This window comes from Streptomyces sp. 891-h, assembly GCF_022760275.1.
Taxonomy (GTDB): Bacteria; Actinomycetota; Actinomycetes; order Streptomycetales; family Streptomycetaceae; genus Streptomyces; species Streptomyces spirodelae.
The window spans coordinates 2,464,384-2,522,054 of sequence record NZ_CP050693.1 but is presented as its reverse complement, the minus strand read 5'-3'; the positions used below and the strand labels follow the sequence as shown (position 1 = coordinate 2,522,054).

46 protein-coding genes, 2 tRNA genes and 1 pseudogene (2 of these 49 only partly in view) are annotated in these 57,671 nt (G+C 72.4%); 34 read left to right on the top strand and 15 right to left on the bottom strand.

Features of this window, described 5'->3' with window-relative positions; all coding sequences use genetic code 11:
* From HC362_RS10680 to moeZ, 6 genes are all read left to right on the top strand, one after another.
* Nucleotides 1-1,285, top strand: the 3' portion of a protein-coding gene (locus HC362_RS10680; RefSeq protein WP_243083728.1) for a DUF3152 domain-containing protein. It extends 194 nt beyond the left edge of the window; only the last 1,285 of its 1,479 coding nucleotides appear in the window; its start codon lies off the left edge, out of view; it ends in the stop codon at nt 1,283-1,285.
* A 221-nt stretch (nt 1,286-1,506) separates the two neighbouring features.
* Nucleotides 1,507-3,621 carry a DUF3492 domain-containing protein gene (locus tag HC362_RS10675; RefSeq protein WP_243083727.1) on the top strand — a complete coding sequence of 705 codons (2,115 nt, stop codon included), beginning with the start codon at nt 1,507-1,509 and terminating at the stop codon, nt 3,619-3,621.
* On the top strand, nt 3,618-4,946 hold the full coding sequence (locus HC362_RS10670; RefSeq protein ID WP_243083726.1) for a hypothetical protein: 1,329 nt from the start codon (nt 3,618-3,620) through the stop codon (nt 4,944-4,946). Before HC362_RS10675 ends, HC362_RS10670 begins: the two co-directional genes overlap by 4 nt.
* A 181-nt stretch (nt 4,947-5,127) precedes the next feature.
* Nucleotides 5,128-6,246: an NAD-dependent epimerase/dehydratase family protein gene (locus tag HC362_RS10665; protein WP_243083725.1), complete on the top strand. Its 1,119-nt coding sequence runs from the start codon at nt 5,128-5,130 to the stop codon at nt 6,244-6,246.
* Nucleotides 6,234-7,070, top strand: a complete 837-nt coding sequence (locus HC362_RS10660; RefSeq protein ID WP_243083724.1) for a spherulation-specific family 4 protein — start codon at nt 6,234-6,236, stop codon at nt 7,068-7,070. Before HC362_RS10665 ends, HC362_RS10660 begins: the two co-directional genes overlap by 13 nt.
* Before the next feature lie 85 nt (nt 7,071-7,155).
* On the top strand, nt 7,156-8,334 hold the full coding sequence (moeZ, locus tag HC362_RS10655; RefSeq protein ID WP_243083723.1) for an adenylyltransferase/sulfurtransferase MoeZ: 1,179 nt from the start codon (nt 7,156-7,158) through the stop codon (nt 8,332-8,334).
* A gap of 55 nt (nt 8,335-8,389) precedes the next feature.
* On the opposite strand, the gene HC362_RS10650 is transcribed toward moeZ, so the two are convergent.
* Together HC362_RS10650 and HC362_RS10645 are read right to left on the bottom strand one after the other, a co-directional pair.
* A complete protein-coding gene (locus tag HC362_RS10650) occupies nt 8,390-10,081 on the bottom strand; it encodes an alpha/beta hydrolase (RefSeq protein ID WP_243083721.1) in 1,692 nt (563 codons plus the stop codon).
* A 114-nt stretch (nt 10,082-10,195) separates the two neighbouring features.
* Nucleotides 10,196-13,057 (bottom strand): lysylphosphatidylglycerol synthase transmembrane domain-containing protein, encoded by a 2,862-nt coding sequence (locus HC362_RS10645; RefSeq protein WP_243083719.1) that lies wholly within the window; start codon nt 13,055-13,057, stop codon nt 10,196-10,198.
* 167 nt (nt 13,058-13,224) lie between these two features.
* Here HC362_RS10645 and HC362_RS10640 point away from each other — a divergent pair, with 167 nt between their 5' ends.
* The 5 genes from HC362_RS10640 (at nt 13,225) to nudC (ending at nt 23,341) form a co-directional block, all read left to right on the top strand.
* A complete protein-coding gene (locus HC362_RS10640) occupies nt 13,225-13,581 on the top strand; it encodes an MGMT family protein (protein WP_243088482.1) in 357 nt (118 codons plus the stop codon).
* A 179-nt stretch (nt 13,582-13,760) separates the two neighbouring features.
* Nucleotides 13,761-17,222, top strand: a complete 3,462-nt coding sequence (locus HC362_RS10635) for an ATP-dependent DNA helicase (RefSeq protein ID WP_243083718.1) — start codon at nt 13,761-13,763, stop codon at nt 17,220-17,222.
* Between the two features lie 105 nt (nt 17,223-17,327).
* Nucleotides 17,328-20,777, top strand: a complete 3,450-nt coding sequence (locus HC362_RS10630) for an ATP-dependent DNA helicase (protein WP_243083716.1) — start codon at nt 17,328-17,330, stop codon at nt 20,775-20,777.
* Nucleotides 20,778-20,805: 28 nt separating this feature from the next.
* On the top strand, nt 20,806-22,212 hold the full coding sequence (locus tag HC362_RS10625) for a dipeptidase (protein WP_243083714.1): 1,407 nt from the start codon (nt 20,806-20,808) through the stop codon (nt 22,210-22,212).
* Between the two features lie 241 nt (nt 22,213-22,453).
* Nucleotides 22,454-23,341, top strand: coding sequence for an NAD(+) diphosphatase (nudC, locus tag HC362_RS10620; protein WP_243088481.1), 888 nt, complete (start codon nt 22,454-22,456; stop codon nt 23,339-23,341).
* A gap of 44 nt (nt 23,342-23,385) precedes the next feature.
* Here the strand turns inward: nudC and HC362_RS10615 are convergent, their stop codons facing one another.
* Nucleotides 23,386-23,628 carry a mycoredoxin gene (locus tag HC362_RS10615; RefSeq protein ID WP_208681087.1) on the bottom strand — a complete coding sequence of 81 codons (243 nt, stop codon included), beginning with the start codon at nt 23,626-23,628 and terminating at the stop codon, nt 23,386-23,388.
* Nucleotides 23,629-23,736: 108 nt separating this feature from the next.
* Here HC362_RS10615 and HC362_RS10610 point away from each other — a divergent pair, with 108 nt between their 5' ends.
* From HC362_RS10610 to HC362_RS10595, 4 genes are all read left to right on the top strand, one after another.
* Entirely contained in the window at nt 23,737-26,025 is a 2,289-nt protein-coding gene (locus tag HC362_RS10610; RefSeq protein WP_243083713.1) for an ATP-dependent DNA helicase UvrD2, read from the top strand.
* A gap of 239 nt (nt 26,026-26,264) precedes the next feature.
* Complete coding sequence (locus HC362_RS10605) at nt 26,265-26,537, top strand: hypothetical protein (RefSeq protein ID WP_243083711.1); 273 nt, start codon at nt 26,265-26,267, stop codon at nt 26,535-26,537.
* A 95-nt stretch (nt 26,538-26,632) separates the two neighbouring features.
* Nucleotides 26,633-27,037 carry a WhiB family transcriptional regulator gene (locus HC362_RS10600; RefSeq protein WP_209265756.1) on the top strand — a complete coding sequence of 135 codons (405 nt, stop codon included), beginning with the start codon at nt 26,633-26,635 and terminating at the stop codon, nt 27,035-27,037.
* Nucleotides 27,034-27,393 carry a hypothetical protein gene (locus HC362_RS10595; protein ID WP_243083709.1) on the top strand — a complete coding sequence of 120 codons (360 nt, stop codon included), beginning with the start codon at nt 27,034-27,036 and terminating at the stop codon, nt 27,391-27,393. The genes HC362_RS10600 and HC362_RS10595 overlap by 4 nt, the downstream gene beginning before the upstream one ends.
* 165 nt (nt 27,394-27,558) lie before the next feature.
* Here HC362_RS10595 and HC362_RS10590 read toward each other — a convergent pair whose 3' ends face one another.
* Nucleotides 27,559-28,941 carry an AarF/ABC1/UbiB kinase family protein gene (locus tag HC362_RS10590; protein ID WP_243083708.1) on the bottom strand — a complete coding sequence of 461 codons (1,383 nt, stop codon included), beginning with the start codon at nt 28,939-28,941 and terminating at the stop codon, nt 27,559-27,561.
* A gap of 60 nt (nt 28,942-29,001) precedes the next feature.
* On the bottom strand, nt 29,002-30,093 hold the full coding sequence (locus HC362_RS10585; RefSeq protein ID WP_347568432.1) for a ThiF family adenylyltransferase: 1,092 nt from the start codon (nt 30,091-30,093) through the stop codon (nt 29,002-29,004).
* Nucleotides 30,094-30,322: 229 nt separating this feature from the next.
* Between HC362_RS10585 and HC362_RS10580 the strand changes: the two genes are divergently transcribed.
* Entirely contained in the window at nt 30,323-30,886 is a 564-nt protein-coding gene (locus HC362_RS10580) for a M48 family metallopeptidase (RefSeq protein WP_243083706.1), read from the top strand.
* On the opposite strand, the gene HC362_RS10575 is transcribed toward HC362_RS10580, so the two are convergent.
* Together HC362_RS10575 and HC362_RS10570 are read right to left on the bottom strand one after the other, a co-directional pair.
* Nucleotides 30,858-31,436 (bottom strand): NUDIX hydrolase, encoded by a 579-nt coding sequence (locus tag HC362_RS10575; protein ID WP_243083705.1) that lies wholly within the window; start codon nt 31,434-31,436, stop codon nt 30,858-30,860. The genes HC362_RS10580 and HC362_RS10575 overlap by 29 nt on opposite strands.
* Entirely contained in the window at nt 31,433-32,965 is a 1,533-nt protein-coding gene (locus tag HC362_RS10570; protein WP_243083703.1) for a zinc-dependent metalloprotease, read from the bottom strand. The genes HC362_RS10575 and HC362_RS10570 overlap by 4 nt, the downstream gene beginning before the upstream one ends.
* A 189-nt stretch (nt 32,966-33,154) precedes the next feature.
* On the opposite strand from HC362_RS10570, the gene HC362_RS10565 reads away from it, so the two are divergent.
* The 4 genes from HC362_RS10565 to HC362_RS10550 all read left to right on the top strand — a co-directional run bounded on the left by HC362_RS10565 (nt 33,155) and on the right by HC362_RS10550 (nt 36,524).
* On the top strand, nt 33,155-34,255 hold the full coding sequence (locus HC362_RS10565) for an SDR family oxidoreductase (protein ID WP_243083701.1): 1,101 nt from the start codon (nt 33,155-33,157) through the stop codon (nt 34,253-34,255).
* Between the two features lie 121 nt (nt 34,256-34,376).
* Nucleotides 34,377-34,874 (top strand): molybdenum cofactor biosynthesis protein MoaE, encoded by a 498-nt coding sequence (locus HC362_RS10560; RefSeq protein ID WP_243083699.1) that lies wholly within the window; start codon nt 34,377-34,379, stop codon nt 34,872-34,874.
* Between the two features lie 215 nt (nt 34,875-35,089).
* Nucleotides 35,090-35,383, top strand: a complete 294-nt coding sequence (locus tag HC362_RS10555) for a hypothetical protein (protein WP_243083698.1) — start codon at nt 35,090-35,092, stop codon at nt 35,381-35,383.
* Between the two features lie 25 nt (nt 35,384-35,408).
* The gene (locus HC362_RS10550) at nt 35,409-36,524 is read left to right on the top strand and encodes a PDZ domain-containing protein (protein WP_243083696.1); all 1,116 of its coding nucleotides are present in this window, start codon (nt 35,409-35,411) and stop codon (nt 36,522-36,524) included.
* A 55-nt stretch (nt 36,525-36,579) separates the two neighbouring features.
* Here HC362_RS10550 and HC362_RS10545 read toward each other — a convergent pair whose 3' ends face one another.
* On the bottom strand, nt 36,580-37,146 hold the full coding sequence (locus HC362_RS10545) for a PPA1309 family protein (RefSeq protein WP_243083695.1): 567 nt from the start codon (nt 37,144-37,146) through the stop codon (nt 36,580-36,582).
* 162 nt (nt 37,147-37,308) lie between these two features.
* Between HC362_RS10545 and HC362_RS10540 the strand changes: the two genes are divergently transcribed.
* The 4 genes from HC362_RS10540 (at nt 37,309) to HC362_RS10525 (ending at nt 42,577) form a co-directional block, all read left to right on the top strand.
* Complete coding sequence (locus HC362_RS10540) at nt 37,309-40,233, top strand: UPF0182 family protein (protein ID WP_243088479.1); 2,925 nt, start codon at nt 37,309-37,311, stop codon at nt 40,231-40,233.
* 47 nt (nt 40,234-40,280) lie between these two features.
* A tRNA-Met gene (locus HC362_RS10535) sits at nt 40,281-40,354 on the top strand.
* Between the two features lie 169 nt (nt 40,355-40,523).
* Nucleotides 40,524-42,422, top strand: a complete 1,899-nt coding sequence (locus HC362_RS10530; RefSeq protein WP_243083693.1) for a tetratricopeptide repeat protein — start codon at nt 40,524-40,526, stop codon at nt 42,420-42,422.
* A gap of 81 nt (nt 42,423-42,503) precedes the next feature.
* Nucleotides 42,504-42,577, top strand: a tRNA-Met gene (locus HC362_RS10525).
* A 141-nt stretch (nt 42,578-42,718) separates the two neighbouring features.
* Here HC362_RS10525 and HC362_RS10520 read toward each other — a convergent pair.
* Complete coding sequence (locus tag HC362_RS10520) at nt 42,719-43,135, bottom strand: Fur family transcriptional regulator (protein ID WP_209265743.1); 417 nt, start codon at nt 43,133-43,135, stop codon at nt 42,719-42,721.
* 181 nt (nt 43,136-43,316) lie between these two features.
* Here HC362_RS10520 and HC362_RS10515 point away from each other — a divergent pair, with 181 nt between their 5' ends.
* On the top strand, nt 43,317-44,753 hold the full coding sequence (locus tag HC362_RS10515; protein WP_243088477.1) for a catalase: 1,437 nt from the start codon (nt 43,317-43,319) through the stop codon (nt 44,751-44,753).
* 219 nt (nt 44,754-44,972) lie between these two features.
* On the opposite strand, the gene HC362_RS10510 is transcribed toward HC362_RS10515, so the two are convergent.
* Nucleotides 44,973-45,389, bottom strand: a complete 417-nt coding sequence (locus HC362_RS10510) for a CBS domain-containing protein (RefSeq protein ID WP_243083691.1) — start codon at nt 45,387-45,389, stop codon at nt 44,973-44,975.
* Nucleotides 45,390-45,553: 164 nt separating this feature from the next.
* Nucleotides 45,554-46,348, bottom strand: a complete 795-nt coding sequence (hisN, locus tag HC362_RS10505) for a histidinol-phosphatase (RefSeq protein ID WP_243083690.1) — start codon at nt 46,346-46,348, stop codon at nt 45,554-45,556.
* Nucleotides 46,349-46,474: 126 nt separating this feature from the next.
* Here hisN and HC362_RS10500 point away from each other — a divergent pair, with 126 nt between their 5' ends.
* A complete protein-coding gene (locus HC362_RS10500) occupies nt 46,475-47,062 on the top strand; it encodes a TetR/AcrR family transcriptional regulator (RefSeq protein WP_243083688.1) in 588 nt (195 codons plus the stop codon).
* 21 nt (nt 47,063-47,083) lie between these two features.
* Here HC362_RS10500 and HC362_RS10495 read toward each other — a convergent pair whose 3' ends face one another.
* The 4 genes from HC362_RS10495 to HC362_RS10480 form a co-directional block, all read right to left on the bottom strand.
* Nucleotides 47,084-47,407, bottom strand: a complete 324-nt coding sequence (locus HC362_RS10495; RefSeq protein WP_209265739.1) for a multidrug efflux SMR transporter — start codon at nt 47,405-47,407, stop codon at nt 47,084-47,086.
* Nucleotides 47,408-47,498: 91 nt separating this feature from the next.
* On the bottom strand, nt 47,499-48,518 hold the full coding sequence (rsgA, locus tag HC362_RS10490) for a ribosome small subunit-dependent GTPase A (RefSeq protein WP_243083687.1): 1,020 nt from the start codon (nt 48,516-48,518) through the stop codon (nt 47,499-47,501).
* A 13-nt stretch (nt 48,519-48,531) separates the two neighbouring features.
* The gene (gene aroA, locus HC362_RS10485) at nt 48,532-49,956 is read right to left on the bottom strand and encodes a 3-phosphoshikimate 1-carboxyvinyltransferase (protein WP_243083685.1); all 1,425 of its coding nucleotides are present in this window, start codon (nt 49,954-49,956) and stop codon (nt 48,532-48,534) included.
* A gap of 74 nt (nt 49,957-50,030) precedes the next feature.
* On the bottom strand, nt 50,031-50,789 hold the full coding sequence (locus tag HC362_RS10480; protein ID WP_243083684.1) for a M50 family metallopeptidase: 759 nt from the start codon (nt 50,787-50,789) through the stop codon (nt 50,031-50,033).
* A 98-nt stretch (nt 50,790-50,887) separates the two neighbouring features.
* On the opposite strand from HC362_RS10480, the gene HC362_RS10475 reads away from it, so the two are divergent.
* From HC362_RS10475 to def, 8 genes and pseudogenes are all read left to right on the top strand, one after another.
* Nucleotides 50,888-51,733, top strand: a complete 846-nt coding sequence (locus HC362_RS10475; protein WP_243083682.1) for an SOS response-associated peptidase — start codon at nt 50,888-50,890, stop codon at nt 51,731-51,733.
* A gap of 206 nt (nt 51,734-51,939) precedes the next feature.
* Nucleotides 51,940-52,599 (top strand): alpha/beta family hydrolase, encoded by a 660-nt coding sequence (locus HC362_RS10470; protein WP_243083681.1) that lies wholly within the window; start codon nt 51,940-51,942, stop codon nt 52,597-52,599.
* Nucleotides 52,600-52,796: 197 nt separating this feature from the next.
* Nucleotides 52,797-53,633 carry a sigma-70 family RNA polymerase sigma factor gene (locus tag HC362_RS10465; RefSeq protein WP_243083679.1) on the top strand — a complete coding sequence of 279 codons (837 nt, stop codon included), beginning with the start codon at nt 52,797-52,799 and terminating at the stop codon, nt 53,631-53,633.
* Nucleotides 53,630-54,016: a mycothiol system anti-sigma-R factor gene (gene rsrA / locus HC362_RS10460; RefSeq protein ID WP_243083677.1), complete on the top strand. Its 387-nt coding sequence runs from the start codon at nt 53,630-53,632 to the stop codon at nt 54,014-54,016. Before HC362_RS10465 ends, rsrA begins: the two co-directional genes overlap by 4 nt.
* Before the next feature lie 307 nt (nt 54,017-54,323).
* Nucleotides 54,324-55,106: pseudogene (locus HC362_RS10455) on the top strand (HD-GYP domain-containing protein); the annotation flags it as partial.
* Entirely contained in the window at nt 55,103-56,347 is a 1,245-nt protein-coding gene (locus HC362_RS10450; RefSeq protein WP_243083676.1) for a hypothetical protein, read from the top strand. The pseudogene HC362_RS10455 and the gene HC362_RS10450, both read left to right, overlap by 4 nt.
* 173 nt (nt 56,348-56,520) lie before the next feature.
* Nucleotides 56,521-57,522, top strand: a complete 1,002-nt coding sequence (locus HC362_RS10445) for a hypothetical protein (protein WP_209265730.1) — start codon at nt 56,521-56,523, stop codon at nt 57,520-57,522.
* Between the two features lie 128 nt (nt 57,523-57,650).
* Nucleotides 57,651-57,671 carry the beginning of a peptide deformylase gene (gene def, locus HC362_RS10440; RefSeq protein ID WP_243083674.1) on the top strand. It continues 624 nt past the right edge of the window, so only the first 21 of its 645 coding nucleotides appear in the window; the start codon lies at nt 57,651-57,653; the stop codon falls past the right edge of the window.

Below are 57,671 nucleotides of genomic sequence, written 5' to 3'. Positions count from 1 at the left end.
GCCCGCCGCGCCCCCCGGGTACGGCCGCCGTCCGGTGGGCCCCGGGCCCCAGGCCACCCCGGCCCACGGCGTTCCCGCGTTCACCGGCGAGCAGCCGGCGCGCGGTGGCCACCCCCAGCAGCCGGATGCCGTCCCCCGTCCCCGCCAGGCCGGACTCCGCGGCCCCGCGGCAGGGCCCGCGGGCGGTTCCGCGGCCGGACCTGTCGTCGGCCGGCAGCGCCCCGGTGGTCCGCGCCAGGAGTATCTGGACGCCTTCGAGGACGACGTCTTCGCCGCGGGTGCCCCCGGCGCCGTACCGCCCGGCGGCGCCCCCGCCGGCGCCGTGCAAGCGGCCGGCACCCAGCCCGTCGCCGGTGCCCGGCAGGAGCCCGCAGAGGCCCGGGACGGCGGCGCCGTCGGCGATCCCCCGGACAGTGCGGCGCCGGCCTCCGAGCACCCTGACCCGGACTCACCCGGGAAGCAGGGCGGCCGGGCCCGCACCGCCACCGGGATCGTCGCCGCCGCCATCACGACCGTGCTGGCGATCGTCGCCGCCGCGCAGGTCGCCGGCGGCGAGCACGGCGCCAAGGACGCGGACCGGGGGCTGAAGACCGGGGAGCGGACACCGGGTGACTCGGACGCCGCCGCCTCCGGCCCCGAGCGGGCCGACCGCGGCAGCCGCCCCGCCCCCGGCGGTGAACACGCGTCGTACGAGACGAAGATGGCCCGCCAGTACCCGCTGGCCGACGACCTGAAGGGCTCGGGCAAGTTCACCCCCGTGCCGGGCCACGAGAAGGGCCCCGGCAAGGGCGAGGTGGTGCGCTACCGGGTGGACATCGAGAACGGGCTGCCGCTGGACGGCGAACTGTTCGCGCAGGCGGTGCACAAGACGCTCAACGACGAGCGCAGTTGGGCGCACGGCGGCAAGCGCAGCTTCGAGCGCGTCTCCTCCGGCAAGGTCAAGTTCGTCATCACCCTGGCCACCCCCGGCACCACCGATGTGTGGTGCGCCAAGTCCGGCCTGGACACCAGCGAGCAGAAGGTGTCCTGCGACTCGGCAGCGACCGAGCGGGTCATGATCAACGCCTGGCGGTGGGCGCGCGGCGCCTCGACCTACGGGCCGGACGAGATGCTCGCCTACCGGCAGATGCTCGTCAACCACGAGGTCGGTCACCGGCTCGGGCACGGGCATGTGGGCTGCCCGGCCGACGGCAAGCCGGCGCCGGTGATGATGCAGCAGACCAAGTACCTGACCACGAACGGCAAGACCTGCCGTATCAACCCCTGGGCGTACCCGCGCGACTAGGGCACGTGTCCCCGGCCGCCGCCCGGCCGGAGGGCCCCAACGCGCGACTCGCGCGAAAGTCACGGGTGTTCACCCCTTCCGGTGGCGTGACGGACAACCGTCCAGCACGCGGTGGGGGCGCACGCATAGCGTCTGGTGCGTCTTCAACGTTCCGCCGCTGCGCCACGCGATGAGCCGCGTCAGGCGCCCGGCACGCCACGAGAGTGATCGGGGGTGCGCACGTGCGCATCGCACTGCTTACGGAGGGTGGTTACCCCTATGTGAGGGGTGAGTCCGCGCTGTGGTGCGACCGTCTGCTGCGCGGCCTGGACGGCCACGAGTTCGCGGTGTTCGCCCTCAGCCGCAGCGCGCGCCAGGAGGAGACCGGCTGGTGCGAACTGCCCCCCAACGTGGCTCTGGTTCGCACCGCGCCGCTGTGGGGGCCCGGGCCCGGAACGCAGGGCGCGCGCGGCCTCGCGGGCGGCGTCTACGGACGACGCGAGAAGCGGCGCTTCCGCGAGCACTTCGCGGCGCTCGCCGAAGCCGTCTGCGCCAACCACGCCGACCCCGACCCCCGCACGGGCGCCCTGGAGCGGGCAGGCAGCCAGGGAACTTCCGGCCCTGACGGCGGCGACCGGAACGGCAGGTCCGACCGGTCCGGCCGCCCCGACCGGCCCGCCGGTGGCCTCTCGGCACCGGCGGCGGGCGGAGCCCACGGGGCGCACGGCGAGGGTCGCGCGCCCGCCGACGGGCAGGCGGACCGTTTCGCCGCGGGCCTGTACGGGCTCGCCGAACTGGCTGCCGAGCGCGGCGGACTGGCCACCGCGCTGCGCTCCGAGAGCGCCGTACGCATCCTGGAGTCCGCCTGCCGTGCGCCGGGCGCACTCCCCGCGGCGCACGCCGCGCAGGTACCCGATCTGCTCGCCGTCACCGAGCGCCTGGAGCGCGCGCTGCGCCCCCTCTCGCTGGACTGGTACGGGCAGCGCGGCGAGGAGCCGGGGCTGTCGGCCGCCGACCTGTGTCACGCCGTCGGTGCCGGTCCCGCCGCGCTGCCCGGGCTGCTGGCCAAGCGGGCCTTCGGGGTGCCGCTGCTGATCACCGAGTACGGCGTACGGCTGCGGGAGCACTACCTGACCAGCGCCGCCGGCGCCGTCGCGCGCGGCGTCGCGGGCGCCCCCGTACGCGCGCTGCTCGCCTCCTTCCAGCGGCGGCTCGCCCGCGAGGCTTACGAACAGGCTGAGCTGATCACCCCGGGGAACTCCCACGCGCGGCGCTGGCAGGTCAGGTGCGGTGCGGACAGCGCACGGCTGCGCACCGTCTACCCGGGTATGGACGCGGCCCCCTTCGACGCCGTGGGCGAGCAGGTCACCGACCTGCCGTCGGCCGACGGGGCACGGCCTGCCGGAGCACCCACGCTGGTATGGGTGGGCACCAGCAGCCCGGCCAAGGATCTGGGCACACTGCTGCACGCGTTCGCCCGGGTGCGCGAGGCGGTGCCCACCGCGCGGCTGCGGATCGTCGAGACAGCGGGCCCCGGCGGCCCGGACGGTACCTACCTGGCGCACTGCCGGGCACTGGCCGAGCGGCTCTTCCCGCCGGGTGCCCAGGGGGCGGAGCGCCCCGTCACCTTCGAGGAGGCCGGCACCCCCGCCGTGCCCACGCCGGCCGACGCCTACGCGCTGGGCGGGGTCGTGGTGCTCTCCAGCGTGGTCGAGGGGTTCCCGGTGTCGCTGGTGGAAGCGATGTTCTGCGGCCGGGCCACGGTCTCCACCGACGTCGGTGCCGCACTCGAAGTCGTCGGCGGCACCGGCCTCCTCGTCCCGCCGCGCGACCCCCGTGCGCTGGCGGAAGCCTGTACGGACCTGCTGCGTGACCCGGCGCGCGCGGCACGTCTGGGCGCCGCCGCGCGGGCGCGTGCGCTGGAGCTGTTCACGGTGCGGCAGAACGTCGAGGCCTTCCGCGGCATCTACCTGGAACTGATGTCCCGCCACCCGGTCGGCCGGGAGGAGACCGTGTGCCAGGACTCGGCGGGAGAGGACGTGGGGCGCCCTTTCGCCCGCCCCGCTGAGGCTCATCTGCCGGGCCGCTGGGCGAGCGGCACGGGGAACGGCACGACGGACAGTACGACGAGCGGCACGGCGAGCAGCGCGGCGACCAGTGTGGTGAGCGGCGTGGGGGCCGACGCGGTGAGCGGAGCGGAGGGCCTTCGTCCCGGCAGCCGTTCTGGTCGCCGACCAGGCGGGACGCGGGTGGCGGGGGGCAGCCTGGCGCACGTCCCGAGCTGGGCCACGGATGAGCGGCCGGTCGCGGAGTGGGCCGCCGTGGGGGCCGAGCCCGGGGAGGCGACGGCGCCGTGACGACACGTCCCGCACCCGGCGATCCGGTACGCGTACTGCTGCGCAGCCACCGCGCGCTGTGCGAGCGCGCCGTCGACCCGCTGGAGATCGCCGCAGGACTGGAGGCCAGCGGAGTCACCGACCGGACCGCCGCCCGGTGCCGTCACCGGGATGTCTTCTCCCTGGCCGAAGAGATGTACGCGCGCGCCCCCCACCCGGAGGCGCATGCCGGACTGTTCACGGAGGCGCACGCCGGGCCGGTCCCGCAAGCGCCCGCCGGATCGCCCGCCGGGCCGAGCGCCGGATCGCAGGCCGGGTCGCCCGCCGGAGCGCCCGCCGGTTCGTGCGCCCCAGGGGACGCCCGCCGGCCGACGGGTGCCGCGGGGGCGGAACGGTCGACCTCCTGGGTCGCGCCGCTCGTCCTCCCGCTGATGCCCGCCCTCTTGTGCGCAGGAACGCTTGCCTGGCTCGTCCTGTTCGGCGGCGGCCACGCGGCGGTACGGGTCGCCCTGTGCGCGGTGGGTGCGGCGGTCGTGCTGGGCAGTGTCGTTCCGGCCGTCCGGCTCGTACCTCGCATTCCACCCGCTGTCGGCCCCACCGGGTTTCCCGCGGGGCCCTTCCTGTGCGCCTGCTGGCTGACCGGATACGCCATGTACGGGGACCGGCTGCTGGAACGGCAACTGGGCGGCGGACCCGAGTCCCTCGGCGGCCCCGGTTTTCCGTCGTCCGGTATCCCCTCGCCCGGTGTCGCTTTCGGGCTCTCGCTCGCTGTCGCGCCTGCCGTCTGGTGCGCGCGCGGGTTCGCCCTGGCGGCGCGGCGCAGGCTGGTGGGCAGCCGGAGCCTGGAGGAGTTCGCCTCCGGAGTGCGGCCGCTGCTGGCGCTCGCCGTGTGCGCCGTCGCGGTGAGTCTTCCGGCGCTCCAGTGGGCCGCCCACGCCGTCGTCGACGGCCCGCTCGGCCTGTCCGGCGCTGCAGTTGCTCCCGGTGCTCCCGGGGACGGGCCGGACCTGCTGGCCGGCTGGCAGTCCGCCGCCGCGGGTGCCGGCGCCTGCGGCATGCTGCTGTTCACCGCGCTTCTGCTGACCGCGCACGGCTTCCGGCACGCCGCGTTCGCCGGGCTCGCCTCCGCCTGTGCGCTGGAGGCCCTGGCGCTGCTCTCCGTACCGGCCGCCCGCCTGCCCGGACTCGCGGTGCTGGGCCGCCCCGTCGAGCTCCTGGTCGCACACCACGGAGCCACGGCCGTGCCCGTCGCCGCCTGTGGCTGCGCGGCGCTCGTTCTGCTGGCGTACGCGGCCGCTGTGCTGGCCGGCGCCTCGGCACACCACCGGGAGGCGGTGCCCGCATGAGCGCAGCACCGCTCCCGACCCCACGTTCCGGCACGGGCTTACGTACCCGCCCGTGCGACACCGACAAGGAGCAAGCCCTCATGATCCACGCGCTGTTGGCACACCGTGGCACCACCGTGCGACGACCGCACGCCGGCGTGCGAGACCGCCGTACCCCCCTCTCCTGCGGGGAGGTCGCTCGATGAGAGTGCTGCTGCTGGGTGCCAGCGGATACCTGGGCCGTTTTGTCGCCGACCGGCTGCTGGCCGACCCCGCCGTACAGCTCACCGCGCTCGGCAGGAGCGACGAGGCGGACGTCCGTTTCGACCTGTCGACCGGGAGCCCGGGCGCCCTGACCCGCTTTCTGGACGCGGTGCACCCCGGTGTGGTCGTCAACTGCGCCGGGACCACCCGGGGCAACGGGCGCGAGCTGATCCGGCACAACGTGGTCGCCACCGCGGCCGTCTGCGAGTCGCTGCGCCGCAGCGGCTGCGGTGCCCGACTGGTGCACGTGGGGTGCGCCGCCGAGTACGGCCCTTCCCAGGTCGGCTCCTCCACCGGCGAGGACGCTATTCCGCGCCCCGGAGGGCCGTACGGCGTGAGCAAGCTGGCGGGCACCGAGCTCGTACTCGCCTCCGGGCTGGACGCCGTCGTGCTGCGGGTGTTCTCGCCCATCGGCCCCGGTACCCCTGCGGGCACCCCGCTGGGGCGGGTCGCGGAGGCGATGCGGCGCGCGATGCAGCAGGGCGACAGCGAGCTGAAGCTGGGCGGACTGGGCGTGCAGCGCGACTTCGTGGACGTCCGTGACGTCGCGCGGGCCGTGCACGCCGCCTCGCTGTCGGCGGCGCAGGGAATCGTCAACATCGGCACCGGGAGGGCGGTACGGCTGCGCGACGCCGCCTCGCTGCTGGCCCGCGTCGCCGGGTACGCGGGGGCGGTCCACGAGCAGGGCGGCGGTCCCGGCGGGCAGGGGGCGGCGGACAGCCACCCGGTCGGTCTCATGGGCGGCCCGGGCGGTCCGTCCGGGCCGGGAGGACATGCCGCTTCCGGTGGTCACGGCGGTCACGGCGGACCGGCGGGTGGGCTGGGGAGTCATGGCCCCGTGATCCCCGCGCAGTCGCACGGCTCGCAGCACGTCGCGGCCCACCACGCCCACCCCCCGCAGCCGCAGCAGCCTGCCTCGTATCCGTATCCCGACGGCTGCGGTGCCTGGCAGCAGGCGGACGTCCGCACGGCACGCGACCGGCTCGGCTGGCGCCCCAGGATCGGCCTGGAGGAGTCGCTGGCCGACATCTGGATGGAGGCGGCATGCCGTATCTGACGACACCTCCGGGTCGCGCCCGTCCGGCCGGCGACAGCAGCGGGACGGTCAGGCAGCGGCTGGGGATCGGTGTGCCGGGCTGTGCCCACCCGATACTGGCCCCCCTGGAGTGGGCGGAGCTCTCCCGCCCCGGCCTCGGTGCCCGTCCCGGAATCGACGGCCGTCCCGGGGCGGTTCCCGACGCCGGTCCGCTGCACTGGGCCGTACTGGACATCGCCGACGGACCGGGCGCGCGGCCCGACCCGTTCTGCGCCCCCGCGGCGGCCGCGCTGCGGGCCGGAGGCGTTGCGGTACTCGGCCGTCTCGACATGCAAGACGGCGTGCGGACATTCGGGGAGCTGGTCTCCGAGGCACACCGGTTCCTGGACTGGTACCGGGTGGACGGCTTCTATCTGGCGCACTGCCCCGGCGACCCCTCCCGGCTGCGGCACACCCAACGCCTCACCGCGACCCTGCGCGCCCTGTGCGGCGGCGCCGACGGCGGGACGGGCGGCCATCTGGTGCTGGCGCACGGCTGCCACCCGCACCCCGACTACGTGCTGTGCGCCGACCAGCTCGTCACCTATGCCGGGAGCTGGGCGGATTACCGCTGGTCACAGGCCGAGGAGTGGACCGCGGCACATCCGGCCGAGCGCTTCTGCCACCTGGTGCACTCGCTGCCCCGTACGCATCTGGAGGAGGCGCTGCGCATCGCCCGCTGGCAGGGCGCGGGCACCGTCTGCTTCACCGACCGCACGCGGGAGAGGGGGCAGGATCCGTGGGCGGCGCTGCCCGGCTACTGGGACGAGATCGTCTCGTGCCTTGGACCAGGTGTCTCGGAATGAGATAGCGCGTGGCAGTGTTACGAGAGGAACAGCCCGCCCCCGGGCGGGTGACTTCCCGCACGTCCCACCGACCATCGGAGTCTCCGTGTCACTGCCACCCCTGGTCGAGCCAGCCGACGAGCTCACCGTCGACGAGGTCCGCAGGTACTCACGTCACCTGATCATCCCGGATGTCGGGATGGAAGGTCAGAAGCGGCTCAAGAACGCGAAGGTCCTCTGTGTGGGTGCGGGCGGCCTCGGTTCGCCCGCCCTGATGTATCTCGCGGCCGCCGGTGTCGGGACGCTCGGCATCATCGAGTTCGACGAGGTCGACGAGTCCAACCTGCAGCGGCAGATCATCCACAGCCAGGCGGACATCGGCAGGTCGAAGGCCGAGTCGGCCAAGGACACGGTGCTGGGGATCAACCCCTACACCCAGGTCAACCTGCACCAGGAGCGGCTCGACTCGTCCAATGTGATGGAGCTGTTCGCGCAGTACGACCTGATCGTGGACGGTACGGACAACTTCGCCACCCGCTACCTGGTCAACGACGCCTGCGTGCTGCTGAACAAGCCGTACGTATGGGGCTCCATCTACCGCTTCGACGGCCAGGCCAGCGTCTTCTGGAGCGAGCACGGTCCCTGCTACCGCTGCCTGTACCCGGAGCCCCCGCCGCCCGGCATGGTGCCGAGCTGCGCCGAGGGCGGTGTGCTGGGCGTGCTGTGCGCCTCCGTCGGCTCGATCCAGGTCAACGAGGCGATCAAGCTGCTGGCGGGCATCGGTGACCCGCTGGTCGGCCGTCTGATGATCTACGACGCGCTGGAGATGAGCTACCGCCAGGTCAAGGTCCGCAAGGACCCCGACTGCGCGGTCTGCGGCCCGAACGCCACCGTCACCGAGCTCATCGACTACGAGGCGTTCTGCGGCGTCGTCTCCGACGAGGCGCAGGCGGCGGCCGCCGACTCCACCATCACTCCCAAGCAGCTCAAGGAGTGGCTGGACGACGGCGAGAGCGTCGACATCATCGACGTGCGGGAGCCCAACGAGTACGAGATCGTCTCGATCCCCGGCGCCCGGCTGATCCCCAAGAACGAGTTCCTGATGGGCAACGCCCTCCAGGACCTGCCGCAGGACAAGAAGATCGTCTTGCACTGCAAGACGGGTGTCCGCTCCGCGGAAGTTCTGGCCGTGCTGAAGAACGCCGGCTTCTCCGACGCCGTGCACGTCGGCGGCGGCGTCATCGGCTGGGTCAACCAGATCGAGCCGGACAAGCCGGTCTACTGACCGGGGCACCGTAGGTGGCACGGCCGACGTCGGGGCCGTGCCACCCCCTGCCCGGTCAGCGGCAGCTCTTCCCGTCGCGCGGCACCAGGCCGCGCAGCAGATAGCCGTCGACCACCTTGCGGACGCAGGCGTTGCTGCTGTCGTAGGCGCCGTGCCCTTCGCCCCGGTAGGTCACCTCCACGCCGACGCCCTTGCCCAGCTCCTCCTTCATCGCCCGGGTCCCGCCGTACGGGGTGGCCGGGTCCCCGGTGGTGCCGACCAGCAGGATCGGCTCCGATCCTGTGGCGCGTACCGGGGGCGAGGTCCACCGGCCTTTGGCAGGCCAGTCGTGGCACGACGTCAGCCCCCAGGCGGACGTCGGCCCGAAGACCGGGGAGGCCTCGGTGAAGTCGGGCAGCTTGTTCTTGACCTCGCGGGCGCTGTAGCGCTCCTTGTTGTCGGCACAGCTGATGGCCGCCAGGGACGACTGGAGCGTGCTGTAGGTGCCGTCCTGGCTGCGGCCGTTGAGCACGTCGGCGAGCAGCAGCAGCGTCGAGCCGTCGCTGTCCACCAGCGCCTCCTCGAGCCCCTGGGTGAGCAGGTCCCAGGTCTCCTTCGAGTACAGCGCCTGGGCGATGCCTCCCTCGGCCAGTGCCTCGGTCAGTTTGCGCCCGCTGTCGGTCGGCATCGGCTCGGCGTCCAGATCGGCCAGCAGACCGGTGATGCGCTCCTTGCCCTCCTTGGGGTCCTCGCCCAGCGGGCACTGCTCACCGCTTTCTGCGCAGTGCTCCAGGTAGTTGTCGAGGGCGAGCTGGAAGCCGCGGGCCTGGCTGAGCGAGCCGCGGGCCGGTGTCGAACCGGGGTCGACCACCGCGTCGAAGACGGCACGGCCCACGTGCCGCGGGTACAGATGCGCGTAGACGCCGCCCAGTTCGGTGCCGTAGGAGATGCCGAAGTAGTGCAGTTTCCGGTCGCCGAGCACCTGCCGCATCAGATCCAGGTCGCGCGCAGTGTTCTCCGTCGTCAGATGCGGCAGCAGCTTCCCGGCGCGTTTCTGGCAGCCCTTGGCGAAGGATGCCTGGCGGCGGAAGAGGCGGCGCTCCTCCGCGTCGGTGTCCGGCGTCCAGTCCGCGGCGAAGTAGGCGTCCAGCCGCTTGTCGCTCAGACATTTCACCCCCTCGCTGCGGCCCACCCCGCGCGGGTCGAAGCTGACCAGGTCGTAGCGCCCGCGCAGCTTCTCGTACTCCCGGGCGAAGGAGGGGAGGGTGGCCACTCCGGAGCCGCCCGGGCCGCCGAAGTTGAACACCAGGGAGCCGATGCGCTTGCCGCCGCCCTTGCGCTCGGCCGCCCGGATCATCTCGATGCCGATGGTGCGGCCGTCGGGCTTGCTGTAGTCCAGCGGCACCTTCAGCTTCGCGCACTCCCAGCGCGCCCCTCGGGGCAGCGGGCCGGGGGAGCCCGCGTCGGTGCCCTGCGCCGCGTTGGGCGCCGGGCAGCGCGACCAGTGCGGCTTCTGACGGGTGAGGGCGTCCGGGAGAGCGGGGGAGCCGTCCTGGGACGCGCTGCCGGACGAGGAACTGGTGGACGGTGACGAGCGGGCGTGGGAGCCGCTGTCCGAGGCGGACGGACTGGTCTCGCTCCTCGGCCGCGTCTCACCCTTTCCGGTGCTGTCCGAGTCGCCGCTGCCGCAACCGCTCGTCACGGCAGCGGTCGCTATCAGCACAGCGGCGAAGGCGGCGCCCGGCCGCGGGGAGCGGGAACGGCGCATGGGACGTCCTCCCGACAGACGGTGGGACGTTCATCGTGCGGACGCCGAGCGCCCGGGGGCGCGCTGTGTGGTGCGTACGGGTGGTTTCCGGCGGCCCGGCCCCGTGGGGCTCCCCTACAGCGCGCCCTTGCGGGTCAGGTGGGTGAACGACAGCCAGCCGGGGAGCACCGGCATCCACAGCGTCAGCAGCCGGAAGAGCAGTACCGCCGGGGTCGCCACCTCCTTCGGCACCCCGAAGGCGATCAGCGCGGCGATCAGCGCCGCCTCGACGGCGCCCAGCCCGCCCGGGGTCGGCGCGGCGGAGCCGAGCGCGTTCGCCGTCAGGAAGACCACGGCGAGGTTCGCGTAGCTCGTCTCATGGCCGAAGGCCCGCACGCACGCGTCCAGGCACATCACGAACGCCAGCGTCAGCAGCAGCATCCCCAGCACACCGGTGAGCAGTTTCTGCGGGCGCTGCACCACATCCAGCATCCGCGGCACCACACCCGCGAACAGCGAGCGCACCCGGTTGGAGACGAACCGCCGCAGCGCGGGCACCGCTGTGACGATCAGCACCAGTACGGCCGCGGTCAGCAGCCCGGCGATGACCGCGCGGGAGGGCGAGAGGGTGGGGGTGTGCTCGGTTCCGGTGATGTAGCCGAACAGCATCAGCAGGGTGATGTGGCTGCCGAGTCCGAACAGCTGGGAGGCGCCCACGCTGGCCACCGCGTGCCCGGGGCGCACCCCCGCGCGCTGGAGGAACCGGGCGTTGAGCGCCACACCGCCGACCGCCGCGGGAGCGACGAGTTTCACGAAGGAGCCGGCCACCTGCGCCTGCACCGTCCGCCACCAGGAGACCTTCTCCGGTACGAAACCCAGCAGCGACATCGCCGCGAACACATACGTCAGAGCGGAGAAGAGCACCGCGCCGCCGACCCAGGCCCAGTTCGCGCCGAGCACCTTGTCGAGCGGCACCTGGGAGAGCTGGGTGAGCAGGAAGTAGGCGGCCAGCGTGCCGGCGATGAAACTGACCAGGGTGCGCGGCTTGATGCGCTCCAGCCGTGCGGGCTCTATGGGCGCCTGCGGCCTTATACGCAGCACCTGCTGCCGGATCTGCGCCAGCAGGTCCTCCTCGCGGGCCTCCTCCAGCGCCTCGTCTATCGCCTTCTTCTCGGCGTTCTTCTCCGCGCGCAGCGACTTGCGGTGCGCGCGCCCGCCGGCCGCCGCCTGCTGGGCTGCCTCCTCCTCGCGGGTACGGGTCACCCTGCTCGCGCGGGACGCCTCGATGACCGCCTCGCGTTCGCGCTGGCTGCGCTCCTTGGCGAGCCGCCGCAGGGTCGTACGGGTGCTGCGGCTGAGCGCGATGGGCTGGAGCAGCGGCAGGCTGTCCGCGATGGCGTCGGGGCCCAGCACGTCCACGCCCGTCGCCACGGCGCGCTCGGCGCCCACCCGCAGGCCCAGCGTCGTCAGCAGTTGCGCGACGTCCATCCGCAGGATCAGGTCGCCGGCCGCGATCTCACCGCCCCGCAGATCCGTCAGGTAGACGGCACCGGAACGGTCCGCCACCAGCGCGTCCCCCACCAGCCTGCGGTGTGCGATACGGCGCGACTGCAGCGCCTTGACCTGTCGCCAGGCCGTGCGCATCAGGTCGTCGGTGATCTCCTCGTCCGGCAGCGCGTCCAGGCTGCGGCCCCCGATGTGCTCGTAGACGAGCATCACGGCGTCCGGGCCGAGTTCCGAGGTGGCGATCAGCCGGGGCGCGTTGGCGCCTGCGGAGATGGCCGCGTAGGCGAGCAGCGCCTCCTGCTCCAGCGCCTGCCGGAGCGACTGGAGGCTGCGCCGCTGGGTGATGCCGCGCAGTGCCAGCCTGCGCCAGACCCGGTAGAAGAAGCCGTGCGCCTGCTGTTCGCGGTCGACGACGGTCACATCGAGCGGCGGACCGTCCTCCAGGGTGACGCGGTAGCGGCGCCCCCGGTCGTTGTGGTCCCGCTTGTCGGCCTCGCCGGGGTCCTCCACGCGCAGCGCGCTGACGGGCCTGAAGCCGACCCTGCGCAGCCCCGCCAGCAGCGTCTGGCCGGTCGGCCTGACGTTCGGGGTGCCGACCGCGTACAGCGTGCCGTAGGCGACGGTCCAGCCGATCAGGATGGTGACGACGATGGAGAACGCCGTGGTGTACCCCGGCACCAGCACGGCCGTCGCGTTCAGCAGCAGTACGCCCCACAGCACGACTCGCCAACGTGGGCGGCGTGCCATGCCGACGGCTGTCATATAGGCGATGACAGGCGCCAGATAGCTGTGTACCGGAGTGGTGGCGTCCTGCGGGGTGATGGCCTTGGTCAGCGCGTCCCGGATCGAGTCGGGTGCCGCCTGGGCGACCCACAGGTCGACGGCGAGGGAGGCGCCGTGTGCCAGGACGGCGGCCAGCACGCCGTCGGCGATCCGCAGTCCGTCCCGTTTGATCAGGCGTTCGATCGCGAAGGCGACGGGGACGAGCAGTACGGCGATGCTGGAGGCCAGTCCGGTCAGGCTGATCAGCAGGTCGGGGGCTTCCGCCGTCCCCTTGTCGATGTCCTGTTCGAGACCGGCCGTGGTGCCGTGCGCGAAGTTGGCGATGGTGAGCACCAGTGCGATGCCCAGCAGCCCCAGCACCAGCCGCAGCAGGTCGGAGGGGCGGTGCACCCGCGCCGAGAGCAGCGGTTCGTCGCTCTCGATCTCGATACGTTCCCCCTCGGCGACGGCCTCCGGCTGCTCGTCGGAGGCTTCGGAGGCTTCCTCGTCCGGGCGCCCGGCGCCGGGCTCCTCCCCGCCCGGGTTCCCCTTGCCGGGCTTCCCCTTGCCGGGGTATCCCTCACCGGGATTCCCCTCGCCGGGTTCCCCCTCACCCCTGGCCCCGTCGGAGGAGCGGGCAGCACTGCCGGCGGCGGGTGCGCCCCCTTGGTGGGGCTCTTCACCGTGCCGCTGTCCCGCTGCTGCCGTCTCGTCCTGGTCCCGTATCACTCGTCACCGCCCGGAAGATGGTGGCACGAGGGGAGGGCGGCCCGGAGCACGAGGGTGCATTCCGGGGGTCGTAGGGACGAATCGGCAGCCGATCGGTACCGCACGCGGACAGCCGTTCGATGCCGTCCGTGGGCCGCGTGGCGCCGCTGTCGGTGGCATACGGCAGCATGGCCCGCATGCCTGGAAACGTGCCGACCCTGCCCGACTACGCGGAGCGCGTGCTCGAGGTCGCCGAGCTGATTCCGGCCGGCCGGGTGATGACCTACGGGGACATCGCCGAATGGCTGGAGGAGGGCGGCCCCCGCCAGGTGGGCAGGGTCATGGCGCTGTACGGCGGCGCTGTCCCCTGGTGGCGCGTGGTGCGGGCCGACGGCGTACCGCTGCCGGGGCAGGAGCGCGAGGCCCTGGCGCACTACCACGCCGAGGGCACCCCGCTGCGCGAGCCCACCGCTGCCTCCCGCCGCCAGGGGCACACTCCGCGTATCGACATACGCCGGGCCCGCTGGGACGGGAAGGACGGGTGATCCCGCGCTGCGGCTCGTCACAGTTCCCAGCTTCCGCCATGCCCACAGGCCCCATGCGCTGGAGAGTCCGTACGGAGTACAGCAGCCGTACGGGGTACAGGAGCGATGCGCTGCGACACATGTGTCCGCTGGCGTAGCGTCTGTACCGCTCCGCACAGACCTCCCCCTAGGCGATCCACGTGAGTCCCTCCCTTACTGCCGACGCGCATCAGCGGTCCCGTCTGCCCGGTGCGTACCGGCTGGTGCGCTCCGTGGCGGAGCCGGTCGATCTCCCTGCCTCTGACGCGGAGCAGCGCGCTGTGGTTGACCACCACGGCGGCCCGCTTCTCGTCCTGGCGGGTCCGGGCGCGGGGAAGACGACCACCCTGGTCGAGGCCGCCGCCGCCAGGGTGCGGGAGGGCGTGGACCCCGAACGCATCCTGGTGCTGACCTTCAGCCGCAAGGCGGCCGTCGACCTGCGCGACCGGATGACGGACCGGCTCGCCCAGGAGCTCGCCCAGGAGGCGGCCCCCGCCCGGCTGCCCCGGCAGGCGACCCGCTCGGGCGCCGTCGGCACTCCGCGCGCCCCGCAGGCGACGACGTTCCACTCCTACTGCTACGCGCTGGTGCGCGCGCACCAGGACGCCGACCTGTTCGCCGAACCGCTGCGCCTGCTGACCGGTCCCGAACAGGACCTGCACATCCGCGAACTGCTCGAAGGACAGCTCGCCCTGGAGCGCCGGGGGCGCGCTACGGTGCGCTGGCCCGACGAACTGCGCGCCTGCCTGACGACGCGGGGCTTCGCCGACGAGGTCAGGGCCGTGCTCGCGCGCAGCCGGGAGCTGGGTCTGGGGCCCGCCGCGCTCGACGCCTTCGCCCGCCGCGCCGGCCGCCCCGACTGGAGCGCCGCCGCCGGGTTCTTCGCCGAGTACCTGGACGTCCTGGACATGCAGGGCGTCCTCGACTACGCCGAGCTGGTGCACCGTGCCGTTCTGCTCACCGAGCGCGAGGAGGTCGCAGCCCGGCTGCACGGCGCCTACGACGCGATCTATGTCGACGAGTTCCAGGACACCGACCCCTCCCAGGTGCGGCTGCTGCGCGCGCTGGCGGGCGGCGGGGCACGCACCCTGGTGGCGTTCGGCGATCCCGACCAGTCGATCTACGCGTTCCGGGGCGGCGACCTGAACGGCATCCTCGACTTCCCCCACACCTTCCGGCAGCGCTCCGGCGCCCCCGCCCCCGTCAGGGTGCTGCGCACCGCCCGGCGGTCCGGCGCCAGGCTGCTGGCCGCCACCCGCGAGCTGGCGGCCCGGATGCCGCTCACCCGGCTCCCCGCCGAGGCCGTCCGTGCCCACCGCGCACCTCGCCCTGCCGGTCCGGCATCGGCCCCGGCACCAGCACCGGCGCCGGACCGGCAGGGCGGCAGCGGCCTGGAAGGCGGCCGCGTCGAAGTGTTCACCTACCCGACAGCCGGCGCCGAACTGGACAACATCGCCGATCTGCTGCGCCGGTCCCACCTCGAGGACGGCGTCCCCTGGGGCGAGATGGCGGTGCTGGTGCGGGCGGGCGGCCGCTCCCTGCCCGTCGTACGCCGCGCCCTCATCTCGGCAGGCGTGCCCGTCGACGTGGACGGCGCCGACGTGCCGCTGCGCCAGGAGCCGGCCGTCGCCCCGCTGCTGACGGCGCTGCGGGTGGCGGCGACGGGTGCGCTTGAGGAGCACGTGGCGCTCGACACCGAGACCGCGCTGACGCTGCTGACCTCGCCGCTGGGTGGCATGGACGCCGCCGATCTGCGCCGCCTGGGCCGTGCGCTGCGCGAGGAGGAGCGGGCAGCGGGAGCCAAGGTGCCGCGCCCTTCCGACGTACTGCTGGCCGAAGCACTCGCCGAGCCCGAGCGGCTGGTCGCCCATACGCCGCACTCGGATGCCACCGCGGCACCGCCCGCGGGACGGGCGGTCGAGGGCGCCCACAGCCTCGGACTGCTGCTGCGCAAGACCCGCGAACTGCTCGCCGGGGGCGGAACCGCCGAAGAGGCCCTGTGGGAGCTGTGGAGCGGCACCAGCTGGCCCGACCGGCTGGAGCGGGCCGCGCGCCGGGGCGGCCCCGGGGGCCGCAACGCCGACCGCGACCTGGACGCCGTATGCACCCTGTTCGCCGTCGCGGCGCGTGCGGAGGAGCGCGGCGGCGGCCGGGGAGCGCTCAACTTCCTGGAAGAGCTGGAAGCCCAGGACATCGCAGCCGACACCCTCGTCCAACGCGCGGTGCGCCCGGACGCCGTACGGCTGATGACGGCGCACCGCGCCAAGGGGCGGGAGTGGCGGCTGGTCGTGGTCGCGGGTGTGCAGGAGGGCCTGTGGCCCGATCTGCGGCGGCGCGGCTCGCTCCTGGAGGCGGACCGTATCGGCCGGGACGGCATCGCAGAGCCGCTGCCGCCGGGGGCGCTGCTGGCCGAGGAACGCAGACTGTTCTACGTCGCGGTGACCCGCGCCAAGGAGCGCCTGGTGGTGACGGCGGTGCGCGCCCAGGCCGAGGACGGCGACCAGCCCTCGCGTTTCCTGGCCGAGCTCGGCGTCGAGCCGCAGCCGGTCGGCAGCCGTCCCCGCCGCCCCCTGTCGGTGCCCGCGCTGGTCGCCGAGCTGCGGGCCACCACCGTCGACCCCGCGGCCTCTCCGGCGCTGCGGGACGCGGCCGCGCGGCGGCTGGCCAGGCTCGCGGCCGAGCGCGACGAGGAGGGCCATCCCCTCGTTCCCGCCGCGCACCCGCAGCGCTGGTGGGGGCTGGCCGAACAGACCCGCTCCAGCGTGCCGCTGCGCGAACGGGAGGCACCCGTCGCGCTGTCCGGCAGTGCGCTGGAGCAGCTGGCGCGCACCTGCTCCCTGCAGTGGTTCCTGGCCCGCGAGGTCAAGGCCGACGAGCCCGCCACGGCGGCGCAGGGCTTCGGCAACGCGCTGCACGTACTGGCCGACGAGGTGGCCTCCGGCAGCAGTCCGGCGGACCTCTCGGTGCTCATGGAGCGGCTGGACGCGGTCTGGGACGGGCTCGCCTTCGACGCGCCGTGGAAGTCCCGGCAGGAGAAGGAGAGCGCGCGAGCCGCGCTGGAGCGCTTCTTGCGCTGGCACGTCATGGAGCGCGGGGAGGGCCGCGAGCTGGCCGGAAGTGAGCACGGTTTCGACGTCACGCTGCGGGCCGGTGAGCACGCCGTCCGCATCCGGGGCAGCATGGACCGGGTCGAGCGTGATGCCCAGGGGCGCGCCTACGTGGTCGATTTCAAGACGGGCCGCAGCCGCCCCACAGGACCCGAGGTCGAGCGCCACCCGCAGCTCGCCGTCTACCAGCTCGCCGTACGGGAGGGCGCGGCGGACGCGCTGTTCGACGGGGCACGCCCGGAGCCGGGCGGGGCCGAGCTGGTGCACCTGCGGCTCGGTGCCGCGAAACGGGACGGCGGGGACACGCTGCCGGTCGTCCAGCGGCAGGAGGCGGCAGCGGAGTCCGCGGACGGCACTGGCGGCACGGGCGGCGACTGGGTGGGCGAGTTGCTGGCCACAGCGGCGGCGCGGGTCCTGGACGAACGCTTCACCCCGTCGCCGGGCCAGCACTGCACGCACTGTGCATTCCGCGCGGCCTGCTCGGCCCGTCCGGAGGGCCGGCAGATCGTCGAGTGAGCCCCGGAGGGCCACCCGGCGGGGAAGCGCGGGGCCGGCGGGCCAGGTGGCCGCTTCCCCCGGCCGCGCGGTGATCTGTCAGCCGCGAACGCTAGCGTCTTACGAGTGCCCGCACCGCTCACCCACCCCGGACAGCTCGCCGAGCTGCTGGGTATTCCGTTCACCCCGGAGCAGACGGCCTGTATCACAGCGCCGCCCGCTCCCCAGGTGATCGTGGCCGGCGCGGGCTCGGGGAAGACCACCGTCATGGCCGCCCGCGTGGTGTGGCTGGTGGGCACCGGACAGGTCGCACCCGACCGCGTCCTGGGGCTGACGTTCACCAACAAGGCGGCCGGCGAGCTGTCCGAAAGGGTGCGCAAGGCGCTGCACAGCGCCGGGGTGACCGATCCGGCCCCGGTGGCTCCCGACAGCGTGTCCGGCGTGCCCGGCCTCCCCGGCGTCCTCCCAGGCGTCCCCGACGGCGGCGAGCCGGGAGAGCCGCAGATCTCCACGTACCATGCCTTCGCCGGGCGGCTGCTGACCGAACACGGGCTGCGCCTCGGCATCGAGCCGACCGTACGGCTGCTGGCGGACGCCACCCGCTTCCAGCTCGCCGCCGGGGTGCTGCGCGCGGCCCAGGGCCCCTTCCAGGCGCTCACCAAGTCGGTGCCGGCGCTGGTGGAGGACCTGCTGGCGCTCGACGCCGAGCTGTCCGAACACCTCGTCGCCCCCGAACAGCTCCGCGAGCACAACGCCGAACTCCTCGCGAGCCTGGAGGGCGCCCGGCTGACCAACGACAAGCTGCGCAAAGTACCCCAGACCACCCTCGCCCGGGCGGAACTGCTCGACCTGGTGGAGGAGTACCGAGCCCGCAAACAGGCACAGGAGCGGATCGATTTCGGCGACCAGATCGCACTGGCCGCACGGCTCGCCGAAATGCCGGAGGTGGGCCGGGCACTGCGGGAGCAGTTCTCCGTCGTCCTGCTGGACGAGTACCAGGACACCTCCGTGGCACAGCGCGTGCTGCTGGCCGGACTGTTCGGACAGGGCACCGGCCACCCCGTCACCGCTGTCGGCGACCCCTGCCAGGCCATCTACGGCTGGCGCGGCGCCTCCGTCGCCAACCTCGACGACTTTCCGCACCACTTCCCGCACGCCGACGGCACTCCGGCCCGCCGCCAGTCACTGAGCGAGAACCGGCGCAGCGGCGGCCGTCTGCTGCACCTCGCCAACGGCCTGGCCGCACCGCTGCGGGAGCGCCACGAGGGCGTCGAGGCGCTGCGTGCCGCACCCGGCGCCGAACGGGAAGGACGAGTGCGGGCAGCGCTTCTGGAGACCCAGTCCCAGGAAATCGCCTGGCTGGCCGACTCCCTCGCACACCTGGTGCGCACCGGTACCCCGCCCGGCGAGATCGCCGTACTGTGCCGCAGTGCCACCGACTTCGCCGAGATCCAGGGCGCGCTGGTGGAACGCGACCTGCCCGTCGAGGTCGTCGGCCTGTCGGGACTGCTGCACCTGCCGGAGATCGCCGACCTGGTCGCCGTCTGCGAAGTGCTCCAGGACCCCACAGCCAACGCCGCACTCGTCCGGCTGCTGACCGGGCCGCGCTGGCGGATCGGGCCGCGCGACCTGGCGCTGCTGGGACGCCGCGCCGCGCTGCTGGTCGCACACCAGCGGGGCCGTGCGGAAGCCGATCCGGACGAGCGGCTGGCCGCGGCTGTCGAGGGCGCGGACCCGACCGAAGTGCGCTCCCTCGCCGACGCACTGGACACCTTCCTCGAGGCCGACGGCTACGACGACGACCTGCCCTTCTCCGCCGAGGCCCGGGTGCGCTTCGCACGGCTCGCCGCCGAACTGCGCGACCTGCGGCGCTCGCTGGCCGATCCGCTGATGGACGTGCTGCACCGGGTGCTGTCCGTCACCGGGCTGGAGGTGGAGCTGGCCGCCTCCCCGCACGCGGTGGCCGCCCGGCGGCGCGAGACGCTCGGCCAGTTCCTCGACATCGCCGCGGGTTTCGCCTCGCTGGACGGTGAGGCCACCCTGCTGGCCTTCCTGGCGTTCCTGCGTACTGCCATGCAGTACGAGAAGGGGCTGGACAGTTCGCTGCCGGGTGGCGAGAACACCGTCAAGGTGCTGACCGCGCACAAGTCCAAGGGCCTGGAGTGGGACGTGGTGGCGGTGCCCGGCCTGGTCGCCAAACAGTTCCCCAGCGAGCAGGCACGCGAGACCTGGCTCAGCCAGCCCAAGGTGCTGCCGTACGCGCTGCGCGGCGACGCCGAGACGCTTCCGCCCCGCCCCGAGTGGAACGCGAAGGGCCTCAAGGAGCACGAGAACGCGCTCCGTGCGCATCAGGCGACGGAGGAGCTGAGACTCGGCTACGTCACCTTCACCCGGCCGCGCAGCCTGCTGCTGGGCTCGGGCCACTGGTGGGGTCACTCGCAGAAGCGCCCGCGTGGCCCTTCCGCCTTCCTGGAAGCCCTGCGCGACCACTGCGAGGCCAACCCGGCACACGGCGAGATCGAGCACTGGGCGGAGCCACCGGAGGAGGGCGCGGCCAACCCCGCGCTCGAGGAGCCCGCCGAGGAGCGTGTCTGGCCGCTGCCCCTGGACGAGGACGCGCTGGCGCGCCGCCGTGCGGCGGCACGGCGGGTGCTCTCGTATCTGGAGGCGGCCGGGGACGGCACGGCGGAAACGGAAACGGAAGCGGACTCGGAAACGGAAGTGGGAACGGACGCGGAAACGGATGTGGAAACGCACGCGGAAACGCACGCTGACTCGGGCACGGACGCGGTCGCCGATGAGCTCACTCCGGAGGAGGCCCGGCTGGCGGCCGCCTGGGACCGCGACCTCGGGGCGCTCACCGGCGAACTGCGCCGCTCCCGGGCCGCCGTACGGGACGTGCCCCTGCCACGCGTGCTGAGCGCTTCCCAGGTGCTGCGCCTGGCCGCCGACCCGGAGGGCTTCGCCCGGGAGCTGGCCCGGCCCATGCCGCGCCCCCCGCAGCCCGCGGCAGCGCGCAGGGGCACCCGGTTCCACGCCTGGGTCGAGTCCCGTTTCGAGGAGCTGCCCCTGCCCCTGCTCGGCCCCGACGAGCTGCCCGGCGCGGACGGCGAGGGGCTCTACGGCAGCGAGCCGCCGCACATCGCGGACGAGAGGGATCTGGCGGCCCTCAAGGAGGCCTTCGAGCGCACCCCGTACGCACAGCGCACGCCCTACCGCGTCGAGGCGCCCTTCCAGCTCGTCCTCGCTGGACGGGTCGTGCGTGGTCGGATCGACGCCGTCTACCGCGACCGTGCGGCGGACGGGAGTGTGACATTCGACATCCTCGACTGGAAGACCGGCCGCGGCCGGAACGCCGACCCGCTGCAACTCGCTGTCTACCGGCTCGCCTGGGCCGAGCAGGAGGGCGTTCCGCTGTCCTCGGTCAGCGCGGCGTTCCTGTATGTACGCAGTGGTGAGCTGGTGCGGCCCGGTGAGCTGCCGGACCGCGCCGGACTCGAACGACTGCTGCGGGGAGAGCCACCGCCGGACGATCCCGGCCCGGGGGATCGAGGAAGCCCTCCGGCCGAGGGGTGAGTACCCGTGGCCCGTTAGGCTCGATGGCATGAGCACCACCCCCGCTCCCCCGGACAGCGCTGTCCGGACCTTCATCCAGGACCAGCGTTCCGCCTTCCTCGCCGAGCTGACCGCCTGGCTGCGCATCCCCTCCGTCTCGGTCGATCCCGGGCGCGCGGACGATGTTCGGCGCAGCGCCGACTGGCTCGCGGCAGCCCTGCGCCGTACGGGTTTCCCCGAGGTGGAGGTCTGGGAGACCGAGGGCGCACCCGCCGTCTTCGCCGAGTGGCCCTCCGACGATCCCTCGGCGCCGACCGTCCTGGTCTACGGCCACCACGACGTCCAGCCCGCCGTGCGCGCCGACGGCTGGCACAGCGAGCCGTTCGAGCCCGAGGAACGGGACGGCCGTCTCTACGCCCGTGGCGCCGCCGACGACAAGGGACAGGTTCTCTTCCACGCCCTGGGGCTGCGCGCGCATCTGGCGGCCACCGGGCGCACCGCGCCGGCTGTCGGCGTCAAACTGCTGATCGAGGGCGAGGAGGAAGCCGGCTCCCCGAACTTCCCCGCGCTGCTGCGCACCCACGCCGAGCGCCTCGCCTGCGACGCTGTCGTCGTCTCCGACACCGGCATGTGGGATGAGAACACCCCGACCGTCTGCACCGGTATGCGGGGGCTCACCGACTGCCAGATCGACCTGTACGGGCCCGGTCAGGACATCCACTCCGGCTCCTTCGGCGGCGCCGTGCCCAATCCGGCCACCGAGGCCGCCCGGCTCGCGGCGGCACTGCACGACGAGGACCGCCGGGTGGCCCTGCCCGGCTTCTACGACGGGATCGTGGAGCTCACGGAGGAGGAACGCACCCTCTTCGCCGAACTTCCGTTCGATGAGGAGTCCTGGCTGCGCACGGCCCACTCGCGGGCCACCCTCGGCGAGCGCGGCTACACCACGCTGGAGCGGGTATGGGCCCGCCCCACAGCGGAGGTGAACGGCATCAGCGGCGGCTACCAGGGCCCCGGCGGCAAGACCATCGTGCCGTCGCACGCCGAGCTCAAGCTCTCCTTCCGCACCGTCGCCGGACAGGACGAGGGGAAGATCCAGCAGTCGCTTCGCGAGTGGGTGGCGGCCCGGCTCCCCGCGGGCATCCGGCACGAGATCACCTTCTGGGGCGCCACCCGCCCCTGCCTCACCCCGCTCGACCACCCCGCGCTGCGCTCCCTCACCCGCGCCATGGGGCGGGCCTTCGGCAAGCCCGTCCGCTTCACCCGGGAGGGCGGCTCGGGCCCCGCCGCCGATCTGCGGGACGCCCTCGAAGTGCCCGTGCTCTTCCTCGGAATCTCGGTCCCTTCCGACGGCTGGCACGCACCCGACGAGAAGATCGAACTCGATCTGCTGTTCAAGGGCGCCGAGACGGCCGCGTACCTGTGGGACGACCTCGCGGCACACTGGAGCGGCTGACAACGCCCACCGATTCACGAACGCTCGCCAACCGCCCCCCGACCCGGCCACCGGGCGGGGAGCCCCGACCCAGGGGGAGTAGGAAGCAGAAGTGACCATCCCGACCTCGACCGACCGATCCACCGGAGAGCCCGCAGGGGACAGCGGCGCACCCGAGGCCACGACCGGCGGCGCGTACACCGGCGCCACCGCGGCGTCCGCGGCCGACGCGCAGCCCCTCACCCTCGCCTCGACCGGGGGCATCGACCGCGCATCGCACCACCGGCTGGACGAGGCGTGGCTGGCGGCCGCCTGGAGCCACCCCTCCACACGTGTCTTCGTGGTCTCCGGAGGACAGGCCCTGATCGAGGACAAGGAGGACGGCACGACCGAGCTCGTGACGATGCCCTCCTTCGACGCGCCCTTCACCGAGGCGCACCGCTACTTCCTGGGCATCGACGGGGAGGGCGTGCGCTACTTCGCGCTCCAGAAGGACTCGCTGCCCGGCAGGATGGACGACGCCGCCCGCCCGGCCGGACTGCGCGAGGCCGGCCCCCTGCTCGGCGACCGGGACAGTGAACTGATGGTGCACGCCATCGGCCTGGAGAACTGGCAGCGCACCCACCGCTTCTGCTCCCGCTGCGGCGAGCGGACGGTCATCGCGGCGGCGGGGCACATCCGCCGCTGCCCGGCCTGCGGCGCCGAGCACTACCCGCGTACCGACCCGGCGGTCATCATGCTCGTCACCGACGACCAGGACCGCGCGCTGCTCGGCCGCCAGGTGCACTGGCCCAGGGGCAGGTTCTCCACACTCGCCGGCTTCGTGGAACCCGGCGAGTCCATCGAGGCCGCCGTGCGCCGCGAGGTCGCCGAGGAGGCGGGCGTGGCCGTGGGCCCCGTCAGCTACGTCGCGAGCCAGCCCTGGCCCTTCCCCTCCAGCCTGATGCTGGGCTTCATGGCACGGGCGACCTCTGCCGAGATCAAGGTCGACGGGGACGAGATCGAGGAGGCCCGCTGGTTCTCCCGCGACGACCTGCGGGCCGCGATCGAGTCCGGCGAGGTGCTGGCACCCGCCGGGATCTCGATCGCGGCCCGCCTGGTCGAACGCTGGTACGGAAAGCCGCTGCCCCAGCCGCGCCTCCACGACTGACGCGGGCCGGGCCCGGTGCGCGGGGCCGGCCGGGGCCGGTGGCGTCAGGCGCCGACCTTCTCCTTGACCTGTGCCAGGGAGGGATTGGTCAGCGTCGAGCCGTCGGGGAACAGGACGGTGGGCACCGTCTGGTTGCCGCCGTTCGCCTTCTCGACGAAGGCCGCCGACTCGGGGTCCTGCTCGATGTTGATCTCGGTGTACGCGATGCCCTCGCGGTCCATCTGGCCCTTGAGCCGACGGCAGTAGCCGCACCAGGTGGTGCTGTACATCGTCACAGTGCCCGCCATCTTCTTCACTGCTCCTTCGTCTCGTTCGGTGCCTCAAGTGAACGCGCGGGACCCCGGCGGCATTCCCCCTGGGGGTAGGGGAGCGGGCCAGGGAGAGTTGTACGACTAATGCGGCCGGGCTGTGGACAGCCGTGCCGCGGCTCCCGGCGGGGCTGGCAGCATGGCGGGGTGACAGCAGCAACGGACTCCACTCTCTTCCCGCGGGTTCCCGACTCTCCCGACGCGGTGCTCGAAGGGCTCGACCCGGAGCAGCGCGAGGTGGCAACGGCCCTGCACGGTCCGGTGTGCGTGCTGGCCGGTGCGGGCACCGGCAAGACGAGAGCCATCACCCACCGCATCGCCTACGGCGTCCGTGCCGGCATCCTGCCTCCCGCGGCGGTGCTGGCCGTCACCTTCACCCAGCGCGCCGCCGGGGAGATGCGCGGCAGGCTGCGTCAGCTCGGTGCCCAGGGCGTCCAGGCCCGCACCTTCCACTCCGCCGCGCTGCGCCAGCTCCAGTTCTTCTGGCCCCGCGCCGTCGGGGGCGAGGTGCCGCCCCTGGTCGAGCGCAAGGCCGCGCTCGTGAGCGAGGCCGCCGCCCGCTGCCGGGTCCGGCTCGACCGCACCGAGTTGCGGGACGTCACCAGCGAGATCGAGTGGTCCAAGGTCACCCAGACCGTGCCCGAGGACTATCCGGCCGCCGCCGCGAAGGCAGGCCGCGCAGCGCCCCGCGATCCGGCCGAGCTCGGCCGCATCTACGACCTCTACGAACAGCTCAAACACGAGCGCTCCGTGATCGACTTCGAGGACGTGCTGCTGCTGACCGTCGGCATCCTCCAGGACCGCCCGGACATCGCCGAGACGGTACGCGGCCAGTACCAGCACTTCGTGGTCGACGAGTACCAGGACGTCAGCCCTCTCCAGCAGCGGCTGCTCGAACTGTGGGTGGGGGAGCGGGAGAACCTGTGTGTCGTCGGGGACGCCAGCCAGACCATCTACTCCTTCACCGGCGCCACCGCCGACCACCTTCTCGACTTCCGCACCCGTCACCCGGGCGCCACGGTCGTGAAGCTGGTCCGCGACTACCGCTCCACCCCCCAGGTGGTCCACTTCGCCAACGCGCTGCTCGCCCACGCCCGCGGCCGCGCCGCCGAGCACCGCCTGGAACTCGTCTCCCAGCGCGAGCCCGGCCCCGAGCCGGTCTGCGCCGAGTTCGCCGACGAGCCGGGCGAGGCCGAGGGAGTCGCCCGGCGGGTGCGGGACCTGATCGCCTCCGGCGTGCCCGCAGACGAGATCGCCGTCCTCTACCGGATCAACGCCCAGTCCGAGGTCTACGAACAAGCCCTCGCCGATCTGGGAATCCCCTGCCAGCTCCGCGGGGCCGAGCGGTTCTTCGAACGCTCCGAGGTGCGCGAGGCGTTCGTGGTGCTGCGCGGAGCGGCGCGCGCGGGGGGCAACGACGCGCTGCTGGACGACGCGGTGGATCTGCCGTCCCAGGTGCGCGCCGTCCTAGGCACCAAGGGCTGGACCCCGCACGCCCCCGCCGGATCAGGCGCCGTGCGAGACCGCTGGGAGTCACTGGCCGCGCTGGTGCGGCTGTCGGTGGACTTCGCCGCCGCCCACCCCGAGGCGACCCTCTCCGATCTGGTCGCCGAGCTCGACGAACGGGCCAGGGCCCAGCACGCCCCCACCGTCGAAGGGGTCACCCTCGCCTCGCTGCACGCTGCCAAGGGCCTGGAGTGGGACGCGGTCTTCGTGGTGGGTCTCACCGACGGCATGTTGCCGATCACCTACGCCAAGACCGAGGAGCAGATAGAGGAGGAGCGCCGGCTGCTGTACGTGGGCATCACCCGCGCCCGTCGCATCCTGACCCTCTCCTGGTCCCTCGCCCGCTCCCCGGGCGGCCGCCCCAGCAGACAGCCCAGCCGCTTCCTCAAGGGCCTGCGCCCCGGAACGGGCGGTGGCAGCGTTCCCCGGTACGGGCCCGCGGTGGTCGGCGGCACCGTCATCCCGGGCGGTGTCGAGCGCGGTCGGTCCACGGGACGCGAGCGCGTACGCAGGGCCCCGGCGCGCTGCCGGGTGTGCGGCCGCTCGCTGACCGATCCCGGCGAGGTGAAGCTGTTGCGCTGCGAGGACTGCCCCTCGGAGCTCGACGAGGTTCTGTACGAGCGGCTGCACCAGTGGCGCGCGCGGCAGGCCGCCCTGCTGGGTCAGCCGGACTACTGCGTCTTCACCGACAAGACCCTGCTCGCCATCGCCGAGGCCGTCCCCGGCGACGAGGCCGCGCTCTCCCGGATCTCCGGAGTGCGCAGCCGGAAGCTCCAGCAGTTCGGCGCCGATGTGCTCGCCCTGTGCGCGGGGGAGGAGCTCCACGCCGACGCCGAGCAGGACGCCCGGCAGGACGAGACCGGGCGCTGAAACCCCAACGGCCGGGCGGGGCTGTGACCTGGAGCCGAGGCGGCCTCGTCCTCTGTCACAGAAGCTGTGACAGAAAGCCGCGAAAAATAGTTTGCGCGCGCCGTACAGAGCCTCATAGCCTTCCGGACATGGAGAGGGCGGGCCTTTTCGCTCCCCCTCTTCCATGCTGTACTTAGTCCTGAAGATTTCCGGACCTGCCTGACGGTGGGTCCTCGAGACGCCGAGAGGAGGCGAGACCAGTGGCCACGATCATTACGCAGCTGAAAATGACCGATCACTCGGTCATTGCCGCCTGCCTGCTCGGCTCCCGTCTCCACGGCACCGGTCTGTCCGGCGTCGCCCTGGGCGGCAATGAGCGACCGACCAAGGCACCCGAGGTAGCAGCACAGGCACAGGCAGTGGCCTTTGCCAGCAGCTCCGCGGCCAACGGTGCCGGCGAAGGACGCCAGAAGACGCAGCGCTACACGATGTGGGCCTTCCGTGGCCTCCGACCCTGGAGAGATCCAGCCTGATCGGCGAATCAGGTCGGCACCTTCCAGGGCCGCGGAACCCACATCGGGATCCGCGGCCCTTCTGTTTGCCCCGACCGGCCACCAGCCGGCCCGACATGACAACAGACACACAACAGACAGGAAGAACCGAAGTGCACACCGAGACGCACCCCGACACGTTGCGCCCCGCGCCTTCTCTGCCGCCTGATCTCACCACGGAGGACTCCTTGACTGCCCCGCAGATCACCCTCACCGAGCTCGACGACGCCATCGAGCGGCTCGGCGTCGATGTTCCCTGCCGCTCCTACGACCCGGAGGTCTTCTTCGCCGAGTCCCCCGCGGACGTCGAGTACGCGAAGTCCCTCTGCCAGACCTGCCCGCTGCGTGAGGCCTGCCTCGCCGGCGCCAAGGACCGCCGCGAGCCCTGGGGCGTCTGGGGCGGCGAGCTGTTCGTGCAGGGCGTCGTCGTGCCGCGGAAGCGTCCGCGTGGCCGTCCGCGCAAGAACCCGGTGACGGCATGAGCTCCCGTCGCCATGGATCGCTCGCCCGCCGCAAGGCGGTTGCCGGAACGATCGACAGCCCGTCGGCGCGCGACCCGCGCACGCGCCACCTCACGAAGCAGGACCCGACGATGACACCCGTCCACGAGACCACCGCACGCACCCACTCCGACGCGACAGTCGTCCGTCAGAACAGGACCCGGGACATGCAACTCATGCCAGAAAGTTTGGCTCGAGCACAGATACAGGACAGGCTGCAAGAGGCCGAGTCGGAACGGAGGGCGCTGCGGCTGATGACCGCGCGCCGGCTCCAACGGCGGGCCGAACGCGCCACCCTCCGCGCGCGTCGTGCCCTCGCGATGGCCGTGATGCAGTGACCTGAAGGCGACAGAGCCGGGGCAACCGCCCCGGCTCTGCTGCGTTCCGCCGACTGCTGCGTTCCGCCGACTACTCTGCCGGGAGGCTCCGCCACTGCCCCGCCGCGAGCCAGGGCTGCTGCACCACCGCGTGCGGACGTGCGGGCCGTGCGGCTTGTGCGCGCCTCACAGCGCGAGCTCGGTCGGCTCGTCCTCTTCAGGTTCCGGCTCCGCCGCGGCAGGGGCGAACCCGGGAACCCAGGTCTCCATGTCCTCGCGCATCCGCACCGTCGCCCCGAGCTGGCACAGCACGCCGATGGTGCTCAGCGTCACCCGGTGGATCAGCAGATACGAGGGAGGCAGATTGAGCTGCCGCCCCAACTGGTGCGCGGGGGAGCGGGGGTCGGCCACCCGCGCTGCCTGCCCGCGCATCCACTCCCTGCTGAAGGTGAACTTCTCCACACAGGCGGGCTCCACGATCGGCAGCAGATACTCCCGCACCGCCTCGGGCTCCAGCTCTATGCGGTCCTTGACGAAGCCCTCGTCGCGCAGCAGCTCGTAGGCGGTCTCCGCGTCGCCGTCCAGCGTCAGCCGCAGCACCTCGCCGATGACCGGCGGCAGCCCCCCGGGCAGCCGGTCCACCGTGCCGAAGTCCAGCACACCCAGGCGCCACTCGGCCGGATCGGTGCTCTCGCCGGTCACCAGCCGGAAGTTGCCGGGGTGCGGGTCCGCGTGCAGCAGTCCGGTGCGCACCGTTCCGGAGAACAGGAAGCGGCTGAGCAGCTGCCCCGCACGGTCCCGCTCCTCCTGGCTGCCGTCGGCTATCACCTGCGAGAGGGGGATGCCCTCCAGCCACTCGGTCACCAGGACCCGGTCCGCCTGGTGCACCACGTGGGGCACCACCACGTCCCCGTCCTCCGCGAACTCCTCCGCGTAGGTCTGCTGGGCCTCCGCCTCCAGGCTGTAGTCCAGTTCCTCGGTGATCCGGTCGTGCAGTTCGGTGATGAGCGGTTTGATGTCCATCCCCGGTATCAGCGGCCCCAGCAGCCGGGCGAATCTGCCCAGTTGCGTGAGGTCGGAGACCAGGGCCTCGCCCGCTCCGGGGTACTGCACCTTCACCGCGACCTCCCGCCCGTCGTGCCAGACGGCGCGGTGCACCTGGCCTATGGAGGCCGCGGCGGCGGGCTTGTCGTCGAAGTGGGAGAAACACTCCTGCCACTCCTCGCCCAGCTCCTCCTCCAGTACGCCGTGCACGGTGCCGGCGGGCATCGGGGGAGCGGCTTCCTGAAGCCGGGTCAGGGTGGCGCGATAGGGGCCGGCCAACTCGTCGGGAAGGGCGGACTCGAAGACCGAGAGCGCCTGCCCGAACTTCATGGCACCCCCCTTCAACTCGCCCAGCACCTTGAACAGCTGCTCGGCGGTGCGCTGTTGCAGCTCCTGGCCGACAAGGTCCGCGGAGATGCCCCCGATGCGCTTGCCCAGCCCCCAGGCGGAGCGGCCCGCGAAGCCCAGCGGCAGGGCGGCCAGTTTGGCCGTGCGCGTCACCGCCTTGCGGGGAAGATCAGACATGCGTCCCTCCAACTCCCTGACAGCTCAACCGAGACAGCACCGAGGACGTCGGCCACCTGGTCATTGTCGCCTGCTTCCGGTCGCTTGTGAGTCCGCGGGTGCACCGGTCACCGAAGCGGCACCGCACGGACACTCCGGGTGCGCGGCGAACTGCTCGGTGTCGGGCAGCAGGTGGGGCAGCGCGAACCGCAGCCGGTAGCCCACCGCGCAGGCGCCGTCCCCGTCCAGGTAGCTCAGCGCGTAGGAGGCCACCGCGCCCGCCACCATCGTGGCCAGCGCGGTGTCACAGGCGGGGACCCCCGTACGCCGCCTGCCCGCTGTGCGCCACTGCCCCACCAGCATCGGCCAGCTGGGCTCACGTGCCGCCCGGGTGCGCGCCAGGCACTGGGCGCACGGTGAGGTGCCGGGCAGCACCAGCGGGCCCACCACCCCGGTGGCCTCCACCACGCCGCCGTACAGATGCGGGGTGCCGGCGCTCATGAACCGTTCGGCGGCCTCCGGGTCCGGCGCATAGGCGTCCAGCCCGTCGCGCGGTGTGACGACCACCAGGGCGACCTCGGACCGTGCGCGGCTCCGCCAGGGGCGGGACCTGCGCACCACGCCGCGCGCCGCCACATCGCGGCGGGTGCCCACCTGCTCGGGCGGCACCCCGCCCGGCGCGGTGTCCCACTCCTCGACCACGCCGCCGTCCACCACGTCCACCTGACCCACTCCGGCGGCGGTCAGCGTCGCGGCCACGGTGGTGCCCACCCGGCCGAGCCCGCGGACCTGGACCCGCGCGGCCCGCCGGGCCGCCAGTCTGCGCACCCCGCCGCCCGGCTCCCGGTGCACCACCGACAGCGACGCCAGATCGGGCCGCAGCCGGTCCGTGACGGCGGCCGCGGCTTCGCGGTCGGCCGTCGCGTCGTCCAGCACCCCGGCAGCGGTGAGCCGCTCGGTCAGCTCGGCAGGTGTCCGGGGCGCCAGCCCGAGCCGGTCGGCCTCCCGCTGCAGCCGCTCCATGCTGCGGGTGCCGTCCATCAGCTCGATGAAGGCCGCTGTGGCGTCGCTCACGGGCCCCAGCAGCACCGCGTGCGCCGGTGCCATGCCGCACTGCACCGTCTGCCTGTCCCGCCAGCCCCTGCGCAGCGCGGGCTTGATCATCGGGTGCATGTTCCCCCCTGACATGCCGGGGATCGGCCCGGCTCGGCTCAGCTGTCGATCACTGCCGACAGCATGCCGTCATCGGCCGATTTCGCGGAGTGAGTTATCCACAGGCACCGGCATTAGTCATACAAACAAGAGGCGCTCGCCTCGGGTGTGCCACGACTGTTGTCGCGTTTCCCTCTCGAACAACTCTGGAGGCGGGACTTCCGCCGTCGACAGCGGGTAACGTCTTGGCGTGTCCGCCGAGCCGCTGAACAGCGCCAGTCAGAGCGCGGTCGAGGTGCGCCGCAGCGCGCGCCGACGCCGCACGGTCTCCGCCTACCGGGAGGGTGACCGCACCGTCGTGCTGCTTCCGGCGCGCATGTCGGCGGACGAGGAGGCCCGCTGGGTCGGCGTGATGCTCGACAAGCTCGCCGCCCAGGAGAGCAGGCGCATGCTCGACGACAGCGATCTGGCCCAGCGTGCGGCGCGGCTGTCCGAGCAGTATCTCGACGGGCACGCGCGGCCGGCCTCGGTCCGCTGGGTGACCAACCAGAACACCCGCTGGGGCTCCTGCACCCCCGCCGAGGGCAGCATCCGGCTCTCCCACCGGCTGCAGGGAATGCCCGAATACGTCATCGACTACGTACTGCTGCACGAGCTGTCGCATCTGCTCGTACCCGGCCATGGGCCGCGGTTCTGGCGGCTACTGCAGGCGTATCCGCGCACGGAACGGGCCCGGGGCTATCTGGAAGGCGTCGCGGCAGCCGAGCGGCTGCCGCACCAGCCCGTCAGGGGAGAGGGTCAGGACGGGAGCTGACCGCGACGGCCGCGGCCGACAGGCGGGCCAGCCGCACCACGGACTCGTCCGCCACCCCGGCCACCTCTTCGAAGCCGAACCAGCGCAGGTCCAGCGACTCCTCGCTGATCGTCTCGACGGCTCCCTCGGGGGCGAGAGCCGCGTACTGCACGTCCAAGTGCCAGGCGCAGGGCGTGCGGTGCCTGTCGAGTCGCAGCGGGCCGCCGGGCAGCAGCGTCAGCCCGAAGATCCCCGACTCCTCCGTGGCCTCCCGCAGCGCCGCACCGGCCAGCGTGGTGTCCTCCGGCTCGCAGTGACCGCCCATCTGGAGCCAGATGCCCAGCTTGCGGTGGAGCGTCAGCAGCACGCGGTTCTCGCGCGGGTCGACCACCAGCGCGCTGGCGGTGATGTGCCCCGCGGCGCACGCCTTCCACATGCCGTCCGGCTGCTCGGCGATGTGCCGCAGATACTCCTGCCGCAGCCGCTCCTGTGCCGGGTCGCCGTCCTGGCTGCTCCACTGCTCCAGTACGGCCTCGGCGTCGGCGCGGAGGCCGCCCGGCGCAGCGCTCACCGCCTGCCTTCGCCGTTGCCGCCGTCGGCGTCGTCCTTGCCGCCCTCGGCCTTCCCCTCGCCGCCGTCGGACTGCCCTTCGGCGCGTCCCTCCTCGGAACGGTCGCCCTCGGAACGGTCGCCTTCGGAACGGTCACCCTTGGCGTGGCCACCGGCCGAACCCGCCGCCGCGTCGCCCAGCATCCGGTCGAGCTCGGAGAAGTCCGGCTGCTCGTGGTGGACGAAGGCGTCCGGGTCGTCCAGGTCGGCCGCGGTGGGAAGCATGTCGGGGTGCTCCCACACGGCGTCCCTGCCCTCGGCGCCGCGAGCATCCGCCAGGGACGCCCACAGCCGGGACGCGTCGCGCAGCCGCCGGGGGCGCAGCTCGAGGCCGATCAGGGTGGAGAAGGTCTGCTCGGCGGGGCCGCCGGAGGCCCGCCGCCTGCGCAGCGTCTCGCGCAGCGCGGACGCGGACGGCAGGTGCGGCTCGGCAGCGGCGTGCACCACCGCGTCCACCCAGCCCTCGACCAGTGCCAGCGCGGTTTCCAGCCGGGCCAGCGCCGCCTTCTGCTCCGGGGTGTCCTCCGGCTGGAACATGCCCTGCTGAAGGGCCTCCTGCAGCTCCTCGGGGCGCTGCGGGTCGATCTGGCCGACCACGTCCTCGAGCTTGGCGGTGTCCACCTTGATGCCGCGCGCATACCCCTCGACGGCGCCGAAGAGGTGCGAGCGCAGCCACGGGACGTGTGCGAACAGCCGCTGGTGCGCGGCCTCCCGCAGCGCCAGGTAGAGGCGGACCTCCTCCTGGGGAATGCCCAGACCGTTGCCCAGTGCCTCGATGTTGACCGGCAGCAGCGCCGCCTTGTTGGCCGGTCCCAGCGGGAGCCCGATGTCCGTCGAGCCGACGACCTCGCCGGCCAGGACACCGAGGGCCTGCCCGATCTGGGTGCCGAACATGGCGCCGCCCATGGAGCGCATCATGCCGAGCAGCGGGCCGGCCATGGCCTGCATCTCCTCGGGCAGCACATCGCCCATGGCCGCGCCGACGCGCTCGGCGACCGGGTCGACCAGGTCCTTCCACACCGGCAGGGTGGCCTCGACCCACTCGGCGCGGCTCCAGGCCACGGCCGAGCCGGAGCCGGAGGGCAGCGACGTCACACCGTCCAGCCACAGGTCCGCCAGGCGTACGGCCTCCTCGACGGCCGCGCGGTCGTGCGGTCCCACGGACGCGTCCTTGGAGCCGTCCTGGGCGCCGGCTGCCACGGTCTGCCGTGCGATGTCCTTGGCCATGTCCCAGTTCACCGGGCCGCCCTCGTAGGAGAGCATCTGGCCGAGCTTCTGGAAGGCGGCGCCCAGGTCACTTGGGTCGAACTGGCCCTGCCCGCCGCCCAGCGAGCCGAACATCGCGGCCAGCGGGTTGTCGGCGCCGCCGGAGCCCGGGCCGCCGCCGAAACCGAAGGGGTTCGGCTGGTCGCCGCCCGGCTTCTTCTTGCCGTCGTCCCCGTCCTCGGGCTCCTCAGGAGGTACGCCGAATCCGAATGGGGTGTCACTCACGGGTTTCCTCGGCTCTGTCTCGTCGGACGGTCTGGTGGTTTCCCGGACGGTCTGCGTGTCCTGGGTGCGGTTGGGTCTGCGTCGGTATGTCCTGGGTGGGATCTGCGAGCTCTGCCCCCAGCCTAGACACCAGTCAGGCAGGATGGAGCCTGCGCACCTCGTACCAGAAACAACCACTGGAGACGCCCGGTGAGTTCCTCCGAGTCCCACGTTCGCGCAGCGCGAACCCCGACCGTCGCTGTCACCGGCGCCGCCACGGGGGTCGGCGCGCTGCTCACCGAGCGGCTCGCGGCGTCCGAGGAGATCAAGCAGGTCATCGCCCTGGACGAGCGCCGCGGCGAGGTCTCCGAGGCCCAGTGGCACACCCTGGACGTGCGCGACCCGGCCATCGCCGACCGGCTGCGCGGCGACGGCGACCCGGTCGACGTGGTGGTCCACCTCGCGCTCGACCTCGATCTGGAGACGGAGGCGGCGGCCCGCACCGCCTACAACGTGCGCGGCACCCAGACCGTGCTGACGGCTGCCGCTGCGGCCGGTGTGCGCAGGGTGGTGCTGTGCACCTCGGCGATGGTCTACGGAGCGCTGCAGGACAACGACGTACCGCTGTCGGAGGACGCCGAGTTGCGCGCCACCGCGGACGCGACCGGCGTGGGCGACCTGCTGGAGATCGAGCGCCTGGCCCGCCGCGCGCCCCGCGCGCACCCCGGCCTCAATGTCACCGTCGTGCGCCCCACCGTGCTGGTCGGCGCGGGTACGGACACGACGCTCACCCGGCACTTCGAGTCGCCGCGGCTCCTGGTGGTCGCCGGATCGCGGCCCTGCTGGCAGTTCTGCCACGTCGAGGACCTGGTGACCGCGCTGGAGTACGCGGCGCTGGAGCGGGTCGAGGGCGAGATGGTGGTCGGCTGCGACGGCTGGCTCGAGCAGGAGGAGGTCGAGCAGCTCACCGGCATGCGGCGGATGGAGCTGCCTTCCAGCGTCGCGCTGGGTGCGGCCTCGCGGCTGCACCGCCTGGGGCTGACCCCGTCCCCCGCCGCCGACCTCGCCTACACCATGTACCCCTGGGTCGTCAGCGGCAGCAGGCTGCACGACGCCGGGTGGCGGCCCCGCTGGACGAACGAGGAGGTCCTCGCCGCGCTCCTGGAGGAGGTCGCCGGCAGGCATACGGTCGCCGGGCGGCGGCTGGGCCGCACCGAGGCGGCGACAGCGGCCGGAGCCGCGGGCGCCACCGTCGCACTGCTGGGCACCGCCGCACTGGTGCGCAGGGCACGCAAGCGGCGCGGACTGTGAGCGCCGTCCCCGGTGCACCCCGCGAGCCGCGCCGGATGCCCCTGGGACCGCACCCGGTGACCGTCCCCGGCGCGGCGGACAGGTGTTCCGGATTCGGGGCAGGTAGGGCAGCATGACCGGCATGGCACAGACGTACGACGCTGCCGATGGCGCGGGCCGCCAGGGCAGCCACTGCGACCATCCGGGCGAGCGGGGGGCCGAGGACCCCATCCGGCTGCTGGAGATCCGTGAGGCGCCCCTGTCCGTGGACGAGGTCTTCGCCGCGGTCGGCGACCGGGCGGCGGGTGGCACGGCCCTGTTCGTCGGCACTGTCCGCGACCACGACGGCGGCACCGACGTCGCCCGTCTGGGGTATTCCTCGCACCCCAGTGCCGAGGCCGAGCTGCGCCGCGTAGCCGAGAAGGTCGTCGCAGGGCACCCGGTGCGCGCCCTGGCCGCCGTACACCGGGTCGGCGATCTGGAGGTGGGGGACCTGGCCGTGGTGGTCGCCGTCTCCTGCCCGCACCGCGCCGAGGCGTTCGACGCCTGCCGCAAGCTCATCGACGACCTCAAGCACGAGGTCCCGATCTGGAAGCACCAGACGTTCTCGGACGGCACCGAGGAGTGGGTCGGCGTCTAGCCCGCACCGGCCCTTCGGACCCCGGCGGAACCCTCGACCACCCGTAGCCGTTCGACTGACGGCGGCCGCGCAGCCGAGTGCGGCTCGCTCCGGTTGCGTAACCGGTGCGAGGACCCGACCGTTGAGACACCGACGGTTAATCTGCTCATCGGCCGGTCTGCCGGTCGCCGGGCCGTGTGCCCGGGAGGCACCTACGAGGGGTCGGGAGGTTCCAGATGGCGGCTCTCGCCTGGTTGCTGATTCCGTTGGTCGCCGCTGTCGCCGCGAGCCTGTGGGGGAGCTGGGTCGGACGGCGCCGTGCCAAGACACCCGACGCCGTGGGCGTCGCCGGATACGAGCGGTTCCGTGCCGCCATGGAACGCTCCAGCGCCGAGGACGACGGCGCGGACGGGGCCCGGGGCCGCCGGGGCGCCCGGTGGCGGAGCGGTCGGCGGCGGGAGGCGGAGCTCGCCTCCGTAGGCGCTTCGGCCCCCGCTTCCCCGGACGGACCGGCCCGGGAAGCAGGCTGACAGACCCTTCCCGTACTGTCGTGCCATGCCTCGCCGCACCGCGACCCTGCTTACCTCTGCGCTGCTGCTCATAACGATGTTCTGCGTCGGAGCACTGCTCAATGTGCCCTACGCCGAGATGTCGCCGGGCCCGACGGTGAACACCCTGGGTTCGCACGACGGCGATCCCGTGCTCAGCGTCGAACAGAAACCTGGTCGCAAGGGCCGGCCGAAGGAGTACGACACCTCCGGGCACCTGAACATGACGACCGTCCGCGTCACCGGCTCCGAGTACCGGATGACGCTCTTCGGGGCGCTGTCCGGCTGGGTGCGGCACGACAGCCTGGTCGTCCCGCACGAGACGCTCTACCCGGACGACAAGTCGGCCAAGGAGGTCGACCAGGAGAACGCCGAGGAGTTCACCGCCTCACAGGAGAGCGCCAAGGCCGCCGCGCTCCGGGAGCTCGACATCCCCTTCGCCACCCACGTCATCGTCGGCTCCGTCGAGAAGGGCGCGCCCGCCCACCACCGGCTGCACGCCGGAGACGTCATCACGGCGGTCGACGGCATCCCGGTCAGCAAGGCGGAGGGCGTCGGCAAGGTGGTCACCCAGCACAAGCCGGGGGAGAAGGTCACCTTCACGGTGATCCCGGCGGCCAAGGCGAAGGCTGCCCGGAAGCAGGGCAGGAAGCCGCCCGCCGACGACGCGAAGAAGGTCACGGTCGGCACGAAGAAGGCCCCCGACGACGGCCGCGCGGTCGTGGGCATCCAGCCGGCGGTCGGGCACACCTTCCCGTTCGACATCGACATCAAGCTCGCCGACATCGGCGGCCCCAGCGCCGGGCTGATGTTCGCGCTGGGCATCGTCGACAAGCTCACCCGCACCGACCTGACCGGCGGGAAGTTCGTCGCCGGCACCGGCACCATCGACGACCAGGGAAGGGTCGGCGAGATCGGCGGCATCCAGATGAAGACCGTGGGAGCGCGCAACAAGGGCGCCCGGTTCTTCCTCACCCCGGCGGGCAACTGTGCCGCGGCCGCCGCGGACAAGCCCGACGGTCTGACCCTGGTGAAGACCTCTTCCATCAAGGACGCGCTCAGCTCCCTGAAGAAGATCCGCACCGGCAGGACGGACGAGCTCACCCAGTGCAAGGCGCACTGAGCGGCTCTCCCCGCCCGCCAAGGGCTACAAGGTCCACTCCTCGAACGTGGCGGGTCTACTCCTCGAACGTGGCCGCCAGCGCCTCCGCCAGGCCGGGCACCAGGTCGGCTCCGGTGAGCACCTCGGTGGGGGAGTCCTTCTCCCGCAGCCGTAGTGCCGACTCCCGCTCACCGTCCCGCAGGACGGCCACCGTCATCCGTACCTCGCTGCGCTCGGGGTGCTCGGCGACCCAGCGGGCCAGCTGCTCCTCGTCCAGGTCGTCCGGCACGGTGGCCTCGGCCGACGGCGGCAGCATCAGCCGCTCCACGGTGACCGCGCAGCCGTCGACGGCCTCGGGCCAGGCGATCGTGCCCAGGAATTCGTCCAGCGGCGCGGTTGAGGGGATCTCGTCCTGCTCGACAGGGGTGAAGGAGGTTCCCCCCTCCCCGGATGCCTGCTGGTCGAGGCCGAGCTGACCCGCCAGGCCCGGCTCCTGCGTCCGCAGTCGTTCGGTGTTCACCAGGGCGAAGAGCCGCGCGGGCTGGTCCCAGCCGAGCCCGGAGGCGTACTCGTCGATCTCCAGTACCGCGCGGGTCAGCGGGCCGGAGGCGAGGGGGGTGCCCTCGGAAGAGAGGTTGTCCATGCCCATATCGTGCCGTCTCCGCTCCGGAAATCCTGACTCGGACCCCGGAAACGGGAACTGGGTAAAGCTTGAGTAAGTTGCCTAGATGGGCCTTACGATGCGGGCCCAGCTTCATCGCTTCATAAACTGCGAATCTTTGAGGTGCGCACCTTGGCTTTCCAGATGCCGGACCGGGGCTCAGGGGGCCCCTCCGGGCCACGGATCAGAGTGGGCCGGCCCTCACGGCGTGCCCGGACGCTGTTGATGACAGCGGGCGTGCTGGTCGTTCTGGCGATGCTCTTCGTCATGTTCTCCGGGTTCTGGACGGACTGGCTGTGGTATCGCTCCGTCGACTACAGCTCGGTCTTCACCAAGACTCTGTGGACGAAGACCGGCTTGTTCGCGGTCTTCGGCCTGCTGATGGCCGTGGCCGTCGGCTTCAACATCTGGCTGGCCCACCGGCTGCGTCCGCCGCTGAGCGCCATGTCGCTGGAGCAGCAGAGCCTCGACCGCTACCGCATGGCGCTGGCGCCCTACAAGAAGTGGGTGCTGCTGGGGATCACGGCCCTGGTCGGGCTGATCTCCGGCGCTTCCGCCGCGGGCCAGTGGCGCACCTGGCTGATGTGGGTGAACGGTGTCCCGTTCGGCTCCAAGGATCCGCAGTTCCACAAGGACATCTCGTTCTACGCCTTCGACCTGCCCTTCTACCGCTTCCTGCTGAGCTTCGGCTTCGCGGCCGCGATCCTCTCGCTGCTGGCCGCCGCGCTGGTGCACTACCTCTACGGCGGGCTGCGGGTGACGACCCCTGGCGCACGGGCGACGGCGCAGGCGACCGGCCACCTGTCGGTGCTGCTGGGCCTCTTCGTCGCGCTCAAGGCGGTGGCCTACTGGCTGGACAGGTACGGGCTGGCGGTCAAGTCGGGTGACTTCAAGTCGACCGACAGCTGGACGGGTCTCAAGTACGTCGACGCCAACGCCTATCTGCCGGCGAAGACGATCCTGTTCATCATCGCCATCATCTGTGCGCTGCTGTTCTTCGCCACCATCTGGCGCCGCACCTGGCAGCTCCCGGTGATCGGCTTCGGTCTGATGGTGCTCTCGGCCATCCTCATCGGCGGGCTCTACCCGGCGCTGGTGCAGAAGTTCCAGGTCTCGCCGAACGAGCAGGCCAAGGAGACGCCGTACATCAAGAAGAACATCGAGGCGACGCGCAAGGCGTACGACATCGACGACTCCGAGGTGCGCGACTACTCGGGCACCAGCAAGGCGGGCAACGAAAAGCTCAGGGACGCGGCCGACACCACCGCGAGCATGCGCCTGCTGGACCCGAACGTCGTCTCCCCGACCTTCCAGCAGAAGCAGCAGGTGCGCGGGTACTACCAGTTCCCGGCGACGCTGGACGTGGACCGCTACAAGCAGGACGGCAAGGAGCAGGACACGGTCGTCGGCCTCCGGGAGATCAACACCAGCGGTATCCCGGAGAAGAACTGGATCAACGAGCACTTCAAGTACACGCACGGCTTCGGCATGGTCGCCGCCAAGGGCACCTCCGTGGACAAGGACGGCTCCCCGGCCTTCACCGAGAAGGACCTGCCGCCCGAGGGCAACCTGGGCAAGTACCAGGGCCGGATCTACTACGGCGAGAAGACGACGCAGTACTCCATCGTCGGCGGGCCGCAGAAGGAGCTCGACTACGCCGACGACAACGGGGAGAAGACCTACACCTACAAGGCCGACAGCGGCGTCAACCTCTCCAACCCGGTCAACCGGGCCGCCTACGCGGTCAACTTCAACGAGCCGCAGATCCTCTACTCGGGGGCGATCGGCAAGGGTTCGCGGATCCTGTACAACCGCACCCCCAAGGAGCGTGTCGAGGCGGTCGCACCCTGGCTGACCATCGACGGTGACCCGTACCCGGCGGTTGTCGACGGCCGCATCAAGTGGATCGTCGACGCCTACACCACCTCCAACGGCTACCCCTACTCGTCGCGTACGACCCTGGGTGACACCACGCAGGACTCGCTGACGGACGGGCAGCGTTCGGTGGTCGCGCAGCAGAACCGCGTCAACTACATCCGCAACTCGGTCAAGGCGACTGTGGACGCCTACACCGGCAAGGTCGACATGTACCAGTGGGACAAGAAGGACCCGGTACTGAAGACGTGGATGAAGGCGTTCCCCGACACGGTGAAGCCCAAGAGCGCCATCAGCGGCGATCTGATGGACCACCTGCGCTATCCGCAGGACCTGTTCAAGGTGCAGCGTGATCTGCTCCAGACCTACCACGTGACCTCGCCGTCGCAGTTCTACAGCGGCAGTGAGCGCTGGCAGGTACCGGACGACCCGACGCACAAGGGCAACGCGGTGCCGCCGTACTACCTGAGCATGAAGATGCCGGACCAGAAGTCCCAGCAGTTCCAGCTCACGACGACGTTCAACCCGAACAAGCGCGAGACGCTGGGCGCCTTCATGGCCGTCGACGCGGAAGCGCGCAGTGGCGACTACGGGAAGATCAGAATCCTGAGACTGCCGCCCAACACGACGGTGGCCGGCCCCTCGCAGGTGCAGAGCAAGTTCAACTCCGATCCGGTGATCGCGGACAAGATCAACATCCTCAAAAGGGGTGACTCCGAGGTCGAGTACGGCAATCTGCTGACCGTGCCTCTGGAGGGCGGACTGCTCTACGTGGAACCGGTCTACGTCCGCGGTGCCGGTACCAACTACCCACGGATGCGCAAGGTGCTCGTCGCCTACAACGAGCGCATCGCCTTCGAGGACAGTCTCGACCAGGCGCTCAACAAGGTCTTCGACACCGAGGGCCGGGACGAGGGCGGTGAGCGGACCGGGCCCGGGGACCAGGAGAAGGACAAGGAGAAGACCCCGTCCGACTCCTCGGTCAAGGAGGCGCTGCAGGACGCCCAGACCGCGTGGGACAAGAGCGAGAAGGCCCGCGAGAAGGGCGACTGGGAGGAGTACGGCAAGCAGCAGGACGCGCTGGAAGAGGCGCTGCGCAAGGCCGCCGAGGCCGAGCAGAAAGCCGGAGCGGGCAGCGGGTCGGGCGGCAAGAACGGCTCCTCGGACAAGAACGAGTCAGGCGGCGACGGGTAGCGGGTGAGACCACCCCGCGACGTGGTGTAGAGTTGTGCACACAACGGCGCGGGGTGGAGCAGCTCGGTAGCTCGCTGGGCTCATAACCCAGAGGTCGCAGGTTCAAATCCTGTCCCCGCTACTAAAGGGAAGAGGCTCGGAGTCAACAGACTCCGGGCCTCTTCGCTTGTGCGGGGGACAACCGGGTCAAGGGGTTTGGAGTATCTCTACGTCGGGAAGTCGACAAACCTCTGAAGTGACCTCACTGGCTGCGGTATACGAGGTGTACGCGGGTTGCAGGTGGTGCGACGATGGAGCTTATGGGGGAGAAAGCAAGGCTGACGGACCCGGTACGTCCCGGTCCGGGCCTGAGTACGGAGGAGCACACCGAGCAGACCGCAGCGCAGCTCACCGCGCAGACCGCAGCAGCCACGAAGACCGCAGCAGTCGAAAGGATGCCGGCAGTCGGACGGACGACGGCGGACAAGAGCACGCAGGCGACGGCGGACAAGGCCGCTGCCGACAGCGTGCTGGGCGCCCAACTGCTGCGCCGGGGGGATCTGGACGGTGCCGAGCCGCATCTGCGTGCCGCCACCGCCGCGGGGGACCGGGCGGCCGCCAACAACCTCGGGGTGCTGCTGCACCAGCGGGGATATCCGGAAGAGGCCGCGGGATGGTGGCGTACCGCCGCCGTCGCCGGCTCGGCGGCCGCCGCCCACGCGTTGGGCCGCTACCACCGGGAGCGCGGCGACGAACCGGCCGCCCACTACTGGCTGCGCCAGTCCGCCGAGTCCGGTCACGCGCTGGGCGCCTACGCGCTCGCCGACCTGCTGGAGCACCACGGCGAGGACGGAGCCGAGGAGTGGTTCCGGGCGGCTGCCGAGCGCGGGCACAGAGAAGCCGCGTACCGCGTCGCCCAGTTGGTGAGCGCGCGTGCCCAGGAGCCGGACGACAAGGGGGAGTCCGGCGCCGCCGCCGTACGCGAGGCCGAGGAGGAGGCCGAGCGCTGGTACCGCCAGGCGGCAGCCCGCGGTCACCGCAGGGCGGCGCTGCGCCTCGGCGCCATCCTGGAGCGCCGCGGCGAACTCAAGGAGGCCGGACGGTGGTACCTGACCTCCGCCAAGGACGGTGAGGCGCGGGCCGCCTGCGCGCTGGGCTTCCTGCTGCGGGACGCGGGCGACGAGGAGAGCGCCGCCGTGTGGTGGCGCCGCGCCGCCGAGAACGGTGACGGCAACGCGGCCAACGCGCTGGGGGCGCTGCACGCCGACCGCGGCGAGCGGCAGGCCGCCGAGCGGTGGTACCACGTCGCACTGGAGGCGGGTTGCGACAACGGCGCCTTCAACCTGGGGCTGCTGTGCGCCGCTCAGGGCCGCACGGCGCAGGCCGAGCAGTGGTACCGCCGTGCCGCCTACGCGGGGCACCGGGAGGCAGCCAACGCGCTTGCCGTGCTGCTGCTGCAGCGCGGGGACACCCAGGGCGCCGAGCCGTGGTTCTCCAAGGCCGCCGAGGCGGGCAGCGTGGACGCCGCCTTCAACCTCGGCATCCTGCACGCGGGGCGCGGCAACGAGCGCACGGCGCGCGCGTGGTACGAGCGCGCGGCCGCGTCCGGCCACGCGGAGGCCGCGCTGCAGGTCGGCATCGCGCTGCTGCGCGAGGGCGAACTGCACACCGCGGAGCGGCATCTGCGCTGCGCCGCCGGCGGTGGCAGCGTCGAGGGTGCCTTCCGGCTGGGCGCGCTCCTGGAGCGGGTCACCCGGCGCGGTACCGGCGAGCTGGGCTCGGAGCACGGACTCGGCCGCCCGGACGGCGCCAGACCCGAGTACGAGGAGTGGTACGAGCGCGCGGCAGAGCACGGCCACCGCCGCGCACAGGTGCGGCTGGGGATGTGCGCGGCGGCGCGCGGAGAGGTCGTCGACGCCGCACGCTGGTACCGCGCCGCAGCCGAGGCGGGCAGCCCGAACGGTGCGTTCAACCTGGGGCTGCTGCTGGCCCGCGAGGGCAGCGAGCCGGAGGCGGCCCTGTGGTGGACCCGCGCCGCCGAGGCGGGGCACGGCAGGGCGGCGCTGCGGCTGGCTCTGATCAGCGCCCGCCGCGGCGAACTGGACGAGGGACAGTTCTGGTGCGCCCGCGCCGTGGAGCTGGGACCGGTCGAGGTGGCTGAGCGTGCCGCCAAGCTCCGCGACGCGCTCCGCTCGGAACTGACCGCGTAGCTGGCTACCGCTGCCCCACCCGCCCCTGCGACCTCGATTTGCGCTGGTCGTCGACCCGCGTTAAAGTTGTGCACACAACGGCGCGGGGTGGAGCAGCTCGGTAGCTCGCTGGGCTCATAACCCAGAGGTCGCAGGTTCAAATCCTGTCCCCGCTACTGAAAGACGAAGGCCCGGATCCTCGGATCCGGGCCTTCGTCGTGTCTCGGCCGGGACAGCAGTCGAGCGGCACAGCGAAAGGCCCGCACCCGGTGCAGGGGGTGCGGGCCTTTCCGGTTCCGCCGGAGGCCGGCGGCGGCTCAGGAGCCGCTGCAGTTCGGGCAGACGCCCCGGTAGGTGACGGTGGCCTCGGCGATGGCGAAGCCGTAGCGCTCGTTCTCCGGCAGGGCCGCCAGCGGGTCGCCCGTCGGGTGGACGTCCCGGATCGTCCCGCAGCGGGAGCAGACCAGGTGCTGGTGGGTGTGGCGCGCGTTCGGGTCGTAGCGCTTGGCGCGCCCGTCGGTGCTCACTTCCAGCACTTCGCCGAGGGCGACCAGCTCGCTCAGCGTGTTGTAGACCGTCGCACGGGCGATCTCCGGCAGCCGGTCCGCCGCACGGGCGTGGACCTCGTCGGCCGTGTAGTGCACATGGTCACCGTCGAGTACCTCGGCGACGACTCGCCGCTGTGCGGTGAGCCGCCAACCGCGATCGCGGAGCCGTTCCAGCAGGTCACTCATGGGTCCAGCCTAGCAGTGGTGTGTCCATGCACAGAACCCGTACGAGTACGGAACCCGTATGGGTTTCGGCTTCTTCTTGACTTGGACAAAGTCCAATGTAGTGTTGCGGGTGGTTGGCGTACAGGACAGATGTGAGGCACAGGAGGCGCACGTGACCGTGCAGGACGAGACGACCGGACCCATGACGACGGAAGCCGGCGCTCCGGTCGCGGACAACCAGAACAGCCAGACCGCCGGTGCGGGCGGCCCCGTGCTCGTTCAGGACCAGCACCTGCTGGAGAAACTGGCCCACTTCAACCGCGAGCGCATCCCGGAGCGCATCGTGCACGCCCGGGGCGCGGGCGCGTACGGAAAGTTCACCGTCACCGCTGATGTGACCAAGTACACCCGGGCGAAGTTCCTCTCCGAGGTGGGCAAGGAGACCGAGGTCTTCCTGCGCTTCTCCACGGTGGCCGGCAACCTCGGTGCCGCCGACGCGGTGCGCGACCCCCGCGGCTTCGCGCTGAAGTTCTACACCGAAGAGGGCAACTACGACCTCGTCGGCAACAACACCCCGGTGTTCTTCATCAAGGACGCCATCAAGTTCCCCGACTTCATCCACACCCAGAAGCGCGACCCGTACACCGGCTCCCAGGAGGCGGACAACGTCTGGGACTTCTGGGGCCTGTCGCCCGAGTCGACCCACCAGGTGACCTGGCTCTTCGGCGACCGGGGCATCCCCGCCTCCTACCGCCACATGGACGGCTTCGGCTCCCACACCTTCCAGTGGACCAACGAGGCCGGCGAGGTCTTCTGGGTCAAGTACCACTTCAAGACCGACCAGGGCATCAAGAACCTCACGGCCGCCGAGGCCGAGGAGCTGGCCGGCAAGGACCCCGACAGCCACCAGCGTGACCTGCGCGAGGCCATCGAGCGGGGCGAGTACCCGACCTGGACCGTGGGCGTGCAGATCATGCCAGCAGCCGAGGCGGCGAACTACCGGTTCAACCCGTTCGACCTGACCAAGGTGTGGCCGCACGCCGACTACCCGGTCCAGTGGTTCGGCAAGCTGGAGCTCAACCGCAACCCGCGGAACATCTTCGCCGAGGTCGAGCAGTCGATCTTCTCCCCGCACCACTTCGTGCCGGGCGTCGGCCCCTCGCCGGACAAGATGCTCCAGGGCCGCCTCTTCGCCTACGGTGACGCGCACCGCTACCGCGTCGGCATCAACGCCGACCTGCTGCCCGTGAACGAGCCGAAGGCGACGCAGGCCCGCAGCTACGGCCGGGACGGCGTGATGTACGACGGCCGGCACGGCGGGGCGAAGAACTACGAGCCCAACAGCTTCGGCGCGCCGGCCGAGACCGGCCGTCCGCTGTGGCAGCCGCTGCCGGTCAGCGGCACCACCGAGGACCACCCGGCACCCTCGCACGCCGAGGACGACGACTTCGTCCAGGCCGGGAACCTCTACCGTCTGATGTCGGAGGACGAGAAGGCGCGGCTGATCGACAACCTGGCGAACGCCATGGCGGGTGTCTCCCGGGACGACATCGTTCAGCGCGCGATCGAGAACTTCCGCCAGGCGGACCCCGACTACGGCAAGCGGCTGGAGGCCGCGGTCCAGGCCCTGCGCGGCTGACCGACCGCTCGCCGTACGAGACCGGAGGGACCGGACGCCATGGGGCTCCGGTCCCTCCGGTACGTTGTGCGGCTTCGCCGCGTCCGCCGCCTGGCCTGTTGGGGCAGCTCCCTGGGTGCCGGGCAGGGGCTGCCCCCTGGTGTGCGTTGCGGGCTGCCTGTGAGTTGTGGTTGGGCGCGCAGTTCCCCGCGCCCCTTTGGGACACCCGGGGCCGGGGTCTCAGAGGGCGGCCGGGACCTTGGTGTTGGACGGGACCTTGGTGTTGGACCAGTTGCGGACGATGTCGCGTACGGACAGCACGCCCACCGGCTCAGGTCCGTCCAGCACGATCAGATGGCGGAAGCCGCCGCGCGTCATGGCCTGCGCCGCCGCGTCCAGCGTCCAGTCGGGTGTGGCGAAGACGACGTCGGTGGTGGTGTGGTCGTGTGCCCGTTCCCGGTCCGGGTCCTGGCCCGCGCCGAGGGAGTCGAGGATGTCGCGCTCGGTGAGGATGCCGAGCCCGCTGGTGTCGGGGTCGAGGACGACTGCGGCGCCGACCCGGCGGGCCGACATCAGTTGTGCTGCCTGGCGGAGGGTGTGCGCTGGGCCGATGGTGAGGACCACGGTGCTCATGGCGTGGTGGACGTGTTCGGGCATGAAGGTGCTACCTCCTTGGCGGAACGGCTTCCCGGGCGCGGAACGCAGCTCGAGAAGTGGTTCACAAGGGCACAAGCGAGCGGATTCTCATGTTCACATGTGCCGGAGGTCACAACAAGGACCCGTGTACGGAGCACCCGGACGAGTGGCCGCGGCCGATCGGATCAGGCCGTCAAATAGCTCAGCAGTGTCTCGTGCAACAGCCCGTTCGAGGCCGCCGCGTTGCCGCTGTGCGGCCCCGGGTTTCCGTCGAGCCCGGTGAACGAACCGCCCGCCTCCTCGACGATGACCGCGCTCGCGGCCATGTCCCACAGCGACAGCTCCGGCTCCGCGCACATGTCCACCGAGCCCTCGGCGACCATCATGTACGGCCAGAAATCGCCGTAGCCGCGGGTCCGCCAGCAGTCCCGGGTCAGATCCATGAAGCCGCCCAGCATGCCGCGCTCCTCCCAGCCGTGCAGCGAGGAGTAGGCGAACGAGGCGTCCCGCACCTCTGCCACCTTGGACACCTCCAGCCGGGTGGCCTTGGACAGGCTGCGGCCGCTGTAGGCACCCGAGCCCTTCGCCGCCCACCAGCGGCGGTTGAGCGCGGGCGCCGAGACGACGCCGACCACCGGCCGGTCACCACCCTCGCCCATCTCCATCAGGGCGATGAGCGTCGCCCATACGGGGACGCCGCGCACATAGTTCTTCGTACCGTCGATCGGATCGATCACCCAGCGGCGCGGCCCGTGTCCCTCGGTGCCGAACTCCTCGCCCAGCACCGCGTCGCGCGGACGGGTGCGCTGGAGCGAGGTGCGGATCAGCTCCTCGGCCGCCTTGTCGGCCTCGCTCACCGGCGTCATGTCCGGCTTGGTCTCGACCTTCAGATCGAGAGCCTTGAACCGCTCCATGGTCGCGGCGTCGGCGGCGTCGGCCAGTACATGGGCGAGACGCAGATCATCGTGATAGTCCAGCATGGCCGAACAGTATCGAGCGACGAAACCCCCGGCCACACGGCCATGCGCGTGCGCCGCGTATTGACACCTCTTGGCGGTGCGTCAATTCTGTGCCGCACACCGGGCTGCCGGTCTGGGGAGGCGACGATGCCTACTGCACGCGAGACCCTGCTGGACGCCGCCCATGTGGCGGTGCGGTCACAGCCCTGGACGGTCGTACGGATGGTCGATGTCGCGGCGGCCGCCGGGGTGTCGCGCCAGACGCTCTACAACGAGTTCGGCAGCAAGGAAGGGCTGGGCGCCGCGCTCGTCGAGCGGGTGCTGGAGGACTTCCTGGACGGCGCGGGGCGCGCTGCGGCGGAGGCCTGCCGCGGTGGGAGCGATGCCGCCGGGTGCTGTGCGGCGGCCGCGCGGTGGGTGCTGCGGACGGCCCGGGCCGAGCCCATTGTGCGGGCGGCGCTCACCGGGTGCTTCGGGGCGCTGGTGCCCTCACCCCCGGGAGAGCCAGGGAAGCTCGCTGCCGCGTTGCGGAGCCGGGTGGTGGACGGGTTGGACCGGGCCCACCGGGTGCCCGTGGGCGGGCCGCCGAGCGCCTTTGAACGGCGGGATGTGGAGGGCGCCTACGAGGTGGGCTTACGGGTCGCCCTCTCGTACGTCGTCGCCCCTGTCGAGTCCGACGACGAGGAGCCGTGCGGGCGCGTGGACGAGGTCGTCCGTGCGTTGCTCTCTCGCTAGGCGCACCCGGCATGGGGCCCCTCAGTGCGCGCTGCCCGACAGTTGGAGGCCCATCACGCCGACGATCACCAGGGTGATGGAGATCAGCTTGAGCGCGGAGACCACGTCACCCATGAAGACCATGCCGTAGATCGCCGTACCCGCGGCACCGATGCCGGTCCACACCGCGTACGCGGGGCCGACGTCCAGCCGCTTCAGCGAGAGGGTCAGCAGGCCGAAGCTGCCCAGTGCGAAAGCGCAGAACGCGATCGTGGGCCAGAGTCTGGTGAAGCCGTGGGAGAGCTTCAGACACACGGCGAAGCCGGTCTCCAGCAACCCGGCGACTATCACCAGCAGCCACGCCATGTGCTCTTCCTCTCGTCGCTCCCGTCGGGGCCCTCTGGGACAAGGTCAAGCGCAGGCAAACCAGTATGCAGCGGTGGCCGGGCGGAAGCGATCAGTCCCCTTCTCGCCTCTCCCGCGTCGCCAGCAGGCGGCGCAGCGAGTGCAGTCGGGCAGGATCGGCGTGCCCGTCGGCGACCCACTGGTCCAGCGCGCAGTCCTGCTCGTTGTGGCTGCACGCGCGCGGGCAGTGCTCCGCGCCCGCCTCCAGGTCGGGGAACGCGTGGATGACGCGCGAGAGCTGAATGTGGTTGAGGCCGAAGGACCGCACCCCGGGGGTGTCGATGACCCAGCCGTCCTCACCGACGGTGGAGGGCGGCAGGGGGAGCGCCAGTGCCGAGGTCGTGGTGTGCCGGCCGCGTCCGGTGACCGCGTTCACCACGCCTGTGGCCCGTCGGCGCTCCGGCACCAGCGCGTTGACCAGCGTCGTCTTTCCGACACCGCTGTGCCCCACGCACACCGTGATCTGACCGCGCATCAGCTCACGGACCGCCTCGACGCCCTCGCCGTCGGCGAAGTCGTCCCGGCTGGTGACGACATAGCGCACCCCCAGCGGCGCGTAGGTCTCCAGCAGCGGTTCGGCCGACGCCAGGTCGGACTTGGTGAGCACCAGCAGTGGCTCGAGACCCGCGTCGAACGCGGCGACCAGGCAGCGGTCGATCAGCCGGGGGCGGGGCTCGGGGTCGGCCAGCGCCGTGACGACGGCGAGCTGGTCGGCGTTGGCCACGATGACGCGCTCATAGGGGTCGTTGTCGTCCGCCGTCCTGCGCAGCACCGAAGTGCGCTCCTCCACCCGCACGATGCGCGCGAGGGTGTCCTTGGCGCCCGACAGGTCGCCGACGACGGCCACCCGGTCACCCACCACCACGGCCTTGCGGCCCAGCTCGCGCGCCTTCATCGCGGTGACCGTGCGGCCCTCGACCAGACACGTCAGCCGGCCACGGTCGACAGTCAGTACGAAGCCCTCTGCCGCGTCCTCGTGCTTGGGGCGGGTGTGCGTACGCGGGCGGGTGCCCCGGCGGGAGGGACGGACCCGGATGTCGTCCTCGTCGGTGTGCTTGCCGTAGCGGCGCATCCCGGGCGCCCTCTCAGGCTCTCTCTCCGACCCCGGGGCCGACCCCGGAACCGGCCCCCGCTCCCGCGGGGACGCCGAGCATGTCGCCCCACATCCGGGTGAAGTCGGGCAGCGTCTTGTACGTCGTCGCGACGTTCTCCACCTCGACGCCCTCGACCGCCAGGCCGAGCACCGCGCCCGCCGTGGCCAGCCGGTGGTCGTCGTAGGTGTGGAAGACACCGCCGTGCAGCGGACGGGGCCGGATCCGCAGACCGTCCTCGGTCTCGGTGACGTCGCCGCCCAGGCCGTTGATCTCCTTCACCAGCGCGGCCAGCCGGTCCGTCTCGTGCAGCCGCAGATGGCCGACGCCGCGCAGCACGCTCTCGCCCTCAGCGAGCGCGGCCACGGCGGCGATGCCGGGCGTCAGTTCGCCGACCTCGCCCAGGTCGATGTCGATGCCGTGGATACGGCCGCTGCCGGTGAAGGTGAGGCCCCGCTCGTCGAGCACGCAGGAGCCGCCCATGGCCGTGAAGATCTCCCGCAGCGCGTCACCGGGCTGCGTGGTGTGCTCGGGCCAGTCCGGGACGGTGACCCGGCCGCCGGTCACCAGCGCGGCGGCGAGGAAGGGCTGCGCGTTGGACAGGTCCGGCTCGATCGTCAGATCGCGGCCCAGCAGCGCGCCGGGCGTCACCCGCCACACGTTCGCCGCTCCGCCGTCCTCCGGCGTGTCCACCTGGGCGCCCGCGGCGCGCAGCATGTCCACCGTCATCCGGATGTGCGGCATGGACGGCAGGGTGCGGCCCGTGTGGCGGACCTCGACGCCCTGGTTGAAGCCAGGACCCGACAGCAGCAGCGCGCTGACGAACTGGCTGGAGGAGGAGGCGTCGATCTCCACCGTGCCGCCCGCCAGCGAGCCGTTGCCGTGCACGGTCATCGGCAGCGCTCCGCGGCCCTCGTCCTCCACGCGCGCGCCCAGGGCGCGCAGCGCGTCGATGACGCCGTGCAGCGGGCGCTCGTAGGAGCGCGGGTCGCCGTCGAACCGGATCGGTCCCTGGGCCAGCGCCGCCAGCGGGGGCAGGAAGCGCATCACCGTGCCCGCGTTGCCGACGTCCACCGTGGCCGGGCCGCGCAGCGCGGTCGGGATCACCCGCCACGCCTCGCCGCCGGGCCGCTCACCGGCGGGGCGCTCGCCCTCGGCCGGGGTGGCAGCGGAGGCGGAGGAGACCGTCTCCTCGATCCGTACGCCCATGGTGCGCAGCGCGCCGGCCATCAGCAGGGTGTCGCGGGAGCGCAGCGGGCGGCGCAGCCAGCCGGGCTCGGAGGAGAGCGCGGCCAGCACCAGCGCCCGGTTGGTGACCGACTTGGACCCGGGCACGGTGACGGTCGCCTCGATGCGGCCCGGCGCCGTGGGAGCGGGCCAGAGTGCGGAGTCTGCGGTGCTGGTGCGCTGGTCGGTCATGGGGCCACTGTAATGGCTGGGGCTCGGCCGCCCGGCTGGCCTCGGGCACCGTTCCGTGCTGCGAGGGCCCCTGCTCACAGTCCGAGCAGCCAGCGTCCGCCGCCGAGGAGGGAGCACAGCGCCACCGCGTGGAAGAGGAACAGCCACGCGGCGGCGGGGAGGTGGGTGAGCCGGGCGAGCTGGTCGGCGTCCGAGTCCGGCATGCCGGGCCTCGTCGCGCCACCGGACCGGAACCCTCCGCCGCGTACGCCCTGGCGCCGCCGCTTGCCCTGGAGTTCGAAGACCGGCCGCACCCCGCCCAGCAGCAGGAACCAGACCACCACATAGGCGAACGCCGCCTGCACCTCGGGGTCCGTCAGCCACGAGACGAGCAGGAACGCGCCGCCGGCCAGGACGACGGTCAGTACCCCGTAGGCGTTGCGGATCATCACCAGCATGGCGATCAGCAGCGCTGTGGCGCCCCACAGCAGCGCGGTGATGTGGTTGGCCGCCAGCAGCCAGGCGCCGCCCAGACCCAGCAGCGGGGGAGCGGTGTACCCCGCGGCGGCGGTCAGCACCATGCCCAGCCCGTGCGGCTTGCCGCGCGAGACCGTCAGGCCCGAGGTGTCCGAGTGCAGCCGGATACCGTCCAGCCGCCGCCCGGTGACCAGGGCTATGAGTCCGTGCCCGCCCTCGTGCGCGATGGTGACCGCGTTCCGCGATATCCGCCACACCCCGTGCGGGGCCACCGCGAGCAGTGCGACGAGACCGGTGACCAGCACCAGCCACTGCTCGGGGTCCGGCTGACTGCCCACGACCCGGTCCCAGACGTCCGTGATGCTCGCGTTGTCCATGTTCGGGGTGTTCTCCTCAGGTGCTCCGGGGGCCGCGTCCCCTCCGTGTCCCGTCAACGCACGGCGACGGCCCGGCGTGCCGTGGCAGTCTTGCAGGCATGTGCGGACGGTATGCAGCGAGCCGGGGGGCCGAGGATCTGGTCCGGCTGTTCGAGGTGGAGGCGTGGGAGCCGACGGAGGCGCTGGCGCCGGACTGGAACGTCGCACCCACCAAACAGGTGCACGCGGTGCTCGACCGCCCTCTCAAGGGCAGCGACGACCCGCGGCCCGTACGGCAGCTGCGGACGCTCAAATGGGGCCTGGTGCCCGGGTGGGCGAAATCACCCGACATGGGCGTCAAGATGATCAACGCCAGGGCCGAGACGGTGCACGAGAAGCCCGCCTACCGCCGGCCCTTCGTCGCGCGCCGCTGTCTGCTGCCCGCCGACGGCTACTACGAGTGGGTCACCGCACAGGGCGAGCTGAAGCTCGAACAGGAGGGCAAGCGCAAGCGGCCCCGTAAGCAGCCGTACTTCATCGCGCCGACCGCCCCCGGCGGCACCGACGGGGAACAGCCCGTGATGGCGATGGCCGGGCTGTACGAGTTCTGGCGGGACAAGACACTGCCCGACGACCACCCCCAGGCGTGGTGGGCCACCTGCACGGTGATCACCACGGAAGCGGAGACGACACCGCTGGCCAACGCGGACCAGCTCGCCGAGGGCGGCCCCCGCTCGCTGGCCGACATCCACCCCCGGATGCCGCTGATGCTCACCCCCGACCGCTGGGACGCCTGGCTGGACCCCTCGCGGACGGACACGGAGTCGCTCCGCGAGCTGCTCACACCCCCGCCCACCGGACTCATGCGGGCCCACCCCGTCTCCACGGACGTCAGCAACGTCCGCAACAACGCCCCCCACCTCCTGAAGGAACTCCCGGCCCCAGAAGAAGAAACCCTCTTCTGAGCACACGCGCCCCGAAGGGGCACGGGACTGAATTGACGTGCGGCTCCGCCGCGCGGGGGAGCGCGCGCCCCGTCAGGGGCGCGGGGAACTGCGCGAGCGACCACCACGAACCCGCAGCCCGCGTCGGGCAGACAGGGGCAGCCCCTCCCCGGCACGGCAGGACAAGGTGCGCCGAAAGCGCGCGCAGCGCCTGGCACCATGCGGCCATGACTGCGCGCGCGAGCAAACAGAAAGTACAGGCCGAGACGGTCACCACCCCCGTGGGCGAGGCCCGCATCACCTGGCACCCGGCGCCGAAGGCGCACACCGTGCTGGCCCTCGGCCACGGCGCGGGCGGCGGGATCGAGGCCCGGGACCTGCGCGCGCTGGCCGCCGCGCTGCCCGCCGAGGGCGTCACCGTGGCGCTGGTCGAGCAGCCCTGGCGGGTGGCCGGGAAGAAGGTCGCCCCCGCCCCGCGGACCCTGGACACCGCATGGAGCGCCCTGTGGCCGGCGCTCACCCGCACCGGGCTCCCGGTGATCGCGGGAGGCCGCAGCGCGGGCGCCCGCGTCGCCTGCCGTACGGCGGGAGAGCTGGGCGCGCGGGCGGTGCTCGCGCTGTCGTTCCCGCTGCACCCGCCGGGCAAGCCGGAGAAGTCACGTGCCGAGGAGCTGACCGGCGCGCAGCCGCCGGTACTGGTGGTGCAGGGCGAGCGGGACCCGTTCGGGCGACCCGAGGAGTTCCCGGCCGGAACGGAGCTGGTGGAGGTGGCCTACGCCGACCACGGCTTCGCGCTGCCGAAGTCGGCCGAGCTGACCGAGGAGGAGGCCATGGGGGTGATCACCGGCGCCGTCATCCGCTGGATCGCCGCCGGGGCCGGTGGCTGAGGGCCTCAGACAGCGGACAAGCGGCCCGCAGTGAGCGCGGGAAACAACCTCCCGGGCCGGGAATGCTCGGCGGTCGCCGATGGTTGCACGGGATATCCGGCTGCGGCCGCGGAGGCGCCCCGGCAGGGGATCCGCGACCGGAGCCGACGTGAGAAAACAGCCACACCTCTCCATGCGAAGGAAAGGGAGCCGCCCAGATGGGTTCTGTCGCTTGCCCCCAGCGTCCGCGGGCCGCTGACCTGGACTGGGCCACGATGGCGCTGGCCTCAGGCGCGAAGATTCAAGCGGCGGGCGGCGGCGATCGTCGTCTATTCTCCGATTCGAGCGGGTCCTCGTTCGGGCTCGCCGCGACGTTGGAGGAGGTGGGTCCGGTCACCGGGACCGAAGGCGACTCAAGCGCACCGCAGGAATCACAGGCGTCGGAAACCGTGGAGCAGCGCAGTGCGCGCTTCGAGCGGGACGCGCTGGCGTTCCTCGACCAGATGTATTCCGCCGCGCTGCGCATGACGCGGAACCCGGCCGACGCCGAGGACCTGGTGCAGGAGACCTACGCGAAGGCGTACGCGTCCTTCCACCAGTTCCGGGAGGGCACCAACCTCAAGGCGTGGCTGTACCGCATCCTGACGAACACCTTCATCAACTCCTACCGCAAGAAGCAGCGTGAGCCCCAGCGCAGCGCCGCGGAGGAGATCGAGGACTGGCAGCTCGCGCGCGCCGAGTCGCACATGTCGACCGGACTGCGCTCGGCCGAGGCGCAGGCGCTCGACCACCTGCCGGACTCCGATGTGAAGGAAGCGCTCCAGGCCATCCCCGAGGAGTTCCGCATCGCCGTCTACCTCGCCGATGTGGAGGGCTTTGCGTACAAGGAGATCGCCGACATCATGGGGACACCCATCGGTACGGTGATGTCCCGTCTGCACCGTGGGCGGCGCCAGCTTCGGGAGATGCTGGAGGGCTACGCGCAAGAGCGCGGCCTGGTCCCGGCCGGTGCCCCGGCGGACGGGTCGCAAGACCGGAAAGGCTCGGGCTCATGAGTTGCGGAGAGCCGCACGAGACGGACTGCTCTGAGGTCCTCGACCACCTCTACGAGTACCTCGACCAGGAGATGCCCGACAGCGACTGCGCCAAGTTCAAGGAGCACTTCGACGAGTGCTCGCCCTGCTTCGAGAAGTACGGGCTCGAGCGCGAGGTGAAGAAGCTCGTCAAGCGCTGCTGCGGGCACGACGACGTCCCGTCCGACCTGCGGGCCAAGGTCATGGGCCGGATCGAGGTGATCCGGCAGGGCCAGGGCCCTGGGGAAGGGGACACCGCCCAGGGCGAGGAGATCCGTTCCGCCGCCGAGGAGGACACCCGTCCCGCCGCCGGGATGGAGACCGTCGACGCCGTCGGCTCCGAGGACGACAAGAACCCCGCCTGACCCACCTGTTCGCCCCTGCACGGCTGCGCCAGCGGTTCCGCTCTTTCTCCCTCCTTCGGGTGAGCACCTGCCGTCCCGAACGGGGGAACGCGCCCCAAGGCCGCCGTCCGGCCGCCGTCCCGCTCCTAGTCTCCCCGCCATGTGAGAGGTGGGGAGGAGACTCGCGATGCGGCTCACGAGGCGCACAGCGGAACCGGGCGATCCCGCGGGCCCGGTCACCGCACGGACAGCAGGACCAGTGGGACAGCCGGAGGACAGCCGGGTCGCGTTCGCCCTGGCGTGCGTACTGACGGTGCCGGTGGCGGTGGTCCTGTGGCGCAGCGCGTACGGCCCGCTCGCCGCGCTGCCCGCGCTCGGGCCCCTGTGGCTCGGCTGGTGGGGCCTGCGGCGGTACCGCCCCGAACACGCGGCCCGGCAGGCGGCCGTACAGGCGCTTTCCCAGGCCGTACAGCTCAAGGACCGCTACACCCGCGGCCACGGTGAACGGGTCGGCTTCGCGGCGGCGCTGATCGCCCGCGAGCTGGGCCTGGACGAGGAGCGGACCGAGACGCTGCGCTGTGCGGGCGTCCTGCACGACGTCGGCAAACTCGGCGTCCCCGCACGGCTGTTGCGCAAGGCGGGGCCCCTCACGCCGGCCGAGCGCCGCGTGATGGAACGGCACCCCGAGCACGGGGCCGAGATCGTGCGCGGGCTCGACTTCCTCGGCGAGGCCCGCGAGGCCGTCCTCCACCACCACGAGCGGATGGACGGCACCGGTTATCCGCGAGGGCTGGCCGGCGAGCAGATCCCGGAGGCGGCACGGATCGTGGCCGTCGCCGACGCGTTCGACGCCATGACCTCCACTCGCTGCTACCGCCCCGGCAGGCCCGTCGCGGCGGCGCTGGAGGAGCTGGAGAGGTGCTCGGGCACGCAGTTCGACCCCCGGATGGTCGCGGCCCTCACCCGTGCGCTGCGCCGTCACGGCTGGCCGTTCGCCGACGTCCCCGAACCGGCCGGGCACCGGCAGCCCAAGGTCCCGGCGGTGCCTCACAGGGCCCACGCTGCTGCTGAGGGGGCCGGGGCGCGGACCGGCAGCGGCGTCGCGGTATGAGGCGGCGGACGGCCGCACGGCTCGTCGCCGCCGCCTACGGTGCGGCCGCGCTGGTGTCGGGCGGCGCCCTGTGCGTCACCCTGTGGCAGGGAGTGGCCCAGCCCGGCATCGCGCTGGCTTTCGGACTCGTCGTCGCCGTAGGGGAGTTGGCCCGGGTGCGGCTGCCCGAGGGGCGCGTGGGCGGCCTGCGCACCACCGGGCTGCTGTCCGGCGCCGGCGCGCTCGGCTACGCGCTGTGCGGCCAGGTGGGCGACACCCCGGCCGTGCACGGACCGGCACAGGCCGTCACGGTGGCGCTCGTCGGCTCCCTCGTCGGACTGACCCCGCATGTGGCACTGGGCCAGGCGCCACCGCCCCAGGCCCCGGCGCGGCTGGCGCTCGGCGTCGGCTTCGCCGCCGTCTGCGGTCAACCGCTGTACGGAGACGGCTGGTTGGGCCGCGGCGTCGAACCGGGCGCTCTGTTCACCTGCTGCCTGCTGGCTCTGGCGCTGCTCGTCGGCTGCCTCGACGCGCTGCTCGCCGCCGCCACCGACGCACACGGCCGGGCGCTGCGGGCCGAGTTGCGGGCCCGGCTCGTCACCGTACCCGCGCTGGCCGCCACCGCCGTGCTCCTCGCGCTGGCCGTCGCCGTCGCCGGGCTGTGGGCGCTGCTGCTGTGCTGCGCGCCGCTGCTCGTCATCCAGTTCGCGCTCCGCCGCCGCGCCTCCGTACGGGCGACCCACCGGCCCACCCTCGACTCCCTCGCCCGGGCCCCCGAGGTGGCCGGTTGCACCCCGTACGGGCATGCGCGCCGAGTAGCCGAGCTCAGCCGCGCGGTGGGGCGCGAGCTGGGCCTGACAGGAGGGGAACTCACCGCGCTGGAGTACGCGGCCCTCACCCATGACGTGGGGCAGCTCTCGCTGGCCGACCCGGTACCCGGCGGCGCCACGACCGCGCTGGAGCCCGGCAGGCAGCGCCGTATCGCCCTGCTCGGCGGCGCGGTGCTCCGGCAGGCGGGCGTCCGCTGGCGGGTGGCGTCCGCCGTGGAAGCACAGGCCGATCCGTACCGCGAACAGTCGGTGACCGCGCGTGTGGTCCGTACCGTGGGCGCGTACGACGACCTCCTCGCGGGCAGTCACAGCACGGGCCGCGCGGCGCGCCAGGAGGCCCTGCACGCGCTGCGCACAGCGACCGCGCGTGACCACGAACCACGTGTGGTGGAGGCTCTGTCACGGGTAGTGGCACGGGCCGCGGACGTCTGACGCACGGGTAATGAGCGGGCACCCGAGCGGGCATGGTTGGATGCGAAGGGGGAACCGCGACAGGCGAGGACCGGCGCGTGGCGGCCGGTCCGCAAAACCCCATCGGCAGACAGCAGGCCGGGCGGCGAGCCGGGCCTCAGGACAGGCGGAACGGCGGGATCGGCGGGAGCAAAGTGAGGATCTTCGGCAAGGTGCGGCACCGTCCCTCCGCCTCGTGGCGGCAGGCGACGGACCGTGCGTTCACGCTCATCGGCGACGGGCGCTACGAGGACGCGGGCGCTCTGCTCACCCGTGCCGCCGATCTGGAGCCGTGGCTCTCGGAGTCCTGGTTCAACCTCGCGCTGCTGCACAAGTTCCGGCACGACTGGGAGCAGGCGCGCACAGCGGGCCTGCGCGCCGTGGCGCTGCTGGACCGCGAGACAGGGGCCCCCGACTGGTGGAACGTCGGCATCGCGGCCACCGCGCTCCAGGACTGGCCGCTGGCGCGCCGGGCCTGGCAGGCCTACGGGCTGCACGTGCCCGGTCACTCGCACGGCGCGGCGGCTGCCGAGGAACCCTCCGGCATGCAGCTGGGCAGCGCCGCCGTACGGCTCTCCCCGGAGGGCGAGGCGGAGGTCGTCTGGGGCCGCCGCATCGACCCGGCCCGGATGGAGATCCAGAGCATCCCGCTGCCCTCCTCGGGGCGCCGCTGGGGCGAGGTCGTCCTGCACGACGGCGTACCGCACGGCGAGCGCACCACGGCGGCCGGGCCCTCCTACCCCGTCTTCGACGAGATCGAGCTGTGGGCGCCCTCGCCCGTGCCCACCTGGGTGGTGCTGCTGGAAGCCGCCACCGAGAGCGACCGGGACGCGCTGGAGCGGCTGGCGGCCGACGCCGGGTTCGCCGCCGAGGACTGGTCCTCCTCCGTACGGCTGCTGTGCCGCGCCTGCTCCGAGAGCGCCATGCCCGCCGACGAGGGTGACGGGACGGTGCATCTGGACCCGCACGACCACAGTTCACCCGGCCACCCCGGGCCGCTGGGCCATATGACACAGGGCGGCCCCGGCGAGCTGTGGGTGCCCGAGCGGGAGTGCGGCCTTGCGGCGCCCGCCGCGCTGGTGCGCGGGCTGCTGGACGGCTGGGTCGCCGACAGCCCTGACACCCGGGAGTGGCGGGATCTGGAGGAGGTCTGCTGAGCGGCGCCGGGCGTGCCCGTACCCTGTAGGGCGAGTCCTTACGGTACGCGGCCGTACGGTGCTCGGCCGGTTCACCGGCGGATCTTTGCTCTCACGGTCTTATGGGTCGCAGGAAGGCGTACGACGGCATGGCGCAGCAGCAGGAAACG

Excerpts from the sequence above, each read along its gene's own strand:
- HC362_RS10665 (WP_243083725.1), top strand. The coding sequence starts at position 5,128 with ATGAGAGTGCTGCTGCTGGGTGCCAGCGGATACCTGGGCCGTTTTGTC.
- HC362_RS10660 (WP_243083724.1), top strand. The coding sequence starts at position 6,234 with ATGCCGTATCTGACGACACCTCCGGGTCGCGCCCGTCCGGCCGGCGAC.
- HC362_RS10650 (WP_243083721.1), bottom strand. The coding sequence starts at position 10,081 with ATGCGCCGTTCCCGCTCCCCGCGGCCGGGCGCCGCCTTCGCCGCTGTG.
- HC362_RS10640 (WP_243088482.1), top strand. The coding sequence starts at position 13,225 with ATGGCCCGCATGCCTGGAAACGTGCCGACCCTGCCCGACTACGCGGAG.
- HC362_RS10625 (WP_243083714.1), top strand. The coding sequence starts at position 20,806 with ATGAGCACCACCCCCGCTCCCCCGGACAGCGCTGTCCGGACCTTCATC.
- HC362_RS10615 (WP_208681087.1), bottom strand. The coding sequence starts at position 23,628 with ATGGCGGGCACTGTGACGATGTACAGCACCACCTGGTGCGGCTACTGC.
- HC362_RS10610 (WP_243083713.1), top strand. The coding sequence starts at position 23,737 with ATGCGGCCGGGCTGTGGACAGCCGTGCCGCGGCTCCCGGCGGGGCTGG.
- HC362_RS10600 (WP_209265756.1), top strand. The coding sequence starts at position 26,633 with ATGACAACAGACACACAACAGACAGGAAGAACCGAAGTGCACACCGAG.
- HC362_RS10595 (WP_243083709.1), top strand. The coding sequence starts at position 27,034 with ATGAGCTCCCGTCGCCATGGATCGCTCGCCCGCCGCAAGGCGGTTGCC.
- HC362_RS10590 (WP_243083708.1), bottom strand. The coding sequence starts at position 28,941 with ATGTCTGATCTTCCCCGCAAGGCGGTGACGCGCACGGCCAAACTGGCC.
- HC362_RS10585 (WP_347568432.1), bottom strand. The coding sequence starts at position 30,093 with ATGCACCCGATGATCAAGCCCGCGCTGCGCAGGGGCTGGCGGGACAGG.
- HC362_RS10560 (WP_243083699.1), top strand. The coding sequence starts at position 34,377 with ATGGCACAGACGTACGACGCTGCCGATGGCGCGGGCCGCCAGGGCAGC.
- HC362_RS10555 (WP_243083698.1), top strand. The coding sequence starts at position 35,090 with ATGGCGGCTCTCGCCTGGTTGCTGATTCCGTTGGTCGCCGCTGTCGCC.
- HC362_RS10550 (WP_243083696.1), top strand. The coding sequence starts at position 35,409 with ATGCCTCGCCGCACCGCGACCCTGCTTACCTCTGCGCTGCTGCTCATA.
- HC362_RS10545 (WP_243083695.1), bottom strand. The coding sequence starts at position 37,146 with ATGGACAACCTCTCTTCCGAGGGCACCCCCCTCGCCTCCGGCCCGCTG.
- HC362_RS10540 (WP_243088479.1), top strand. The coding sequence starts at position 37,309 with ATGCCGGACCGGGGCTCAGGGGGCCCCTCCGGGCCACGGATCAGAGTG.
- HC362_RS10530 (WP_243083693.1), top strand. The coding sequence starts at position 40,524 with ATGGAGCTTATGGGGGAGAAAGCAAGGCTGACGGACCCGGTACGTCCC.
- HC362_RS10520 (WP_209265743.1), bottom strand. The coding sequence starts at position 43,135 with ATGAGTGACCTGCTGGAACGGCTCCGCGATCGCGGTTGGCGGCTCACC.
- HC362_RS10515 (WP_243088477.1), top strand. The coding sequence starts at position 43,317 with ATGACGACGGAAGCCGGCGCTCCGGTCGCGGACAACCAGAACAGCCAG.
- HC362_RS10510 (WP_243083691.1), bottom strand. The coding sequence starts at position 45,389 with ATGCCCGAACACGTCCACCACGCCATGAGCACCGTGGTCCTCACCATC.
- hisN (WP_243083690.1), bottom strand. The coding sequence starts at position 46,348 with ATGCTGGACTATCACGATGATCTGCGTCTCGCCCATGTACTGGCCGAC.
- HC362_RS10500 (WP_243083688.1), top strand. The coding sequence starts at position 46,475 with ATGCCTACTGCACGCGAGACCCTGCTGGACGCCGCCCATGTGGCGGTG.
- HC362_RS10495 (WP_209265739.1), bottom strand. The coding sequence starts at position 47,407 with ATGGCGTGGCTGCTGGTGATAGTCGCCGGGTTGCTGGAGACCGGCTTC.
- rsgA (WP_243083687.1), bottom strand. The coding sequence starts at position 48,518 with ATGCGCCGCTACGGCAAGCACACCGACGAGGACGACATCCGGGTCCGT.
- aroA (WP_243083685.1), bottom strand. The coding sequence starts at position 49,956 with ATGACCGACCAGCGCACCAGCACCGCAGACTCCGCACTCTGGCCCGCT.
- HC362_RS10480 (WP_243083684.1), bottom strand. The coding sequence starts at position 50,789 with ATGGACAACGCGAGCATCACGGACGTCTGGGACCGGGTCGTGGGCAGT.
- HC362_RS10475 (WP_243083682.1), top strand. The coding sequence starts at position 50,888 with ATGTGCGGACGGTATGCAGCGAGCCGGGGGGCCGAGGATCTGGTCCGG.
- HC362_RS10470 (WP_243083681.1), top strand. The coding sequence starts at position 51,940 with ATGACTGCGCGCGCGAGCAAACAGAAAGTACAGGCCGAGACGGTCACC.
- HC362_RS10465 (WP_243083679.1), top strand. The coding sequence starts at position 52,797 with ATGGGTTCTGTCGCTTGCCCCCAGCGTCCGCGGGCCGCTGACCTGGAC.
- rsrA (WP_243083677.1), top strand. The coding sequence starts at position 53,630 with ATGAGTTGCGGAGAGCCGCACGAGACGGACTGCTCTGAGGTCCTCGAC.
- HC362_RS10450 (WP_243083676.1), top strand. The coding sequence starts at position 55,103 with ATGAGGCGGCGGACGGCCGCACGGCTCGTCGCCGCCGCCTACGGTGCG.